This is a genomic window from Geodermatophilus sp. SYSU D00867 (assembly GCF_054050315.1).
This window is the reverse complement of sequence record NZ_JBJGZC010000006.1, coordinates 113450-170010: the sequence shown is the minus strand read 5'-3', so window position 1 is coordinate 170010 and position 56561 is coordinate 113450. Positions and strand designations below refer to the sequence as shown.

Genomic DNA, 56561 nt, shown 5'->3' with positions numbered 1-56561 from the left:
GTCCGCCGGCAGCACCCGGTCCTCGCCGAGCACCGGGCCGGTGACCTCGGTGAGCCGGTGCGGCAGGTCCACGGGCGTGCGCAGCGGCGCGCGCAGCGCGGTGCTCCGGTAGTCCGGGAAGCCGACGGGCGTCCGGGTCCCGTCGGGTTCGCGCAGGTACCGCGGCAGGACGAGCCTGCCCTCCGACGTGGTCCCGGTCATGGCGGGAACGTACGTCCGGGCGGCGGCGGCGGGCGAGCGTCGGGTCCCGTCCAGCGGAAGACGCCGGTCGGTCAGCGGGCCGCGGACGACGCCGCGAGGGAGGCCAGGTGGGCGTGCACGAGCGTCACCGCGAGCGCGCCCTCCCCGACCGCCGAGGCCACCCGCTTGACCGAGCCCTGCCGCACGTCGCCGGCGGCGAAGACGCCCGGCGTGCTGGTCTCCAGCAGCGCCGGCGGCCGGTCCAGCGGCCAGGCCGGCGTGACGTCGCCGCCGGCCAGCAGCGCCGCCCCGGTGAGCAGGAAGCCCCAGCGGTCGCGGGCCAGCGTCCCGGCCAGCCAGTCGGTGCGCGGCTCGCTGCCGATCATCACGAACAGCATCCCCGGCTCCTCGGTCTCCGCGCCGGTGTCCAGGTCGCGCAGGACGACGGTCTCCAGGACGTCGCTGCCGCGCCCGCCGGCCACCTGCACGCGGTACCGGACGTCGACCCGCGGCAGCGCCTCGAGCTCGCGGATGAGGTAGTCCGACATCGTCTCGGCGAGCGAGGACCGGCGGACCAGCACGGTCACCCGCTCGGCGTAGCGCGAGAGGTACACCGCCGCCTGCCCGGCCGAGTTGCCGCCGCCGACGACGAACACGTGCCGCCCGGCCATGGCCGGCGCCTCGCTGACCGCCGCCCCGTAGAAGACGCCGCGGCCGGTGAACGCCTCGAGCTCCGGCACGCCGACCCGCCGCCAGGCCGCGCCGGTGGCGATCACCACGCTGCGCGCCCGCACCGCCGTCCCGTCGTGCAGCGTGATCCGGTGCAGCCCGTCCTCGGTGCGCAGCGACGCGGCGGTGCGCATGAAGGAGAACGTCGTGCCGAACGCCCAGGCCTGCAGGTAGGCGGAGAACGCCAGCCGGCTGCCGCTCACCCCGGTGGGGAACCCGAGGTAGTTGCGGATCAGCGAGCTGGTGCCCGCCTGCCCGCCGACCGCCTCGCACTCCAGGTGCAGCGTGTCCAGCCCCTCGGAGGCGGCGTACACGCTGGCACCCAGGCCCGCGGGCCCGGCGCCGACGATCGCGACGTCGTGGACGGCGTCGGGGTCCAGCGGGTCGAACAGGCCGAACGCCTCGGCCACCTCGAGGTCGGTCGGCGCCTCGAGCACGGTCTGCTCGGGCCGGAACCGGACGACGACGACCGGCAGCCGCGGCTGCTCCAGCTCCAGGTCGGCGAGCATCGCGCGGCCCTCGGGCGAGCCGGCCTCGTAGATGCCGAGCGGGATGCGGTTGCGGGTCATCTGGTCGCGCAGGTGCTGGGCGTGCGGGTCCCACCGGTGCCCGATGATCCGCACCGCCTCGAAGCCGCCGCCGCGCCGCGAGGACCACTCGTCGAGGATCTCGGTCACCGAGCGGTGGAACTCCTCGTCGGGGCAGCCCTGCGGGGCGTACACCCAGCGGTCGAGCTGGCCGACGGTGATCGCCTCGAAGATCGGCCGGGCGGTCTCGAACGCGCCCCACCGGACCAGGGCCACGGCGATGGCACCGGGGTGCTCCGCGTGGCAGGCGCGCAGCACCTCCAGCCCGTCGGGGTCGTCCTCCCCGAGGCCGCCGAGGAGCACGGCCACCGCCGGGTCGCCCGCGGCGGACAGCGCGGCGTCCAGCTCGCCGCGGCCGGTCCCGGAGACGACGCGGTAGTCGCTGCCGTAGCGGCGCTCGAGCTCCCGGGTGGTCGAGGTCCGCAGGCCGGCGTCCCGGGCGACGACGGCCAGGGCGGTGCCGGTCACGACGCCGCTCCGGACGGGCGGGCGGGGACCGGGACAGGGGCACCGTGCACGGGGCTCTCCGGGTGCGCGCATCCCCCGTGCGGACCGTGGGCGCGGCCAGCCAACCACTCCCCCGGGCCCGCTGTCACCGGGTTCCGGGGCGCCTCCGCCGTCCCTAGACTCCGCGACGTCGGCGACCTCGGCAGGAGGTGCACGTGGCCGCTCCGGCGGGGACGCCCGGGATGCCGCGGACCATCGCGACGCCCGACCAGCGGCTGCGCGTCTTCGTCTCCTCCACCCTCGAGGAGCTGGCGGCCGAGCGGCGGGCGGTCCGCGACGCCGTCGCCCGGCTGCGGCTGACCCCGGTGATGTTCGAGCTCGGCGCGCGCCCGCACCCGCCGCGCGACCTGTACCGCGCCTACCTCACGCAGAGCGACGTCTTCGTCGGCGTCTACGGCGACCGCTACGGCTGGGTGGGCCCGGACATGGCGGTGTCGGGCCTGGAGGACGAGCTCGAGCTGTCCGGGGGGATGCCGCGGCTGCTCTACGTCCGCACGCCGGCGCCCGGCCGCGACCCCCGGCTGGCCCGGCTGCTGGAGCGGGTGCAGGCCGAGGGCGGCGTCTCGACCACGCCCTACCGCGACCCGGCCGAGCTCGGCGAGCTGGTCGCCGACGACCTCGCCGTGCTGCTGAGCGAGCGCTTCACCCGGTCGGTGCCGGCGCCGCCCGGGCTGGCCGCCGGGTGGCTGCCGACGCCGCCCACGCCGATGGTGGACCGCACCGCCGAGCTGGCCACCGTCACCGGGCTGCTGGGCGACCCGGCGGTGCGGCTGGTGGTGCTCACCGGGCCCGGCGGCATCGGGAAGACCCGGCTGGCGCTGGCCGCGGCCGCGGCGGTGGAGCCCGGCCGGGACGGCGTGTGGTTCGTCGACCTCTCCGGCGTCCGCGACCGCGCCGACGTGCCCGCGGCCGTGGCCGAGGCGGTCGGGGTGTCCGCCGAGGGCAGCCGCCCCCTGCTCGACCAGGTGGCCGACCGGCTGGCCGGCCGCCGGGCGCTGCTCGTCGTCGACAACCTCGAGCAGGTGGCCGGCGCCGCCCCGGACCTCGCGGCGCTGCTGGCCCGCTGCCCGCTCACCCAGCTGCTGGTCACCAGCCGCGCCGTGCTGCGGCTGCGCGGCGAGCACGACGTGCCGATCGAGCCGCTGCGGACGCCGGCCGCCGACGACGACCCCGGCTCCGCCCCCGCGGTCGAGCTGTTCGTGGCCCGCGCGCGCCAGGCCGACCCCTCCTTCGCGCTCACCGCCGCCACCGCCGGCCCGGTCGCCGAGCTGGTGCGCCGGCTCGACGGGCTGCCGCTGGCGGTCGAGCTGGCCGCGGCCCGGGTGCGCACGCTGCCGCCGCGGCTGCTGCTGGCCCGCCTGGACCGCGCGCTCGACCTCGGCGACCCCGACGTCGACGTCCCCGACCGCCAGCGCACCCTGCGGTCCACCATCGCCTGGAGCCACGACCTGCTCGACGAGCGCGGCCGGGCGCTGCTGGCGCGGCTGTCGGTGTGCGCGGACGGCTGCACCCTCGACACCGCCGAGGTGGTGGGCGCCGGCCGGGGCGAGGACGGAGCCGGCGACCTCGACGTCCTGGAGACGCTGTCGGACCTGGTCGGGCACAGCCTGGTCACCCCCACCGACACCGGCGACGGCGAGCCGCGGTTCCGCATGCTCGAGCTGGTCCGCGCGTTCGCCGCCGAGCGGCTGCGCGAGCGCGGCGAGGAGGAGGCGACCCGGGTCCGCTGGGCGCAGCACCTGGCCCGGCTGGGCGCCGAGGCCGGCGCGGGGCTGGCCGGCCCGGCCGCGCGGCTGTGGCGGGACCGGCTGGACGCCGAGACCGCCGACCTGCGCGCCGCGCTGCGCTGGGCGGTGGCCACCGACCGCGCGGACCTCGCCGTCCGGCTCACCGCGCCGCTGGTCCGCTGGTGGTGGGCGCGCGGGCTGCTGCCGGCGATGGCGGGGCTGGCCGAGCAGACGGCGGCGCTGCCGTCGGCGGCCGCGCTGCCGCCGGACCTGGCCGGCCGGCTGGCCTGGGCGCGGGCCGCGCTGCGGATCGCCCTCGGCGACCGGGCGAGCGCGGCCGGCCTGCTCGACGGCGTGGTCGACGACGCCCGCCGCCGCGACGACGCGTGGCTGCTCGGCCACGCCCTCGGCGCGCGGGCGATGAGCCTGTCCCCGGCCGACCCGCGCGTCGTCCCGCTGCTCGACGAGGCGCTGGACCAGCTGCGGCGCAGCGGCGACGGCTGGTCGGTCGCGTTCAGCGGGATGCTGCGCGTGGGGGTCGCGCTGGCCGGCGGGGACGTGACCGCCGCCGAGCGGGTCGCGGGAGAGGCGCGGGAGCTGGCCGCGGCGGCCGCCGACGACCAGCTCGCCGCGCTGCTCGGCGACGCCCTGGCGCTGGCCGCGCTGCTGGCCGGCGACCTGCCCCGCGCGCGGACCCGGCTGGACGAGGCCGTGGCGCTGCACCGGCGCACCCGCGACCTGGAGGGCGCGGCGACCTGCCTGGAGGTGCTCGCCGCGCTCGCCCTCGCCGAGGGCCGGCACGCCGCGGCGGCCCGGCTCGTGGGCGCCGCCGACGCCGCCCGCACCACCCTCGGGGTGGCCCGCTGGTCGCCGCACCAGGCGCTGGCCGACCGGCTGCGGGAGGCGCTGCGCGCCGCGCTCGGGGACGACGGCGAGGCGCGCGGGCGGGCCGCCGGCGCGGCGCTGGGCCCCTGGGCCGCGCTGGACGAGGAGCTGGGCGGGCCCTCCTGATCAGCCGACCGCGACCGGCGGGTACTGCGGCAGCGGCGCGGTCCCCGGGTGGGCCACGGTGAACCGGCCGAACTCGTCGTCCCGGCCGGGGTGCACGGGGGCGGGGGCGTCCGCCGCCCCGAGCGGCCGGCCCGCCGGCAGCGTGCTGCGGTACCCGACGGCGCGGAAGGCGGCCAGCGGCGCGAGGGACAGGCCGAGCGCGCGCAGCGCGTCGGCCACCGGGTGCTCCCCCAGCGCGAGCCCGGCACCCCCGGGCCGCGCCTGCCAGCGGGCGAGCACCGGGATCCGCGTCTCCAGCAGCCGCCCGCCGCGGACCGACCACAGCGTCCGCGCCGGGCTGCCGCGCAGCGCCGGGCCGCGGGCGCGCACGGTGTGCACCAGCACGCCGGCGCCGGCCTCCGACAGCCGGACCCGCTGCCGGCCGGGCTCGTCGACGAAGTCCATGTCGCCCAGCCACTTGGGCAGCCCCCACTCGGCGCGGCCGAGGTCCCGGGCCTCGCGGGAGGTCACCGGCAGCTGCAGCACGAAGCCGCCGACCGCCGGGCGGGCGCCGCGCACCGGCCGGCCCGCGACGACGCCCGCGGTCACGCCCACCTCGCCGTAGGGCGCCAGCACGCGCGTGCCGCCGTCGGCATCGGTCCAGGTGACCGTGCGGTAGCGGAAGGCGTGCACCGCGACGAGCGTGCGGCCGCCGGGCAGGGCGAGCGGCCGGAGCAGCGGCCGGCCGCCGTCGCGGGGCAGCAGCGCGGCGACCGCGCCGGCCGAGGCGAGGTGGTAGGAGCTGGCCACCGCCGCGTCGTGGTAGGCCAGCGGCAGCCGGACGGGATCGGTCACGCACCCCAGCCCACCGGGCCGGGACGCGCACCGGCAGGGTCCGAGGTCCTCCGGCTTCCGCTGGGTGGGAGACTGGTGGGGTGGCGGGCGGTGCGGGCGAGCGGGGGCGGTCGGTGACCTCCCGCGCGCTGGCCGTGCTCGACGCCTTCGACGCGAGCGCGCCGCGGCTGACCCTCACCGAGATCGCCGAGCGGTCGGGCACGCCGCTGACCACCGCGCACCGGCTGCTCGCCGAGCTCACCGGCTGGGGCGCGCTGGCCCGCCGCGCCGACGGCCGCTACGAGATCGGCCGCAAGCTGTGGGACCTCGGCCTGCTCGCCCCCGTGTCGCTCGAGCTGCGCCAGGTGGCCGCGCCGTACCTGCTGGACGTGCACACGGCCACGCGGGACACCGTCCACCTCGCCGTCCGCGACGGCCTGTCGGCGCTGTACGTCGAGCGCATCTCCGGCCGCGAGTCGGTGCCGGTGGTCAGCCAGGTGGGCAGCCGGCTGCCGCTGCACGCCACCGGCGTGGGCAAGGTGCTGCTCGCCGCCGCCCCCGACGACGTCGTCGCCGAGGCCCTGGCCGCGCCGGCCCGGGCCACCCGGCACACCGTCGTCGAGCCGGCCCGGCTGCGCCGGGAGCTCGCCGAGGTGCGCCGGCGCGGCTTCGCGCGCACCGCCGAGGAGATGTCGCTGGGCACGCTGTCGGTGGCCGTGCCGGTGCCGGTGGAGCGCGGCGGCAGCACCGCCGTGGCCGCGGCCCTGGGGATCGTCGTCCCCAGCCACCGGCGCGACCTCTCCCGGCTGGTGCCGGTGCTGGAGGTGGCCGCGCGGGGCATCGGCCGCGCGCTGGCCCGGGCCGCGCACCTGGGCTGACCGGCGCTTCCGCTGGGCGGCAGACCCAGGTGTCCCCCCGCGGACGGCCCGGGTCACACTCGCCGCATGCGCACCCAGGTGGGGATCATCGGCGCCGGCCCGGCCGGCCTGCTGCTGTCGCGGCTGCTCGCGCTGCAGGGCATCGACTCCGTGGTGCTGGAGAACCGCTCGCGCGAGTACGTCGAGGCCCGCATCCGCGCCGGCATCCTCGAGCAGAACACCGTCGACGTCCTCACCGGGGCCGGGATGGGCGACCGGCTGCACCGCGAGGGCCTCGAGCACCGCGGCATCCACCTGCAGTACCCGGGCACGCGGCACACGCTGGACTTCCCCGAGCTGTGCGGCCGGCGGGTGTGGGTCTACGGCCAGACCGAGGTGGTCAAGGACCTGGTCGCCGCCCAGCTCGCCGGCGGCCCGCCGCTGCACTTCGAGGTCTCCGACGTCGCGGTCGAGGACGTCGACACCGACAGCCCGCGCATCCGGTTCACCGACGCCGACGGGACGGCGCAGGTGCTCGAGTGCGACGTCGTCGCCGGCACCGACGGCTTCCACGGCCCGTCGCGGGCCGTCGTCGCGGAGGGCACCCGGCAGCGGCTGTGGGAGCGCACCTACCCGTACGCGTGGCTGGGCATCCTGGCCGACGCCGCCCCGGCCACCGACGAGCTGATCTACGCCTGGCACCCCGAGGGGTTCGCGCTGTACTCGATGCGCTCGCCGTCGGTGTCGCGGCTGTACCTGCAGGTCGACCCGTCGGAGCGGATCGAGGACTGGTCCGACGACCGCATCTGGGAGGGCCTGGCCACCCGCTTCGCGCACGAGGGCTGGGAGATCAACACCGGCCCGGTGCTGGAGAAGTCGATCCTGCCGATGCGCAGCTTCGTCAGCGCGCCGATGCGCCGCGGCCGGCTGTTCCTCGCCGGCGACGCCGCGCACATCGTGCCGCCCACCGGCGCCAAGGGCCTCAACCTCGCCGTCGCCGACGTCGTCCTGCTCTCCCGCGCGCTGGTCCGGCTGCTGCAGGAGAAGGAGACCGACCTCGCCGACGCCTACTCCGACACCGCGCTGCGGCGGGTCTGGCGGGCCACCCACTTCTCCTGGTGGATGACCTCGATGCTGCACACCACCGGCGACCCCTTCGACGCCGAGCTGCAGCTGTCGCAGCTGCGCCGGGTGTGCTCGTCGGAGGCCGCCGCCCGCGAGCTGGCCGAGAACTACACCGGCCTGCCGTACTAGCCGAGCAGCTCGCGCACCCGGCCGGCGGTGCCCGGCGCCAGCGGCAGGTGCGGCAGCACGCCGGTCACCTCCTCGGGCTCCAGTCCCTGCTCGGCCAGGACGGCCACCAGCCGGGCGGCGCCGTCCGGGGGCACCGGGGAGGGCAGGCCGGCGTCCCGGACGGCGGCCAGCGCGAGGAACAGCGCACCGGACAGCCCCTCGTCCGGCTCGGGCTCCGCGTGCGCCGGCGCCGCCGCGGCGTGGGTGGCGGCCTCGGCGGCGCGGACCAGCGACAGCGGCAGCCCCTCCGACTCCACCTCCAGCAGCGGCGTGCGGCCCAGCGCGGCCAGCACGAGGTGCTCGGCCTCGGTGCGCAGTGGCCCCTCCCACTCCATCGCGTGCACGACCTCGCCGAGGTCGGCGCCGTCCTCGCCGAGCTCGTCGAGCAGCTCGGCCCACCGCGCCGGCCGGGTGCGGCGGGCGCGGTCGGCGGCGAGCACGCAGGTCTCGCGCACGAAGGGCTCGAGGACCTCGCGGTCGAACCGGTCGGCGAACACGGTGCCGTCGGCGTCGACGGCGTTGAGCGCGTCCTGGAAGCTGCCCGGGCGGGCGTCGCCGAGCTCGATCCGGCCGTCCTCCTCGCCGGACAGCGGCTGCCCGGTGGCGGCGCGGTCGCCGATGGTGGTGCCGGTGGCCACCAGCCGGCCGCGCAGCCGCAGGTGGTGCGGCCGGTCGGACAGGCCCACCGCCCAGGCGCAGGCCTCGGCGATCAGCGCCGCGCGGCGCTCCCGGAGCACCTCGCGGCCGAGCAGGCCGACCCAGTCGACGTCGAAGGAGGAGCCGTCGAAGGAGGAGCCGTCGAAGGAGGAGCCGTCGGAGGTCACGCTGTCGAACACCCCTCCTTGCTACCCCTCTCGGAGCGGTCCGCGGAGCAGCGCCTCCACGGTGGCCGCCGCCCCGCGGGTGCGCAGCGAGTCCAGCGCGGCCCGGTAGGCGGCCGCGAAGCGGGGGCGGTCGCCGAGGTCGCCGAACAGCTCGCGGTCGGCCAGCGGCGCGAGCGGGTCCTCCCGGGACCGGCGCGCCGCGGCGACCAGGCGGTCGCGGCGGGCGTCGACGAGGCCGGCGGCGTCCCCGCGCCGCTCGAGCCCGTGCACCCACGCCGCGACCGCCGCCGCCGAGCGCCGCACCTCGCCGCCGCGGTCCAGGTTGGCCCGCAGCACCGGGAACAGGAACTGCGGCAGCCGGTCGGAGGCGTGCTCGACGATCCGGGCGAGGGTGTCGCGCACGTGCGGGTTGCCGAAGCGGGTGACCAGCTCGGCCCGGTAGCGGCGCAGGTCGGTGCCCGGGACCGGCGGCAGCGTCGGCGTCCCCTCCTCCTCCAGGTAGCCGACCAGCAGCTCGCGCAGCAGCGGGTCGCGCGTCGCCTCGTGCACGTGCTCGTGGCCGAGCAGCGGGCCGAGGTGGCCGAGCACCTGGTGGCCGGCGTTGAGCAGCCGCAGCTTCATCAGCTCGTACGGCACGACGTCACCGACCACCTGCACGCCGACGTCCTCCAGCGGCGGCCGCCCGGCCGGGAAGGCGTCCTCGAGCACCCACTGCGTCCACGGCTCGCACACGACCGGCCAGCGGTCCTCGACGCCGAAGGTGGCGGCGAGCCGGGCGCGGTCGTCGTCGGTGGTGACCGGGGTGATCCGGTCGACCATCGACGACGGGAACGGCACCTCCCGGGTCACCCACTCGCCGAGGGCGTCGTCGCGCAGCCCGGCGAAGGCGGCGAAGCTGCGGCGGGCCAGGGCGCCGTTGGCGGGCACGTTGTCGCAGGAGGCGACCGCGAACGGCGGGAGCCCGCGGGCGCGGCGGCGCACCAGCGCCTCGGTGACCAGGCCGAAGACCGTCGCCGGCGCGGCGCCCGGCCGGAGGTCGGCGACCACGGCGGGCGCCGTCGCGTCGAACTCGCCGGTGGCCGCGGACGCGTTGTAGCCGCCCTCGGTCACGGTCAGCGTGACGATCCGGGTGCCCGGCGCCGCCATCGCCTCGACCACCGCCCCGGGGTCGTCCGGCGCGAGCCGGTAGCCCACGAGCGAGCCGACCACCCGGGCGGTGAGGTGGCCGTCGGGGTGCTTCTCGACCAGCGTGTACAGGCGGTCCTGCGCGGCCATGACCTCGGCCATCCGCCGGTCCGCCGGCAGCACGCCGACGCCGCAGATCCCCCAGTCCTGACCCGCGCCGGCCTCGAGCAGCCGGTCGAGGTACAGCGCCTGGTGCGCGCGGTGGAAGCCGCCGACGCCGAGGTGGACCACCCCCGCCCGCACCGCGGCGCGGTCGTAGCGCGGCGTCCACACCGACGCGGGCAGCTCGGCCAGCGTCGCGGCGCTCAGCCGGGTCATCGGCGCTCCTCGGGGTCCGGGACGGGACCTCCTCCTACCCCGCCCGGGCGGGCACCGGCACGCGCTGGAGGTCGGTGGCGACGACGAGGTCGCCGTCGAACTCCTCCCGTGCCTCGTCCGTGAAGGCGCGCGGGTCGGCGTAGCGCTGGGAGAAGTGGGTGAGCACCAGCGTGCGCACCCCGGCCTGCGCGGCGACCCGGGCGGCCCGGCGGGCGGTGAGGTGCCCGTACCGCTCGGCCAGGGCCTCGTCGGCGGCGAGGAACGTCGCCTCGATCACCAGCAGGTCCGCGCGGTCGGCGAGCGCGGGGACGGCGTCGCACATGCGGGTGTCCATGACGAAGGCGAACCGCTGCCCGGGCCGCGGCGCGCTGACCTCGGCGAGCCGCACCGTCCGCTCCCCCACCCGCAGGACGCCCTCGCGCTGCAGCCGGCCGACGTCGGGACCGGCCACGCCCGCTCCGGCCAGGCGGTCCGGCAGCATGCGGACGCCGTCGGGCTCGGTCAGCCGGTAGCCGAAGGACTCGACCGGGTGGCTGAGCCGGCACGCCTCGAGGACGCCGGCGGGGTCGTCGGCCAGCCGACCGTCCCCGGACACCGGCTCCTCGCGGACCTCGGCGAGGTCGGCGAACGGGGTGGCGTGCCGCAGCCGGTCGAAGAAGACCTGCCCCGACGCCGGGTAGTGCGCGACCACCGGGTGCGCGACGCCGTCCAGCGACATCCGCTGGACGACGCCGGGCAGGCCCAGGCAGTGGTCGCCGTGGAAGTGGCTGAGCAGGATCCGGTGGACGGCGCTGCTCGGCACCCCGGTGAGCAGCATCTGCCGCTGGGTGCCCTCACCGGGGTCGAACAGGAAGCCTCGGCCGTCCCAGCGCAGCAGGTAGCCGTTGTGGTTGCGGGTGCGGGTGGGCGCCTGGCTCGCGGTGCCGAGCACGACCAGCTCCCGCGCCGCCACCCCCGCGACGCTACCGGCGCCGGCCGCTAGCCGAAGAGGTCGGACAGGAAGGACTCCTTGCGCTTCTTGCCGTGCGAGCCGTAGGAGCCGTGCGACGACGAGTGCGAGGAGCCGCGCACCGCGCCGAGCACCTCGTTCACCACGGCGCCGAGCCCCGCGCCGCCGGCGGCCGGATACTGGCCCCCGTGCTGCTGCGGTGTGCCGTGCTGCTGTGGCGGCTGCTGGGCACCGTGGCCGCCGGACTGCGCGGCGGCCGGCGCGGCGTGCCAGGAGTTCTCGGCGTCGATGAGCCGCTCGAGCTCCCCGCGGTCGAGGAAGATGCCCCGGCACTCGGTGCACTGGTCGACGTGGACGCCGTTGCGCTCGTAGGTGCGCATCGTGCCGTGGCACTTGGGACAGACGAGATCCATGCCGCACGGTACGACGCACGCGGGACCCCCGGAGACCGGGACCGCGTGCCAGGGTGCGCGCCCGTGAGGACAGAGCGCACGGTGACCCTCCGGTTCGGCACGGCCTCCCGGCGGAGCGCCACCCACACCAACCTCTCCGCCGTCCGCAGCGACGGGCCGGTCCTCTGGGTGGCCGGTGACGAGACCGCCACGATCGAGCGGCTGGTGGCCGACGACCCCGCCGACCCCACCTCCTACGGCGACCAGGCCACCTTCTCCCTCGCCGACCTCGTGCCGCTGCCCGGCGGCACCGGCCCCGGGGTCGAGGAGGAGGCGGACGTCGAGGGCCTCGCGCGCACCGGCGACGCGCTGTGGGCGGTCGGCTCGCACAGCCTGCGGCGCCGCCGCATCCGCGACGAGCACGACGGCGAGCAGGCGCTGCGCCGCCTGGCGCGGGTCACCGGCCAGCCGCGCCGGCAGGTGCTGGTGCGCATCCCGGTGGTCGACGTCGACGGGCTGCCCACCCTGGTCAAGGACGACGGCACCCGCAGCGCCGCCGTCTTCGGCACCCGCGGGAAGGACCTGCGCGACCTGCTCGCCGACGACGAGCACCTCGCGCCGTTCCTGCCGATCCCCGGCAAGGACAACGGCCTCGACGTCGAGGGCATCGCGGTCTCCGGCGAGCGCGTCTACCTCGGCCTGCGGGGCCCGGTGCTGCGCGGCTGGGCGGTGGTGCTCGAGCTGCGGCCGGAGGTCGACCGGCGCGACCCCGCCCGGCTGCGCCTGCGGAAGTTCCCCGACGGCCGCCGCTACCGCAAGCACGTGCTGCGGCTGGCGGGCCTGGGCGTGCGCGACCTGTGCCCGCAGGGCGAGGACCTGCTGGTGCTCGCCGGCCCGACCATGGACCTCGACGGCCCGGTGTACGTCTACCGCTGGCACCAGGCCTGCGCGGCGGAGGAGCCGACCGTCGTCCGCGGCGACCGGCTCACCCGCGAGCTGGCGCTGCCCTTCGGCGACGGCGACGACCACGCCGAGGGCATCGGCCTGCTCGGCCCGGCCGAGGACGGCCGGCTGCTGGTCGTCTACGACAGCCCCGCGCCGGCGCGGCTCACCGCCGACGGCGGCGTGCTGGCCGACGTCGTCCGGCTGCCCTGAGTCAGCCGACGCGGACCGGCCGGGCGGCGACGACCCCGGCCGCCGCCAGGCCGAGGCCGACGGCGAGCAGGAGCAGCAGCGGCGCGGTCCACCCGCCGGTCGCCTCCGACAGCGCGCCGACGACGACCGGGCCGAGCGCGCCGACGCCGTAGCCGACCAGCTGGCTCATGCCCGACAGCCGGGCCGCGGCGTCGGCGTCGGCCGCGCGCAGCACCACGAGGGTGACCGCCAGTGCGATGCCCGCACCCTGCGCCAGCCCGCCGACCACCGCCCACGCGGGCCACACCCCGGGTGCGGCGAGCAGCCCGGCGACCGGCACCACCCACAGCGCGGCCACGCCGAGCGCGAGCCCCGCCTGCCCGGGGCGGCGGGCGAGCACGGCCGGCACCAGCAGGCTGCCCGCGATGCCGAGCACCTGGTAGACGGAGGCGGCCACCGAGCCGGTGGCGGCGTCGGTGCCGGCGCGGTCGGCCAGCAGCGTCGGCAGCCACGCGGTGAGCGAGAAGTACAGCGTGGAGTGCAGCGCCTGCACCGCGGTCACCGCCCACGCGACCGGCGACCGCCACAGCGGCCGCGCGCGGGCGGAGCGGGCGGCCGGGACGGGAGCGGCGGCGTCGGCGTGCCGCGCGGCCGCCGCCCAGACGACCGCCGCGACGACGGCCAGCACCCCCTCCGCGGCGAGCGCGCCCCGCCAGCCCAGCACCGCCGCCAGCGGCGCGGTGAACGCCGCGCCCGCGGCGGCGCCGGCCACCAGGGCCGCGGTGTAGAGGCCGGTCACCGTGCCCGCGCGCCGGCCGAACCCCGCCTTGACCACGGCCGGGAGCAGCACGTTGCCCACCGTCATGGCCGCGCCGGTGAGGAAGGTGCCGGCCAGCAGCACGGGGGCGCCGTCGAGGACCCGCAGCCCCTGCGCGACCGCGAGCAGCACCAGCGAGCCGAGGACGGCCGCGCCCGCGCCGACCCGGCGCCCGACGGCGGCCGAGGCCGGCGCCAGCAGCGCGAAGCACAGCACCGGCAGCGTGGTCAGCAGACCCGCGGCGGCCGCGGAGAGGCCGAGGGCGGCGCGGACGTCGTCGAGGACGGGCCCGACGGCGGCGATCGCGCCCCGCAGGTTGAGCGCCGTCAGCAGGACGGCGGCCAGCAGCAGCCGGCCGCCGGGCGAGGCGGCCGGCACGCCCCCATCCTGCGCCGCCGACCGCGGACACGCCGGTTCCGGACCCGGTGCGGATCGTGAAACACGGGCCGCTAGTGTCCCAGCGGCCCGTGGTCCAGCTCACACAGCGGTGAGCTCGCGGGCGACCCAGGAGGTCCCGTGCGCATCCCCGTCCCGCGATCCCTCGGCCGGTCCGTCCTCGCCCTGGTCACCGGCGCCGTGCTCGTCACCGGCGCCGTCGTCACCGCCGGCCCGGCCGCCGCGGTGCCCGGCAACGGCAACGGCGGCGGGGCCGGCAACGCCGCCCCGACGCTCGTCCAGACCGACGAGGGCAAGCTCCGCGGCACCCGGCTCGACGGATACCGCACCTTCGAGGGCATCCGGTACGCCGAGGCGCCGGTCGGCGAGCGCCGGTTCCGCCCGCCCGTGCCGGTGCAGCCCTTCCGCGGCGTCGCCGACGCCACCACCCCGCACGAGCCGTGTGCGCAGCTGGCCAACGGCACGACCAACGCGTTCCAGACCTTCAACGAGGACTGCCTGTTCCTCAACGTCACCACCCCGGCGGGCCTGGACGCGGCCCGCTCGGACCTGCCGGTCATGGTGTGGATCCACGGCGGCTCCTGGGTCTACGGCAACGGCGCCAACTACGACGCCTCGACGCTGGCCGTCGAGGGCGACGCCGTCGTCGTGACGATCAACTACCGCCTCGGCCCCCTGGGCTTCATGGCCCAGCGCGACCTGTCCGCCGGCAACGGCGCGGTCGGGTCCGGCAGCGCCGGGCTGCTCGACCAGCAGGAGGCGCTGCGCTGGGTGCAGCGCAACATCGACGCCTTCGGCGGCGACCCGGACAACGTGACGGTCTTCGGCGAGTCCGCCGGCGCCTCCTCTGTCTGCGCCCAGCTGGCCTCCCCCACGGCCGCCGGCCTGTTCGACAAGGCGATCGCGCAGAGCTACAGCTGCACCGCCACCTACGACACGCTGGCCGCCGAGGAGGCCACCGGCCAGACCGTCGCGACCACCGTCGGCTGCGCCACCGCCGCCGACGTCGCCGCCTGCCTGCGCGCCGCGCCCGCCGAGGCGCTGCTGCGCGCCTGGCCCGGCGGCTCGTTCGTCGTCGGCGGGTCGTCGCTGCCCGAGCAGCCGGGGACCGCGATCGCGGCCGGCCGGTGGAACCGCGTGCCGGTCGTGCACGGCAACCTGCAGGACGAGAACACGCTGTTCACCCCGCTGTCGCTGACCGAGACCCAGCGCCAGGCGCTGCTGTCGGCCGACCCGGCCGTGTACACGGCCACGCTGCAGCAGCGGTTCCCGGGCCGGGCCGAGGCGGTGGCCCAGCGCTACCCGCTGGCGGAGTACGGCTCGACGCTGCGGGTGCTGGCGGCCGTGGCCAGCGACGTCGGCAGCGCGCTGTCGACCTGCACCCACGTGGCGGCCCACGACCTGCTCCGCGGGCAGCAGCCGTCGGGGGTCTTCGCCTACTCGTTCCGCGACCAGGACGCCCCGGCCCTGCTGGACTTCCCGTACGACCCGGCGCGGTACGACGAGGGCGCCCAGCACGCGGGCGAGCTGCCGTACCTGTTCCCGGGCCTGTTCGGCGGCCCGCTGACCGCCGAACAGCAGGCGCTGTCGACGACGATGGTCCGCTACTGGACCAACTTCGCGGCCACCGGCGACCCGAACGGCCGCGGCGTCCCGGCGTGGAACGCCTACCGCACCCCGGCCGACGTCCAGGGCCTGGACGTCGCGTCGCAGGGCGGCGTCGGCCCGGTCGACGTCGCCGCGGACGCGAACTGCGCGTTCTGGGCGACCCGCTGAGCACCTGAGCAGGGCGCCCGGGCACCACCCCGGGCCCCGGGAGCGGCACGTCCGGTGACCGCCACCCGGGGCCCGGGGCACGTCCCGCCCCACCCGTCCCACGCTCCGAGAGCCGGATCTACTGATCGGTAACGAATGTGGGATCGTCGAGGAACACGTCGAGACGGCGTCACACCGCCGTCAGGAGAGAGGTCCCATGCGGTTGCAGCTTTCCCCGGAGATGGAGGCCTTCCGGGATGAGATGCGCACCTTCTTCACCACCCAGGTGCCGCAGGAGATCCGCGACACCGTCGCGGCCCACCGCCACCTGACCCGCGACCAGTACGTCGAAGCCCAGCGCGTCCTCAACGCCGCCGGCCTGGCCGTGCCGCACTGGCCGGTCGAGTGGGGCGGCCGGGACTGGACGCCGCTGCAGCGCCACATCTGGCGCGAGGAGATGCAGCTCGCCAACGTCCCCGAGCCGCTCGCCTTCAACGCCAGCATGATCGGCCCGGTCATCGCGACGTTCGGCAACCAGGAGCAGAAGGAGCGCTTCCTGGCCAAGACCGCGAACCTCGACATCTGGTGGTGCCAGGGCTTCTCGGAGCCCGACGCCGGCTCCGACCTCGCCTCGCTGCGCACCACCGCCGTCCGCGACGGCGACGACTGGGTGGTCAACGGCCAGAAGACGTGGACCACCCTCGGCCAGCACGCCGACTGGATCTTCTGCCTGGTCCGCACCGACCCGACCGCGGAGAAGAAGCAGCGCGGCATCTCGATGCTGGTCTTCCCGATGGACACCCCGGGCGTGACCCTCCGCCCGATCCAGCTGATCGACGGCGGCCACGAGGTCAACGAGGTCTTCTTCGAGGACGTCCGCGTGCCCGCCGAGAACCTGATCGGCGAGGAGAACCGCGGCTGGGACTACGCCAAGTTCCTCCTCGGCAACGAGCGCGTGGGCATCGCCCGGGTCGGCGCCACCAAGAAGCTCATCGCGCAGGCCAAGGAGCACGCCCGCGAGGTCGTCGTCGCCGGCCGGCCGCTGTCGCAGGACCCGCGCCTCACCGCGCGCATCGCCGAGCTGGAGAACGAGCTGCTGGCCCTGGAGCTGACCGCGCTGCGCGTGGTCGCCAACTCCGCCGACGGCAAGCCGCACCCGGCCTCCTCGGTGCTCAAGCTGCGCGGCTCGGAGCTGCAGCAGGCCGCCACCGAGCTGCTGGTCGACATCGCCGGCCCGCTGTCGGTCGCGTCCTTCGCCGACGGCGGCTCGCAGGTTCCCCAGTGGGCCCGGGTGGCCACGCCGGAGTACCTGAACTACCGCAAGGTCTCCATCTACGGGGGCTCCAACGAGGTCCAGCGGACCATCATCGCCGGCACGATCCTGGGGCTGTGAGCTAGCAGTGGACTTCCAGTACGACAGCGAGCAGAACGACCTCCGCGAGGCCGTCGCGGGCCTGCTGGGCCGCGCCTACGGCGACAGCGAGCGGCGCCGCCAGGTGGTCGCCACCGACCCCGGCTTCGACGAGAAGACCTGGGCGCAGCTGGCCGAGATGGGCGTCCTCGGGCTGCCCTTCGCCGAGGAGGACGGCGGCATGGGCGCCGGCCCGATCGAGGTGGCCCTGGTGGCCGAGGAGATCGGCCGGGTGCTCGCGCCCGAGCCGTTCGTCGAGGCCGTGGTCCTGGCCGGTGGCCTCGTCGCCGCCGTGGGCACCGCGCAGCAGCGGGCGGCGGTCCTCGGGCCGCTGTCCGAGGGCGGCAGCGTGCTCGCGTTCGCGCACGCCGAGCCCGGCACCCGGTGGAGCCCGGCGGCGTCGGCCGTGACCGCCACGCAGGACGGCGGCACCTGGCGGCTGACCGGCGTCAAGGAGCCGGTGCCGGGCGGCGCCCGCGCCGACGTCCTCGTCGTCAGCGCCGTGACCGAGGGCGGCACCGCGCTGTTCCTCGTCCGGGGCGACGCCGAGGGTCTGACCCGCACCGGCTACCGCACCCACGACGGCACCCGCGCGGCCAACGTCACCCTCGACGGCACCCCGGCCGAGCTGCTCGGCGAGGGCACCGCGGACCGCACCGCCGACGTCGAGCGGGCGCAGGCCCTGGCCCGGATCGCCTACAGCGCCGAGGCCGTCGGGGCGATGGACACCGCGCTCAAGACGACCGCGGAGTACCTGAAGACCCGCAAGCAGTTCGGCGTCACGCTTAACCGGTTCCAGGCGCTGACCTTCCGCGCGGCGGACATGTACGTGTCCCTGGAGCTGGCCCGCAGCACCGCGCTGTGGGCGAGCATGGTGGCCGACACCGGCGGCGACGTCGTCACCGCCGCCGACCGCGCCCGGCTGCAGACCAGCCGCGCCGGCCGGCACGTCGGCAAGGAGGCCATCCAGCTGCACGGTGGCATCGGCGTCACCGCGGAGTACTCGGTCGGCCACTACACCAGCCGGCTGACCGCGATCGACCACCTGCTCGGCGACGGCGACTGGGCCGCCGACCGGCTGGCGTCGGCCGTGGACTCCTACCCGACGGTCGACCCGCTGGGCGCCCCGTACACGGGCTGACACCCCGCAGCAGCAGCCGGCGGCCGGCGTCCCCTCCGCGGGGGCGCCGGCCGCTGCCGTTCCCGCCGGCCGACCACCTAGGGTCCGGCGGGTGCTCGCCTGGCTCCTGGTCCCCGCCGTGCTCGCGACGGTCCTCGCCTGGGCCGCGGCGCGGCTGGTCCGGCGCCGCGCCCGCGGCCGCCGTGGCGGGCGGCTCGCCGCCGTCCTGGTCGCCGTCCTCGCCTGGCTGGCCGTCGCGGCGGGCGGGCTGCAGGTGTGGGCGCGGGCGTCCCTGGACTCCTCCGGCATCGCCCGCGCGATCGTGTGGATGGACGCCGACGTCGACGACCGGCTCCGGTTCCCCGAGCTGCCGGTCCCGGCCGGCGGCACCCCGCTGCCGGTGACCGCCGGCTCCCTTCCCGCCGGCGTCCTCGACGAGGTCACCGTCCCCGGCGGCGGCACCGAGGACCTCGCCGCGCTGCTGGACCGCACCCAGACCACGGGCTTCGTCGTGCTGCGCGGGAACGAGGTGCTGCTCGAGCGGTACGGCGCCGGCGGCACGCGGGAGACGCCGATGACGTCGTTCTCGGTGGCCAAGTCGGTGCTGTCCACGCTGGTCGGGCTGGCGATCGACCGCGGCGCGATCGGCGGCCTGGACGACCCGGTCACCGACCACGTCCCCGAGCTGCTCGACCGCGACCCCCGCTTCGGCGCCATCACGCTGCGGCACCTGGTGACCATGTCGTCGGGCCTGTCCTACGAGGAGGAGGGCCTGCCCTGGAGCGACGACGCGCTCACCTACTACGACGTCGACCTGCGGCGGCTCGCCCTGTCGGCCGAGGTCGCGCAGGAGCCGGGGCGGGAGTGGCTGTACTGCAACTACAACCCGCTGCTCGTGGGCCTGGTGCTCGAGCGCGCCGTCGGCGAGCCGGTCGAGGACTTCGCCGCCGAGGCGCTGTGGGGCCCGATGGGCGCCGAGGCGGACGCGAGCTGGAGCGCCGACAGCACGGCCAGCGGGTTCCCCAAGATGGAGAGCGGGTTCAACGCCGTCGCGCGGGACTGGGCCCGGTTCGGGCTGCTGTTCGCCCAGGAGGGCCGCGCCGGCGACCGGCAGGTCGTGCCCGCCGCGTGGGTCGCCGAGGCCACCGCCCGGGACACCTCCGCCGACCCCGCCGAGCACTACCAGTACTGGTGGTGGGTCGACACCGAGCGCGAGGGGCGGTTCTACGCCCGCGGCAACAAGGGCCAGTACGTCTACGTCGACCCGGCCACCGACGTCGTCGTGGTGCGGCTCGGCCGCGAGGAGGGCGCCGACGACTGGCCGGCGGTGCTCCGCGACGTCGCCGACCGGGTGGGCTGAGCGGGCGGCCCCTGCAGGGGCCGCCCGGTCAGTCGCCGACGATGGCGCGGCGCAGGTCCTCGGCGTCGGCGCGCACCTGGTCGAGCACGGCCGCGACGCCGTCCTCGCGCAGCAGCCCGCCGCTGAGCCGCTCGACCGGCACCGGCACGTGCTCCGGGTCGGCGTGGCGGGCGCCGAGCTCGAACGCGACCCGCAGCAGCGTGCCCTCGGCGGAGGTGGGGTCGTCGACGGCGGCCAGCGGCGCGACCATCGCCGGCGGGAAACCCCACTGCTCCAGCGCCACCGCGGACAGCCGCAGCGCGGAGATGCCGTACCGGCACACCTCCGCGGTCCGCCGTGCGGCGAAGGGACGCTGCCCGGCGGCCAGCTCGCGGTAGCCCTCCTGGTCGGCGGCGTGCAGCAGCGCCACGCCGACCTGGGCGAGCAGCCCGAGGCACAGGGCGTCCTGCGGCCGGCTGCCGAAGCGCGGGGCCAGTGCGGAGGCGGCCAGCGCGATGCCGGTGCTGGTCTCCCAGAACCGGTCGGGCAGCTGCGACTCGTCGTCCAGGCACGTCAGCGCGACCGTCGCCATGGTGCGGACCGCGGTGAACCCGATGACGGTGACGGCGAACTGCAGCGTCGTCGCCCGCCCGCTCATGCCGAAGTAGGCCGAGTTGGCCAGCTTCATCACCCGGCCGGCCAGGGCGACGTCGGCGGCGAGCACGTCGGCGAGGGTGCGGGCGCTGGCGTCCTCGGTGTTGGCGACGGCGACCACCTGCGCGGCGACCGGGTGCTGCGCGGCCATGGTGTCGATGCCGGCGAGCAGCCGGTCCAGGTCCACCGCGGGGCGGGACAGGGGCACCGCGGTCACCGGGCACCCACCCAGGTGGCGACGGCCGCGCCGTCCATCGGCTCGGCCAGGGAGAAGCCCTGCAGGTAGGTGGCCCCGAGCTGGCGCAGCGCCACGGCCTGGGCGGAGGTGGCCACGCCCTCGGCGACGGTGGACAGCCCCAGGCTGCGGGCCAGCGCGATGACGGCGCTGGCGATCTCGACGTGCCCGTCGGCGAGCTCGGCCACGAAGGACCGGTCCACCTTGAGGCAGTCGACCGGCAGGTGGCGCAGGTAGGCCAGCGACGAGTAGCCGGTGCCGAAGTCGTCGATCGCCAGCGCCACCCCGAGGTCGCGCAGCCGCTGCAGCAGCGCACGGGCGGCGGCGGGGTCGGTCATGAGCGCGGACTCGGTGATCTCGATCGACAGCCGGGCCGGGGCGACGCCGTGCCGGTCCAGGGCGGCGACCACCTCGCCGGGCAGGCCGGCGTCGAGCTGCAGCGCCGAGACGTTGACGTTGACCTGGGGCGGCGCGGCCGCGCCGAGCGTGCGGTCCCACTCGGCCACCTGGCGGCACGCCTCGTCGAGGACCAGCAGCCCGAGCGCGCCCACCAGCCCGCTCTCCTCGGCCAGCGGCACGAACGTCGCGGGACTGATCGGGCCGCGCTCGGGGTGCACCCAGCGGGCCAGCGCCTCGACGGCCTCCAGCGAGCCGTCGGCGGCGGAGACGATGGGCTGGTAGTGCAGGCCGATCCGCCGCTGCTCGATGGCGTCCCGCAGGTCGGCGACCAGCCGCAGCTTGTCGCGGGCCTCGGCGCGGCCGGCGCGGTCCAGCACCCGCACCCGGCCCTTGCCGCCGGCCTTGGCCTGGTACATGGCGATGTCGCAGTCGCGGACCAGGTCCGCGGCGTCGGCGTGCTCGGGGGCCTGCACGGTGACGCCGACGCTGCAGTGCGGCCGGAACCGCACGCCGGCCAGGTGCACCGGCACCGCGAGCGCGGCGACGATGCGCTCGGCCAGCGCGGCGGCGTCCGCCTCGTCGACGTCCTCGCAGACGACGACGAACTCGTCCCCGCCGAAGCGGGCGACCAGGTCGCCGGGGCGGACCGTGGCGCGCAGCCGCCCGGCGACCTCCACCAGCAGCTCGTCGCCGGCCTCGTGGCCGAGGGAGTCGTTGACCACCTTGAAGTCGTCGAGGTCCAGGAACAGGCAGGCCAGGCCGCGGCCGCCGGCGGTGAACCGGCCGGCGAGGTGCTGGTCGAGCAGGGTGCGGTTGGGCAGGCCGGTCAGCGGGTCGTGCTGGGCCTGGTGCGCCAGCCGGGCCTCGAACGCCATCCGGTCGGTGACGTCCTCGACGGTGCCGAGGAAGCCCGCGCCCGCGCCCGGGGTGAACACGTGCCCGAAGCGCAGCACGGTGGTCCGCTCGGTGCCGTCGGGGCGCACCAGGCGCGCCAGCACCTCGCCGTCCCCGCCCTCGAGGACGGCGGCCACGACCTCCACGACGGCGCCCAGGTCGTCCTCGTGCACGCAGCCGGTCCACCCGGTGCCCAGCAGGACCTCGGCGGGCCGCCCGGCCAGCCGGCAGAACGCGTCGTTGACGTGCGCCAGCCGCATGCCCTGCTCGGACAGCAGCGTCGGGACCGGCGAGCGCTCGCTCAGGGTGGCGAAGCGGCGCTCGGCGGCGTCGGCGCCGGCGCGCGACACCCGGTCGGCGTTCCCGGCCCCGGGCGTGATCGCCAGCGTCCACGCGTCCCCGGCCGGCGCGGGGGTCGCCCGCACGACCGCGTCGGTCAGGCCGCCGTCCGCGGTGCGGACCGGCAGGGCCAGCCGGGAGGTGTGCTCGCGGCGCAGCAGCAGCGGGAGCTCGCCGGCGGCGAGCGTGGGGACCAGGTCGGTGACCGGCCGCCCGGCGAGGTCCTCCGGGGCGGGACCGAGCAGCCGGACGGCGCCCTCGTTGGCCCAGGTGACCCGCGGCGCGTCCCCGATGGTCTCGGCCACGAGCAGGGCGGTCCCCTCGCCCCCCGCCGCCGCGGAGAAGACCGCGGCCACCACCTCCGGGGTCACGGCACCGGCCGGACCCGTGACGGGCGGGCTGGCGGGCACGGGCGTCCTCCTCGACTGCGTCGGCCTGCACGGTCGGTGTCCCCGCACGGGGACACCCCCGCTGCGTCGGCACCCAGGGGGCCGGACTGCAGCCGGGGACGCCGTCCCCTCACCCCGAGGGGTGGGTCCGGGCCGCCTGCGATCCGCGTCACGATCGGGTCCCGGGGGGCGAGGGATGCCGGGTGCGCCTGTCACCATGCAGCCCCGGGGTGGCGAGAGCCCGCCTCCCCCGCAGCACCACCCAGGCCCGCCGGCAACGACGCCGGCCCGAGCTGTCGTTGGAGTGCGCGTGCTCATCGGTGTGCCCGCAGAGACCCGGCGGAACGAGACGCGGGTCGCCGCGACCCCCGCGAGCGTCGGCCGGCTGTGCGCCCTCGGCCACGAGGTCCTCGTCCAGTCCGGCGCCGGGGAGGCGGCCAGCTGCCCCGACGAGGCCTACGTCGCCGCCGGCGCGCGGATCGGCTCGGCCGCCGAGGCGTGGGGCGCCGACGTCGTCCTGCACGTCAACGCCCCGACCCTCGACGAGGTCGCCCGGCTGCGCCCGGACGCGGTGCTGGTCAGCCTGCTGGCCCCGGCCCTGGCGCCCGACCTGCTCGACGCGCTGACCGCCCGCGGCGTCACCGCCCTGGCGATGGACGCCGTCCCCCGCATCTCCCGCGCCCAGTCGCTGGACGTGCTGTCCTCGATGGCCAACATCGCCGGCTACCGGGCCGTCGTCGAGGCCGCGCACGCCTTCGGCCGGTTCTTCACCGGGCAGGTCACCGCGGCGGGCAAGGTGCCGCCGGCCAAGGTCTTCGTGGCCGGCGCCGGCGTCGCGGGGCTCGCCGCCATCGGCGCGGCGAGCAGCCTGGGCGCGATCGTGCGGGCCACCGACGTCCGGCCCGAGGTCGCCGAGCAGGTGCGCTCGCTGGGCGGCGAGTACGTCGGCGTGCCGGCCGACGAGGAGGAGCAGGCCGCCGGCAGCGGCACCGGCTACGCGTCGGTGACGTCGGAGAGCTTCAACGCGCGGGCCGCCGTCATGTACGCCGAGCAGGCCCGCGACGTCGACGTCGTCATCACCACCGCGCTCATCCCCGGCCGCCCGGCACCCCGGCTGCTCACCGAGGACATGGTGGCGAGCATGAAGCCGGGGTCGGTCGTCGTGGACATGGCCGCCGCGCAGGGCGGCAACGTCGCCGGCTCGGTGCCCGACGAGGTGGTGGTGACCCCGAACGGCGTCACGATCATCGGCTACACCGACCTGCCGGCCCGGCTGCCCGCGCAGGCCTCGCAGCTGTTCGCCACCAACCTGGTCAACCTGCTCACGCTGCTCACCCCCGGCAAGGACGGGCGGCTGGTCCTGGACACGGACGACGTCGTGCAGCGGGCGATGACCGTGACCCGCGACGGCGAGCTGCTGTGGCCCCCGCCGCCGGTGCAGGTCTCCGCCGCCCCGGCCGCCGCCGCGCCGCCACCGGCGCCGCTGCCGCCACCGGAGAGCAAGGCGCCGACGCCCCAGCGGCGGGCCGCGCTGGTGGGCCTGGCCGCCGCGCTGCTGTTCCTGCTGGCCGCCTTCTCCCCCGACCAGCTCATCGGCAACCTGACGGTGTTCGCCCTCGCCGTCGTCGTCGGCTTCTACGTCATCGGGCACGTGCACCACGCGCTGCACACCCCGCTGATGAGCGTCACCAACGCGATCTCCGGGATCATCGTGGTCGGCGCCCTGCTGCAGCTGGGCCACGTCAGCACCGTGGTCACCGTGCTCGCGTTCCTCGCCGTCCTGCTGGCCAGCATCAACGTGTTCGGCGGCTTCGCGGTGACCCGCCGCATGCTCGGCATGTTCCGGAGGGCCTGACCGCCATGACCGCCACCAGCGCCGCGTCCGCGGCCTACATCGTCGCCGGCCTGCTGTTCGTCCTGAGCCTGGCCGGCCTGTCGAGGCACGAGACCGCCAAGGCGGGCAACGCCTACGGCATCGCCGGCATGGCCGTCGCCCTGGTCGCCACCGTCGGGCTGGCCTGGCGCGACGGCGACGCGCTCGCCGTCGGGCTGATCGCCGTCGCCATGGCCCTCGGCGCGGCCATCGGCCTGTGGCGGGCGCGCATCGTCGAGATGACCGGCATGCCCGAGCTCATCGCGCTGCTGCACAGCTTCGTCGGCCTGGCCGCGGTGCTGGTCGGCTGGAACGGCTACCTGTCGGTCGAGGGGGCCGGGTCGTCAGGAGGCGGGGCCGGCGAGGCCGAGGAGCTCGGCCTGCCGGTCGGCATCCACTCCGCCGAGGTCGCGATCGGCGTCTTCATCGGCGCGGTCACCTTCACCGGCTCGATCGTCGCGTTCCTCAAGCTGTCGGCGCGGATCAGGAGCAACCCGCTGGTGCTGCCGGGCAAGAACGCGCTGAACCTGGGCGCGCTCGCGGCGTTCGCCGTCCTGACCGTCGTCTTCGTCGTCTCGCCCGGCCTGGGCGTGCTCGCCGCGGTCACCGTGCTGGCGCTGGCGCTGGGCTGGCACCTGGTCGCCTCGATCGGCGGCGGCGACATGCCGGTCGTCGTCTCGATGCTCAACAGCTACTCCGGCTGGGCGGCGGCGGCGTCGGGCTTCCTGCTCGACAACGACCTGCTCATCATCACCGGCGCGCTGGTCGGCTCCTCGGGTGCCTACCTCTCCTACATCATGTGCCAGGCGATGAACCGCTCCTTCATCTCCGTCATCGCCGGCGGCTTCGGCAACGAGGGCAGCACCACCGGGACCGGCACGGTCGAGGGCGAGCACACCGAGACCACCGCCGAGGAGGTCGCGCAGCTGCTGCGCGACGCCGACAGCGTCGTCATCACCCCCGGCTACGGCATGGCGGTCGCGCACGCGCAGAACGCCGTCGCCGACCTCACCCGCACCCTGTCGGACAAGGGCGTGCCGGTGCGCTTCGGCATCCACCCGGTCGCCGGGCGGCTGCCCGGGCACATGAACGTGCTGCTGGCCGAGGCGAAGGTGCCCTACGACGTCGTCCTGGAGATGGACGAGATCAACGACGACTTCCCGAAGACGTCGGTCGTGCTGGTCATCGGCGCCAACGACACCGTGAACCCGGCCGCGGCCGAGGACCCGGGCTCCCCCATCGCCGGCATGCCGGTGCTGCACGTGTGGGAGGCCGAGCACGTCGTCGTGTTCAAGCGGTCGATGAGCACCGGCTACGCCGGTGTCCAGAACCCGCTGTTCTTCCGCGAGAACACCCGGATGCTGTTCGGCGACGCGCGCGAGCGCGTCGAGGACATCCTGCGGGCGCTGTGAACGTGCTCGTCAGCCCGGCCTGGCTGATCGGCGGGCTGCGCAACGTGCCGGGCTTCCTGGCCACCGACGGGCGGGGGCTGGCGTTCGTCGGCGACACCCCGGTGTTCGACGTGCCGCTCGACGCGGTCACCGACGTCTCGTGGCCGTGGTGGTGGTTCGGCGGCGGGCTGAGGCTGTCGGCGGCCGGGCAGCGGTGGAAGGTCACGTTCGTGCGACCCAACGGGATGCCGCCGCCGCAGCCGTCGGTGCTGGCGTCGTCGGTGGGCACCGTCGGGGTGCTCACCGGGACGCTGCCCCCGCACGTCCTGGCCGACCTCGACGCGCTGCGCGGGCTGGCCGACGTCCGTGACGGCCGCGCGGCCGGACGGCGCTGGCGCGAGGTGCTGCCGGGCTGAGTTGCGGCGTGGTCGGCCCGGGCGCGACGGTGGACGACGTGGACCCCTTCCGCCTCGGCATGCCGAAGATCCCCGGCCTCACGGAGCTGCTCACGCTCCTGCAGACGCAGACCGAGGCGCTGGCCCAGCTGCCGCGGACCCTGACCGACCTCAACGCCGCTGTCCGAGAGCTCATCGCCGCGACCTCGACGGCGACGTCGGCCATCTCGTCGGCGCAACGCACCGCCGAGCGGCTGGAGGGGCTGGTCGGCGAGCTCGAGGAGCCGGTGCGGGCACTCAAGCCGGGGCTGGAGCGGGTCGGGCGGGTGCTCGACGACCCCGCGGTGGATGCGGTGCCGGACATCATCCGCACCATCGACGAGGACCTGATGCCGATGATCGCGACGCTGCGTCAGGCGCAGTCACGGGTCGCCGGCGTCACCGGCCTGCTGCGCCGCCGCGGCCGCCCCGACGAGCGCCCCGACGACCGCCCCGACGACGCGGACGCGGCGGGCTGACGGTCGCCGCGGCCGCCGTCCAGTGCGGCGGGCGCCCGAGGACGGCGGGCAGCCGGGTGCCGGCGTCGCCGCGGGCGGCGGCCACCTGCGGGCGGGTGAGGAACAGCGCACCGCTGAGGTCGGCGCCGCGCAGGTCGGCCGCGCGCAGGTCCGCGCCGAGCAGGTCGGTGCCGGTGAGGTCGGCCCCGCGCAGGTCCGCGCCGATCAGGTAGGCGCCGCGCAGGCTCACCCGGCGCAGGTCGGTCCGTCGCAGGTCGGCGCCGACCAGGTCGGCGTTGCGCCGGTCCCGCCCGCCGGTGCGGACGGCGGCGCTGACCCGGCCCAGCAGCTCCCCCGCCTCCCCGCGGACCGCTCCGGCGTCGACCGCTGCCAGCTCGGCCGGTGGGCCCGCGGCCAGCCGCTCCGTGCGCCCGAGCGCCGCGGTGACCTCCCCGTGCAGACCGGCCGGCAGCGGCAGCGCGGCCGCCTCGGTGAGATACCAGAGCAGCTCGTGCAGCTGCCGCAGGACGGGGAACGCCGCCGCGACGCCGGGGTCGGCGGCCGGGTGCTCGACGGCGGCGGCCTGCACCAGCCGCTGGCCGGCGCCGAAGCAGTCGAAGACCGTGCAGCCGGGGAAGCCGCGCTGCCGCAGGTCGGCGTGGATGCCGCAGCGGGCGTCGGCGGTGAGGTGGAGGCAGGCCCGGCCGGCCGGCTTGTCGATGGCGAAGTCGGCCGAGGCGGCGAAGGCGGGCAGCACGCAGCACAGCCCGGCGCAGGACGAGCAGTCGGCGGCCAGGTCCCGCCGCCGGTCGGCGGGGGCGGCCGCCGGCGGGGCGGGAGGGGTCACCGGCCGAGGGTATGCCGCGGGCATGGACGTGCTGAGCAGCCGCGTGCTCCTGCGGCCCACCGACCCCGAGCGCTCGCAGGCGTTCTACCGCGACGTCCTCGGGCTGGCCGTGCACCGCGAGTTCGGCCCGCCCGGGCACCGCGGGCTGGTGTTCTTCCTCGGCAACGGCCTGCTCGAGGTGTCCGGCCGGGCCGACCAGCGCCCGCGCGGGCTGGCGCTGTGGGTGCAGGTGCGCGACCTGGCCGCCGAGGTGGCGCGGCTGGCCGGGGCCGGCGTCCCCGTCGTCGCGGAGCCCGGGCGCATGCCGTGGGGCCTGCTGGAGGCGACGGTCGAGGACCCCGACGGCGTGGCGATCGTGCTCGTCGAGGTCCCCGCCGACCACCCGCTCCGGGTGGACCTCCGCCCCCTGGGTCGAGACGCGAACGTGTGAGCGGCGTGCGGGGACGGCCCCGTCCAGAGGCTCGCCCCGAGCCTGCGAGGGGCGAGGAGGACGGGGTCCCTCCCTAGTCGGTGCCGGACTCCATCGCGGCGCGGTCGAGCGCCTCGTCGTCGACCGGGGCGGTGCGGCCGGCGATCGCCTGCGCGCCGCCCTCGGTCATCCGGTCGATCAGCCCGGTGGCGGCCGCCTGCGCGGCGCCGATGACGGCGGGCTCGGCCCCGCCGCCGACCATGCCGAGCCGCGCGTACTGCTCGAGCTTGGCGCGGGAGTCGGCGATGTCGAGGTTGCGCATGGTCAGCTGGCCGATCCGGTCCGTGGGGCCGAAGGCGGGGTCCTCGGTGCGCTCCATCGACAGCTTGTCCGGGTGGTAGCTGAAGGCCGGGCCGGTGGTGTCGACGACCGACCAGTCCTCCCCGCGCCGCAGCCGCAGCGTGACCTCGCCGGTGACGGCCATGCCGACCCACCGCTGCAGCGACTCCCGCAGCATGAGCGCCTGGGGGTCCAGCCACCGGCCCTCGTACATGAGCCGGCCCAGCCGCCGGCCCTCGGTGTGGTAGGTGGCGAGGGTGTCCTCGTTGTGGATGGCGTTGACCAGCCGCTCGTACGCGGCGTGCAGCAGCGCCATGCCCGGCGCCTCGTAGATGCCGCGGCTCTTGGCCTCGATGACCCGGTTCTCGATCTGGTCGGACATGCCCAGCCCGTGCCGGCCGCCGATCGCGTTCACCTCGAGCACGAGGTCGACGGCGGAGGCGTACTCCTTGCCGTTGACCGAGACCGGCCGCCCGTTGGCGAAGCCGATCGTCACGTCCTCGGTCTCGATCTCGACGGCGGGGTCCCAGAACCGGACGCCCATGATCGGCTCGACGATCTCGATGCTCGCGTCGAGGTGCTCCAGCCGCTTGGCCTCGTGGGTGGCACCCCAGATGTTGGCGTCGGTGGAGTAGGCCTTCTCCGCGCTGTCCCGGTAGGGCAGGCCGTGCGCGGTCAGCCACTCCGACATCTCCTTGCGGCCGCCCAGCTCCTCGACGAACCGGGCGTCCAGCCACGGCTTGTAGATCCGCAGCGAGGGGTTGGCCAGCAGGCCGTACCGGTAGAACCGCTCGATGTCGTTGCCCTTGAACGTCGAGCCGTCGCCCCAGATCTGGACGTCGTCCTCGAGCATGGCGCGCACCAGCAGCGTGCCGGTGACCGCGCGGCCGAGCGGGGTGGTGTTGAAGTAGCTGCGCCCGCCGGAGCGGATGTGGAACGCCCCGCAGGTCAGGGCCGCCAGGCCCTCCTCGACCAGCGCCTCGCGGCAGTCGACCAGCCGGGCGATCTCCGCGCCGTAGGCGGTGGCCCGGCCGGGCACCGAGGCGATGTCGGGCTCGTCGTACTGGCCGATGTCCGCGGTGTAGGTGCAGGGGACCGCGCCCCGGTCGCGCATCCAGGCGACCGCCACGGAGGTGTCGAGACCACCGGAGAAGGCGATCCCGACGCGTTCGCCGACGGGCAGGGACGTGAGCACCTTGGACACGAGAGAGATTATGCACGTCCGCGCATGACCATTCACGGGCGGGGGTCGGGGCGCCCGGCCCGTGGGGCAGGATCGCAGGCGTGCCGGACCTCTCCCTCGGCGACGACCTGCGCGGTCTCGTCGACGCCGCCCCCTCCCCGTTCCACGCCGTGGCCGAGCTCACCCGCCGGCTGACCGCCGCCGGGTTCACCGAGCTGGCCGAGGCCGACGCGTGGCGGCTCGCCCCCGGCGGGGCGCACTTCGTGGTGCGGCAGGGCAGCCTCGTCGCGTTCCGGCTGGGCAGCGCCCCGCTCGCCGAGGCCGGCATGCGGCTGGTCGGCGCGCACACCGACTCCCCCACCTTCCGGGTCCGGCCGCGGTCCGACGTCCGGCAGGCCGGCTACCGGCTGGTCGGCGTCGAGCCGTACGGCGGCGGGTTGTGGCACACCTGGCTGGACCGGGAGCTGACCGTCGCCGGGCGGGTGGTGCTGCGCGGCGGCCGCACCGCGCTGGTCCGGCTCGACGGCGCCCCGCTGCGGCTGCCGTCGCTGGCCGTCCACCTCGACCGGAGCGTGCGCGAGGGGCTGACGCTGGACCCGCAGCGGCACCTGGTCCCCGTCTGGTCGCGGGACCTGGACACCGAGCCCGGGCTCACCGAGGCGCTCGCCGCGGCCGTCGGGGGATCGCCGGGCGACGTCGTCGGGCACGACCTGGTGCTGGCCGACACCCAGCCCGCGGCCCCCGCCGGCGCGGACGGCACGTGGGTCGCGGCGCCGCGGCTGGACAACCTGGCCAGCTGCCACGCCGGCGTGACGGCGCTGGTCGGCGCGGCACCCGGCGAGCGCACCCAGGTGCTGGTCGCCAACGACCACGAGGAGGTGGGCAGCGGCTCGATGTCGGGGGCGCGCGGCAGCTTCCTGGAGGACGTCGTCCGCCGGCTGGTCGCCGTCACCGACCCCGCGGACCCGCAGGCGCTGCCCCGGACGCTCGCGCGGTCCCGGCTGGTCTCGGCGGACACGGCGCACGCCGTCCACCCGACCCGGTACGACCGGCACGAGCCCGCCCACACCCCGCAGCTCGGCGGCGGCCCGGTGCTGAAGGTGAACGCCAACCAGGCCTACGCCACCGACGCGGCCGGCAGCGGCTGGTTCGCCGAGCGGTGCGCCGAGGCGGGCGTGCCGGTGCAGTACTTCGTCTCCCGCGCCGACCTGCCCTGCGGCTCGACGATCGGCCCGCTGACCGCCACCCGGCTGGGCGTGGCGACCGTCGACGTCGGCGCGCCGATGCTGGCCATGCACTCCTGCCGCGAGCTCGCCTCCGCGCTCGACGTGCCGCTGGTGGTGGCCGCGCTGACCGCCTGCTACGAGGACTGAGCGGGCGGCGGTTCCTGGCCGGTGGGCCGGTCGGCCGGCCGGTCCGACGGGGAGCGGCGGAGGACGTCGGCGAAGGACTCCTCCAGCCGCGCCCAGGTGCCGCTCCACTCGACGAGCGGCTCGAGGATCCGCTCGAAGACCGCCAGCTGCTCGTCGAAGGCCTGCAACTGGCCCACCAGACCCTCGACGAGCTGCCGCTGCGCCCGCACCGACGACGCGATCGACCGCACCTGCGCCGCCGACATCGCCCCGGGCGGCGAGGGCAGCCGCGGCAGCGACAGCCCCGACGGGACGGCGCCGGCGGCCAGCCGGGTGGCCCGGTCGGTGAAGCCGCGCAGCTGCGCCACGAACTCCTCGACCGACCGCGCCACCAGCCCGCCGTCGCGGGGCCTGTCCTCGGACTCGCTCACGCGCACCTCCCCCGGCCCGCCCGCCCCGGTGGGCGGGAACCGGACCCAGTCTCGCGGCTGCGGACCTCAGCCGCCGGTCAGCGCGCGCAGGGTCTCCGCGTTCCGGACCGCGTGGCCGTACCCGTCGTTGTTGAAGTACGCGTAGACGTCGCGCCCCTGCCCGGCCCACTCGCCGATCCGGTCGGCCCACCAGCGCAGGTCGGCGTCGGGGTAGGAGCCGGCGTACAGGTGCGCGGCGTCGGGCCCGTGCAGCCGGACGTAGACGAACGGCGCCGTCGCGCGCAGCACGCACGGCAGGCCGGCGCCGCTCATCACACAGTAGGCGGCGCCGTGCCGCTCGAGCAGCGCGAACACGCCGTCGTCGTGCCAGCTGGGGTGCCGGAACTCCACGGCCACCCGCATCCAGTCCGGCAGCAGGCCGAGGAAGTGGTCGAGCCGGGCGTCGTCGCGGGCGGCGGCCGGGTGCAGCTGGACCAGCAGCACCGCCCGCCGGGGCCCCAGCTCGTGCCAGGCCGCGGTCATCCGCTCGACCCAGGCCTCCGGGGCGTACAGCCGCTTGGCGTGGGTCAGCCCGCGCGGGGCCTTGACCGACAGCCGGAAGCCCTCGGGCAGGCGCTGCCGCCACCCGGCGAAGGTCGCGGTGCGCGGCCAGCGGTAGAAGCTGGCGTTGAGCTCGACGGTGCCGAACCGGCGGACGTAGTGGGCCAGCCGGTCGCGGGACGGCGTCCCCGGCGGGTACAGGACGTCCTCCCAGTGGTCGTAGCTCCAGCCCGACGTGCCGACGTGGACGGCCACCGGCGCCCCTGCGCGGTCAGGCCCGGCGCAGGGCGGCCAGGCGGGTGGCGGCGGCGAGCACCCTCCCGTACGAGCCGGGCGCCAGGCGCACCAGGACGTCCGGGACGACGGCGCTGGCGCCGATGAGCAGCCGCGGCCGGCGCCGCTCCACCGCGTCGACGATCCGCTGCGCGGCGCGGCCGGCCGGGTACCGCAGCAGCCTGGCGAACTCCCGCTTGCCCCGCTCGGCCTCCGCCGGGTCCGCGCCACTGGCGACACGGGCGGTCTCGGCGATGCGGGTCGCGATGCCACCGGGGTGCACGCTGGTCACGCCGACGCCGTCCTCGGCCAGCTCGTGCCGCAGCGCCTCGGTGAACCCGCGGACGGCGAACTTGCTCGACGCGTACGCCGCCTGCCCGGCCGGCGCCATGAGCCCGAACAGGCTGGAGACGTTCACCAGGTGCGACCCGGGGTGCGCCTGGAGCGTCGGCAGCAGCGCGTGGGTGAGCCGGACGGTGGCGCGGAAGTTGACGTCCACGACCCACTCGAACTCCTCGAGGGTCACCTGGTCGAACCGCCCGCCCAGCGCGACGCCGGCGTTGTTGACCAGCAGCGTCGTCCCCGGGTGGTCCGCGACGACCCGGTCGGCGGCCGCGCGCAGCTGCCCGGCGTCGGCGAGGTCGGCGACGACGGTGGCCACCGACCGGCCCGGGGAGGCCGCGCGCACCGCCGCCGCGACGCCCTCGAGCCGCTCGGCGTCGCGGTCGAGCAGCACGAGGTCGTTGCCGCGGGCGGCCAGCCGCGGGGCGAGCGCGGCGCCGATGCCGCTGGCCGCCCCGGTGACGACGGCGGTACCGGTGAAGGCGTAGGGGCGCACGCGGCGACCGTATCCGGCGGCGCTCAGGGCAGCCGCCACACCGTCGTCCGGCGCAGCCCGGGCCCCTCCGTCTCGGGGACCTCGTACACCGCGGCCGACTCCAGCCGCTCGTGCGGGAGGTACGGGCGGCCGGGGTCGCCGACGAGTACCTCGCAGCCGCGGGCCCGCGCCCGGTCGAGGAAGGGCAGCACCCGCCCGGTCATCTCCCGGTCGTAGCAGACGTCCCCGGCGACGACGACGTCGACGGCGGGCGGCTCGCGGTCCAGCACGTCGCCGGTGACGCTGATGCCCGCGACGCCGTTGAGGCCGGCGTTGACGCCGACCGCCGTCCGGGAGAACGGGTCGACGTCGCTGGCCAGCACCCACCGGGCACCGGCGAGGACGGCGGCGACGGCCACCAGGCCGCTGCCCGACCCGAGGTCGAGCACCGTGCGGCCGGCGACGGTGGCGGGCTCGTCGAGCAGGTGGCGGGCCAGCGCCTGCCCGCCGGGCCAGGCGGCGGCCCAGAACGGCGGCTCCTCGCCCGCCCCGCCGGCCGCGGTCTCCATCGCCTCCCACAGGGCGACGACGTCGTCGGCGACGTGCAGCCGCACCTCGGGGACGAGCGAGGGCCGGCGCACCTGGGTGTGCGCGCGGACGAACCCCGCGGGCACCACCCGGGTGGCCGGCCCTCGATGGATCACGTGTCGATCAGTACCAGCCGGTGGCCTGGCTGTGCGCCCAGGCGTCGCACGGCGAGCCGTAGCGCTCCTCGATGTAGATCAGGCCGGCGTCGATCTGGCGGTAGCCGTCGGAGGTCTTGGCGATCCCGGTGCTGGCCCAGGTGGAGTCCAGGAACTGCGGGATGCCGTAGGCGGTGCTGGTGGGGTTCTGGGCGTTGGGGTTCCAGCCGCTCTCCTTGCCCCACAGCTTCTCCAGGCAGGAGAACTGCTCGCCGCTGCCGACCTTGCTCAGCGCGTAGTCCTTGAAGGAGCCGGAGGGCGCGGCGGGCGCGGCCTCCTCGGCGGCCTCCTCGGCGGCCTGCTCCTCGGCGGCCTGCTGCGCGGCCGCGGCCTCGGCGGCGGCCTGCGCCTCGGCGGCCTGGCGGGCGGCCTCCTGCTCCGCGGCGACGCGGGCGGCCTCCTGCTCGGCGGCGACGCGGGCGGCCTCGGCCTCGGCGGCCTGGCGGTCGCGCTCGGCCTGCTCGGCGGCGAGCTGTGCGTGGGCGGCACCGGCCTCCTGCGCGCTGCGCTCGGCGCGCGAGGCGGCGATGTCGGCCAGCGACGTCAGGTCGGGGGCGGTCGCGGCCTGCTGCTCGGGGATGCCCAGCTCGTCGGCGACGCTGACCGCGGTGCCGGCGGTGTCGGTACCGGCGGAGGCGGCGGGGCCGCTGGTGGAGACGACGCCGACGATCAGCGCGCCGGCGGCGGCGGCGCCGAGCAGGAGGGCCGGGCGGCGCGGGCCCAGCGGCGGGCCGCCGCGGCGGAACAGGCGCCGGCGGGCGGGGGCCTCGGCGGCGTCCGCGACCGCGGGCAGCTCGCGGGTGGCGGTGCCGGCCGTGGTCTCGGCGGCGGTGTCGGGGGTGTCGGCGGTGGCGAGCTCGACGGTCGCGGGGGCGTCGGCAGGCGTGTTCGGGACGTGGCGGGACATGAGGGGGTGAGGGCTCCGAGGGAGAGTGCGCGCGGCAGCGGGCCCGGAGGCGGACCTCGGGCATGCGCGTGCGGCGCGGGGCTACGGGTGTCGCGGACTACGGGGTCCCCGGCGACGTCGTCGCAGGGAGCGGCAGGGCAGGGGCGGCCGGCGTCAGGCGGACGCGGGAGCGCGGTGTGCGCGCGGGCAGCTGCACCTGCGGGCCGCTTCGGCCCGGAGGCGGGGCATGCGGGGACTCTCCGTTTCTTCCGTGAGCCGCCTACCGAGTTAGCTGACGGGTTCGGGCGGGAAGGAGCCCTACGCGCGCCGGGCCGGAGCTCGGCGGGCGCGATTCACCCCAGTACTGCGGTGGGTCCCCGGCTCGCGTCCACGGGCGCGGACACGACTCGGCGGCGTCCGGCCGGGCTCCCCAGGACGGGGACCTGACGACCAGCCGGACGTCAGCCACCGTACGGTCGTTACCGGTTCGTGACAACCGCCGGGGCCGGAGGTGCGGCCGTGACGGGTGGGGCGGACCCCCTCGTCCCGGAACCCGCCCCCGCGTCGCCGCTGGTCAGGAGGCCGCGGCCACCTCGGGCCGGCCGGGCCCGTGCAGCGGTGTCACGTCGGACACGTCCGTCCCGGACGACGCCGGACGCGACTCCGCCCGGAGTCCACCGGCGGACTCCTCCAGTCGGGCCAGCCCCCGCTTGTCGCCGAGGGCGGGGACGTCGTCGGGCACGACGCCGGTGACGACGGCGAGCGCCTCGTCCAGCTGCCCGGTCAGCAGGCGCAGCCAGTCGCGCGCCCGGTCGCGCTCGTCGCGCAGGGGCTCGAGCTCGGCCTCGACGGCGTGCCGGCGCTCGAGCGCCTCGGCGTCGGCCCGCGCCCGTGCCGCGGCGGCCTCGCGGTCCCGCCGCTCGCGCTCCGCGGCGGCCGCCTCCTCCAGCCGGGCCGCCTCGCGGCGCGCGGCCTCGAGGACGGCGGCGGCCTCGCTGCGGGTCTGCTCGCGGGCGGCGAGCACCGCCTCGCGCATCTCGGCCACCCCGGACAGCCGGGCCTGCGCCTCGGCGAGCGCCTCGGCGCGGATCCGCCCGGCCTCCTCCTCGGCGGCGGCCGTCAGCGCGGCGGCCTCCTCCTCGGCCCGCCGCACGATCGCGGCCGCGTCCTCGGGGCCGGGCAGGCTCTGCCGCTCGCGGACCAGCTGGGCCAGCCGCCGGCGGGCGTTCTGCAGCTCGGCCGACGCGGCGGCGTAGCGGCTGAGCAGGTGCTCGTTCTCCCGGCGCAGGACCAGCAGCTCGGTCTCGGCCCAGGCGACGTAGTCGTCCACCTGCACGCGGTCGTAGCCGCGGACCGCCCCGGTGAACACCGGCCCGGTGCCCAGCAGGCCGTCGAGCCCACGTCCCGGAGGCGGCTCCGCGGTGCCGTCCCCGGTCCCGTCGGGAGCAGCTCCCCGTCCCCGCAGCGACATCCCGGTTCCCCCTCGGTGCGCCGTCCGATCCGGCCCCCCACCGGCGCGCCGGTCGGGGGTGATCACAGAGTTCCACCCGTCGGGTGCGGCCGGACGGGTCGACACGGACGCGCGCGGGGCGTCCGGACCGGTCGCGCCCGGACGTGCCGGGCCGGTCACCGAGCGCGGTCGAGAGGTCTCAGTACGGTCACGGAGGCGCCGGGAATGCCCGGCGGGGGCAGGTCGTTGGGCCGGGTACAGTAGTTGCACTCTCAACCACATGGAGCACGAGATGCAGTTCGGGGTCTTCACGGTCAGCGACGTCACGACCGACCCGACGACGGGGCGGACGCCGAGCGAGGCGGAGCGGATCAAGGCCGTCGTCACCATCGCGAAGAAGGCCGAGGAGGTGGGCCTCGACGTCTTCGCGCTCGGTGAGCACCACAACCCGCCGTTCTTCTCGTCCTCCCCCACGACCACGCTGGCCTACGTCGCGGCGCAGACCTCCCGGCTGCAGCTGTCGACGTCGACCACGCTGATCACCACCAACGACCCGGTGAAGATCGCCGAGGACTACGCGATGCTGCAGCACCTCGCGGACGGCCGCGTCGACCTGATGATGGGCCGCGGCAACACCGGCCCGGTCTACCCGTGGTTCGGTCAGGACATCCGCAACGGCATCCCGCTGGCGGTGGAGAACTACGCGCTGCTGCGCCGGCTGTGGGACGAGGAGGTCGTGGACTGGCAGGGCCGGTTCCGCACCCCGCTGCAGGGCTTCACCTCCACCCCGCGGCCGCTGGACGGCGTCCCGCCGTTCGTGTGGCACGGCTCGATCCGCTCGCCGCAGATCGCCGAGCAGGCCGCCTACTACGGCGACGGCTTCTTCCACAACCACATCTTCTGGCCGAAGGAGCACACCCAGCGGATGGTGGAGTTCTACCGGTCCCGGTTCGAGCACCACGGCCACGGCGCCGCCGACCAGGCGATCGTCGGCCTCGGCGGGCAGGTGTTCATGCGGAGGAACAGCCAGGACGCCGTCGCCGAGTTCCGGCCCTACTTCGACAACGCGCCGGTCTACGGGCACGGGCCCTCGCTCGAGGACTTCTCCCGGGAGACGCCGCTGACGGTGGGCAGCCCGCAGCAGGTCGTCGAGCGCACCCTCGGCTTCCGCGACTACGTCGGCGACTACCAGCGGCAGCTGTTCCTGATCGACCACGCCGGCCTGCCGCTGAAGACCGTGCTCGAGCAGCTGGACCTGCTCGGCGAGGAGGTCGTGCCGGTGCTGCGCCGCGAGTTCGCCGCGCTCAAGCCGGCGCACGTGCCCGACGCCCCGACCCACGCCGCCCGGGTGGCGGCGCGCGGCGGCGCGCAGGACTCCACGGTGTACGCCGCGGGTGACGACGTCACCGGCCGTGCCGACGACGCCCGCGAGGAGGTGTCCGTCCGATGACCACCCGCACCCTGGCCGTCGTCAGCGCGGGGCTCGGCGTCCCGTCGTCGACCCGGCTGCTGGCCGACCGGCTCGCGGCGGCGACCGTCGCCGCGCTGCGCGAGCGCGGCGAGGACGCCACCGTCGAGGTCGTCGAGCTGCGCGAGCACGCCCGCGACGTCGCGGACGCGCTCGTCACCGGCTTCCCCAACGCCGCGCTGCGCGCGGCGGTCGCGACGGTGACCGGCGCGGACGCGGTCATCGCGGTCACGCCGGTGTTCACCGCCTCCTACAGCGGCCTGTTCAAGTCCTTCGTCGACGTGCTGGACAAGGACGCGCTCACCGGCACGCCGGTGCTGCTCGCGGCGACCGCCGGCACCGCCCGGCACTCGCTGGTGCTCGAGCACGCCGTGCGGCCGCTGTTCAGCTACCTGCGCGCGGTGACCGTGCCGACGGCGGTCTTCGCGGCGAGCGAGGACTGGGCCGGCGGGGACGGCGCCGGCCAGGAGCTGGCCGCGCGGATCACCCGCGCGGCCGGCGAGCTGGCCGACGTCGTCACGGGCCGGCCGGCGGCGGCCCGCCCGGCCGACCCGTTCACCGACGTCCCCTCCTTCGAGGACCTCCTCCGGGGCACCGCCTAGGACCGGTCCTGGACCGGCGCCTGGGACGACCCGCCGCCGCGCGGGTCGGCGGGCCGCGCCGTGTCGCGCTCGGGGGCCTGCCGGGCGACCGGCACGCCCTCCGGCGCGGCCGGCGGCCCGGCCGGCACCGGCGCGGCCGGCGGGACGGCCGGCTGCGGGCGGCCCCGCAGCCGCGGGTACGCCAGCACCAGGCTGGCCGCCAGGACGATGGCCAGGATGACCGCCCACGTGCCGGTGTAGTCGGCCCAGGAGCCGGTGAGCAGCAGGAACGCGGGCAGGGCGGCGGTGAGCAGCCCGGCGACGACGGCGATCGCGCCCGTGTAGCGGGTGAACTCCTCCCGCTTCAGCCCCAGGACGACGAAGAACAGCGCCCAGAGCACCGCCCAGTACAGCCAGATGACGCCGAAGCCCGGGTCCCGCGGCTCGACGTAGAAGAAGTTCAGCCCGGCGTACACCAGCGCGCACGCCGCCACGAACGCCGAGAACCAGCCCAGCCCCGTGCCGTCGAGGCCGGCGAGCAGGTTGATCCCCACGTACAGGTACGTGAAGCCGAACAGGTAGAGGCCCGACGCGGCCAGGATCGTGGCCGTGTCCCCGTCGGCCGTGACGAGCAGGACGGTCGGCGTCACCACCTGCAGCGCCCCGACGAACAGGTTGAGCGGGGCGGCGGCGCGGGCGTCCACCAGCCCCAGCAGCATCAGGCCGTTGACGACCAGGACGGCTCCCACGTACAGCAGTCCCACGGCTCCCATGTGCGGTCATCTCCTCGGGTCCCGCGACGGTGCGGACGTCCCCCGTGGCTGGTGCCGGCGGCGGTCGCGCCGGCGGTCAGGAGCCCGGCTCCCCGGACTCCCGTTCGTTCTCCCGGACGGCCTCGTCCTCCTCGAGGGCCTCGTCCTCCTGCAGGCCCTCGTCCTCCTGCAGGGCCTCGTTCTCCTGCAGGGCGCTGTCGATGAGGTCGGCCAGCCCGCCGACGGAGCGGTGCGGACCGCCCCGGCGGACGACGACTGGCTCGGGCACGTCGTCGTCGGACGACAGCCCCTCGGTGAGGTCGTGCGCCGCCCGCAGCGCGGCCTTGCCGGCGCGGTCGGCCGCCTCGTGTCGCTCGATCCGCGGGACCTCGTCGGTCACCTGCCGCCTCCCTCCCCGGCGTCCCGCCACGGTCGGTGACCCCCGGTCCCGGTTGGACGGACGGCGCGCCGGGTACCCGTCTCCCCGGCCTCGAACATCCGGGAGCCGTGCAGTGCTCGTGTGAGGAGCGATCCGTGCAACTCCGGGTCGAGGTGGTGTGGACGTGCGCGCCGTGCGAGGTCGGCGGGCAGGACGTGGCGGAGGACGGTGACGACGACCCGACCTGCTGGAACTGCGGCGGGCCGGTCGTGGTGACCGCCCGGCCCTCCGTCCGCCGGCCCCTCCCCCAGCCGTTCCCCGAGCCGGACGCCGCCTGAGGGCGGCGCCCGGCCCGGGCGGGCGGGTCCCGGCGTGCGCCGGGACCCGTCGGGCGGTCAGGACGTGACGGCGCACTGCCCGCGGTCGGCTCGGACCGGCCCCGACGCCGACGGCTTCACGTCGAAGTCGAAGATCGCCGTCGGCAGGTACAGCGAGCAGCAGGCGTTCGGGATGTCGACGACCCCGCTGACGCGGCCCTCGATCGGCGCCGACCCGAGCAGCAGGTAGGCCTGCTCGCCGGAGTAGCCGAACTTCTGCAGGTACCGGACGGCGTTGAGGCAGGCGTTGCGGTAGGCCTGCGTGGCGTCCAGGTAGAGGTTGCGGTCCTCCTCGTGCTCGACCGAGATCCCGATGAAGGTCAGGAACTCCGAGTAGCGGGGCTCGACGTTGCCCGGGATGAACACCGGGTTGGTGGTCACCCCGTAGGTCTCCATGCCGCCCTTGATCAGGTCGATGTGGAAGTCGATGAACCCGCCCATCTCGATGGCGCCGCAGAACGTGATCTCGCCGTCGCCCTGGCTGAAGTGCAGGTCGCCGCCGGACAGCTTCGCGTCCTGCACGTGCACCGGGTAGAAGACGCGGGAACCGCGGGAGAAGTTCTTGATGTCGTGGTTGCCGCCGTTCTCCCGCGCCGGCACCGTACGTGCGCCGTCCCGGGCGATCGCCGCAGCCACGTCACCGTCGGCCTGCCCAGCCAGCGTCTGGTCCTCGATCGGGAGCAGCGCCAGGGCGGGCACGCGGTCGGGGTCGGTGTCGGCCAGGGCCTTCTCCCGCCGGTTCCACCGGGCGAGCAGGTCGGCCGACGGGGCGGTGCCGAACAGCCCCGGGTGGGTCAGGCCGGTGTAGCGGACGCCCGGGATGTGCCGGGAGGTCGCCACCTGGCCGTGGAAGTCCCAGATGGCCTTGTAGGCGTCCGGGAAGTAGTCGGTCAGGAAGCCGCCGCCGTTGGCCTTGGCGAAGATGCCGGTGTAGCCCCAGCCCTGTCCGGGGGCCTCGCCGTACTCCTGCGGCGCCTGCACCGGGCCGAGGTCGAGGATGTCGACGACCAGCAGGTCGCCGGGCTCGGCCCCCTCGACGCCGATCGGGCCGCTGAGCATGTGCGCCCGGGTCAGGTCGACGTCGCGGACGTCGTTGGCCGAGTCGTTGTTGCCGATCTGGCCGTCTGTCCACTCCCGGCACTCCACCCGGATGTCCTGCCCGGGCCGGACCATCGTGGCGACGGGTACGTCCGGGTGCCAGCGGTTGTGCCCCGGGACGGCCTGGTCCCGCATGGACTTGGCCTGGTCGACGGTGAAGACGACGTCTGGCATGTCCCCCACACTCCGATCTCCGTTGACGGGAGGGCCGACCCGCGTCCGCGGGCCGTTCGTGGCGGCTCCGCGCGGGGAGCCGGGGAGGCGACGGCGGCCCGGCCCGGGGCCGCCGCGCGGGCCGGTCAGGGCCGGGGCAGGGCGCTCCACCGGGGGTCGCGCCGCACCGGGCGGCGGGGGGCGGGCGGCACGGCCGTCGTCACGGCGGGCGCGTCGGCGCTGGCCTCCTCGCGCGACCGCGCCGCGGCCAGCGGCGCCGGGGTGCGCGCCAGCAGCGGGGCGGTGTAGACGCGCCGGCCGGTGTCGCCGCACGAGGGGCACGGCTCCTCGGCCTGCGCGGTGCCGATGGGCCGCCGCACCTCCCACGGGCCGCACGCCGGGCACCGGTACAGGTAGGCCGCCATCTTGGCCTCCGCGGGGAAGTCGGGACCACTCGGGAGCGGGCGACGCTAGTGACGGGCCCGGACGGACCGGCGGGACCTTCGACCCCACCGGTAGCGCGTCGCCACGGGCGGCCCCTGGGTGGTGACCGCGGGTGGGCTCAGCGGGCGGCGTCCTCCGACGGCGCCGCGGACCCGCCCTGCGGGGCCTCCGCCGTCATGATCCGGACGACCTCCGCCCGGTCCGCGGCCGAGGGCAGGCCCCAGCCGGGCTCGTAGCCGTAGACCTCCGACAGCGGCCGCGACGCCGTCCGGCCGGTGAGCACCTCCACCGAGCCGGTGTCGATCAGCCCCGGGTGCTCGACGCCGCACGCCTCGGCCACCTTGAGCAGGTCCCGGCGCAGGGTGGCCACGTAGTTGGCCAGCCGCACCGACTTCAGCGCCGGGTCCAGGCCGTGCGCCAGCCACGCGTTCTGGGTGGCGACGCCGGTCGGGCAGGTGTCGGTGTGGCACTTCTGCGCCTGGATGCAGCCGATGGCGAGCATCGCCTCGCGGGCCACGTTGACCATGTCGCAGCCCAGCGCGAAGGCCACCACCGCGTTGTCGGGCAGGCCCAGCTTGCCGGCGCCGACGAAGGTGACCTGCTCGGCCAGCCCGCGGCGGGCGAAGGTGCTGTACACGCGGGCGAAGCCGAGCTGGAAGGGCAGCGACACCGAGTCGGTGAAGATCAGCGGCGCGGCGCCGGTGCCCCCCTCGCCGCCGTCGACGGTCACGAAGTCGACGCCGCGGCCGGTGTCGGCCATGAGCCGGGTCAGCTCGTCCCAGAAGGCCAGGTCGCCGACCGCGGACTTGATCCCCACCGGCAGGCCGGTCTCGGCCGCGAGCAGCTCCACCCAGTCGAGCAGGCTGTCGACGTCGGTGAACTCCGCGTGCCGGGACGGGCTGACGCAGTCCACGCCCTCGGGCACCCCGCGCGCGGCGGCGATCTCGGCGGTCACCTTGGCCGCCGGCAGCACGCCGCCCAGGCCCGGCTTGGCGCCCTGGCTGAGCTTGACCTCCAGTGCCCGGACGGGAGCGGACTCGACGAGGTCCTTCAGCCGCTGGAGGTCGAACCGGCCGGCCTCGTCGCGGCAGCCGAAGTAGGCGGTGCCGATCTGGAACACCAGCTCGCCGCCGTGCCGGTGGTGCACCGACAGCCCGCCCTCGCCGGTGTTGTGCAGACACCCGGCCAGCGCCGCGCCGCGGTTGAGCGCCTCGACCGCGGCCCCGGACAGCGAGCCGAAGCTCATCGCCGACACGTTGACCACCGACGACGGCCGGAACGCCCTGGCCCGCCCGCGCGGGCCGCCGAGCACCTTCGCCGACGGGATCGCGACGTCGGCCGCCGAGTGCGGGTGCGACGGCGGGACGGCGCGGCCGAAGGTGCGGTGGTTGATGACCGGGTAGCCGGCCGTGTACTCGAGGTCGTTGTCGGTGCCGAACCCGAAGTAGTTGTTCTCGCCCTTGGCCGAGGCGTACACCCAGCGCCGCTGGTCGCGGGTGAACGGCCGCTCCTCGTTGTTGCCGGCGACCAGGTACTGCCGCAGCTCCGGGCCGATCGACTCCAGCAGGTAGCGGGCGTGGCCGATCACCGGGAAGTTGCGCAGCAGGGTGTGCTCCCGCTGCGCCAGGTCCCGGGCGGCCACCGCCGCCAGCGCCCCGAGTCCGGCCACCGCGGCCCGCGCCGCACCCCTCATCGCACTCTCCCTCCGCGCCCCTGCGGTCTGGGCTGACATCGTGGCCCCGAACGCGGCCGTCCGCGGCCCGGCGCGGCCCGCCGTCTCAGCGCGGGGTGTCGTCGAGGGCGTCGAGGGTGCGCAGCACGTCCTCGAGCGCGCGGGTGGACCGCTCGACCAGCGGGCGGGTCCGCCGGTGGAGGTCCGCGGCGACCGGGTCGGGTCCGACCGGGTCGGAGACGCCGACCAGCGCGGTGGCGGCGTCGAGGTCGGGCAGCATGCCGAGCGCGTGCAGGCCGAGCAGGCAGGCGCCCAGGCCCGTCCCCTCCGGGGAGTCGGCGACCCGCACCGGCAGGTCCAGGGCCGCGGCCAGCGTGGCCACCCACAGCGGCGAGGCGACCGCGCCGCCGGTGGCCCGCACCTCGGTCACGGGCAGGCCGGTGGCCGAGAACGCGTCGCGGACCAGCGCCAGCTGCTGGCACACCCCCTCCACGGCGGCGCGCACCAGGTGCCCGCGCCGGTGCTCGCGGCGCAGCCCGACGTACGCCCCGCGCAGCCCGGACCGCCACCACGGCGCCCGCTCCCCCAGCAGGTAGGGCAGGCACAGCAGCCCGGCGCTGCCGGGGGGCACCGCGGCGGCCTCCTCGAGCAGCCGGGCGTCGAGGGCGTCGGCGTCCTCCCCCGTGACCCCCTCCCCATCGGCGAGCGCCTGGGCGGCCCAGCGCACCACCGAGCCGCCGTTGTTGACCGCGCCGCCGACCACCCAGTGGTCGTCGGTGAGCGCGTAGCAGAACAGCCGGTGCGCCGGGTCCACGGTCGGCGCCGGGACGACGACGCGCATCGCGCCGCTGGTGCCCAGCGACACGGCGGCGACCTCGGGGCGGACCGCGCCGATGCCGAGGTTGGCCAGCACCCCGTCGGAGGCGCCGAGGACCAGCGGCGTGTCCGCGGGCAGGCCGGCGGCCGCGGCGACCTCCGGGCGCAGGCCCTCGAGCACCGTCGTCGTGGGCAGGACCTCGCCGAGCTGCCCGGGGCGGATACCGGCCACGTCCAGCGCCTCGGCGTCCCAGGTACCGGTGCGGATGCCGTAGAGGCCGGTGGCCGAGGCGCAGGAGCGGTCGAGGACCTGCGGGCCGCCGCGCAGCGCGGAGACGACGAGTTCCTTGACCCCGCCCCAGCGCGGCACCGCGTCCAGCCGGCCGGGCTCCTCGGCGCGCATCCAGGCGAGCTTGAGCAGCGGGGACATGGGGTGCACCGGCGTCCCGGTGCGGGCGTGCAGCCCGCCGGCGCGGCCGTCGGCGCGCAGGGCCTCGGCGAAGCCCGCCGCGCGGTCGTCGGCCCAGGTGACCACGGGACCCAGCGGGCGGCCGTCGTCGTCCATGGGGACCAGGCCGTGCATGGCCGCGGACAGGCAGATCCCGACCACCCGGTCGCCGCGCTCGCGGGCGGCCCGGCTGACGGCGGCCAGCGCCTCGACGGCGGCGTCGGCGAGCCGGTGGGCGTCGAGCTCGGCGCGGCCGGGGGCGGGCACCGACAGCGGGTAGCCGACGCTCACCAGGTCGCGCACCCGCCCGTCGGTGCCGGCGGTGACCGCCTTGGTCGCCGTGGTCCCGCTGTCCAGCCCGACCACGACGTCCATGCGGGCGATCCTGCCCGCAGCCGCAGGGCGGCCGCGAGGTCAGCGCTGGATCTCCACCAGCAGCACCCAGGCGTTCAGACAGGACGCCGCGATCCCGCCGACCAGCGCCCCCACCAGCCAGTAGAGCCCGCCGCCGGCCCCGAGGACCAGCGACAGCGCCGCCGCCAGCAGCGCGCCGGCGGGCAGCAGCACCAGGCCCGCCGCGAGGACGCGGCGGGCCCGCGGGGCGTCCGCCTCCGCCGGGACCCGCACCAGCTCCGCCGCGCCGCCGGCGGCGAGCAGGACACCGGTGCCGGCGAGCTCGGCGGCGAGGGCGGGCACCGGCTGGCCGGGGACGAGGACGAACACGCCCGCGGCGAGCAGCGCCACCAGCAGCACCAGCGTGGCCGCGGCCCGGCGGGGCAGCGTCGGGAAGGCGAGGATCCGGCCGAGGTTGATGGAGACCGCGACGAACAGCAGCCCGGCCAGCGCCGCGGTGGCGCCGACGGCCGCCACCGCGAGGTCGTGCCAGGCCGCCGGGTCGTAGGCCTCGGCGCCGGCGGCGTCGGGGCGGGTGGCCTCCACGCCGCCCGATCCTGGCGCACGGGCGGCCGGGGCGGCGCCCCCGCGGCCGGGGTCAGCGGTAGGCGGACCCGCCGCGCAGCCGGGCGCCGACCGCCGTCACCAGCGGGGCGAGGACGACGCCGTCACGGGCCAGCCGCGCCCGCAGCGCCCGGCGGTGGCGCAGCACGCCGACCAGGCCGATCGCCCAGAACAGGTACTGGACGGCGAACGCGGCGCGGAAGGCGTCGAGGTCGTAGGCGGTCGAGGCGCCGGGCGTGAGGACGTCGAGCACCGCGCCGATCGCCAGGACGGTCAGCAGCGAGGCGACGAAGCCGCCGACGTTGACCACGCCGCTGGCGCTGCCCTGCCGCTCGGCCGGGTTCCAGGTGCGCGCGAAGTCGAAGCCGATCATCGAGCCGGGGCCGTTGGTGCCGAGCACGACGACCAGCAGCACGAGCAGCCACAGCGGCGCGCGGCCGGGCCACAGCAGGACGACGGTCCAGGTGGCGGCGGTGACGGCGAGGATGCCGAGGACCAGCACCGAGCGGCGCAGCGGCCAGCGCCCGCACAGCCGGCCGAGCAGCGGCCCGACCCCCATGCCGACGACGACCAGCAGCGTGAGCAGCCCGGCCGCCGTCGCCGGGGACAGCCCCTGCCCGACGACGAGGAAGGGATAGCCCCACAGCAGCGCGAAGACCGTGCCGGAGAACTGGGTGACCAGGTGGGTGTAGAGGCCGATCCGGGTGCCGGACTCCTGCCAGGTGAGCGCCAGGTTGCGGCGCACCTCGGCCAGCCCCGCCGGGGTGGCGGGCTCGACGCCGGGCGGGGCGTCGCGCAGCGTGGCGAGCACCAGGACGACGACCAGCACGCCGACCGCCGCCGCGCCGAGGAAGGTGCTGCGCCAGCCGGCCGTGTGCAGCAGCGCGACCAGCGGGTAGGCGGCGACGACCTGCCCGAGCTGGCCGAGGATGCCGGTGAGCTGGGTGACCAGCGGGACCGTGCGGCCGGGGAACCAGAAGCCGATCACCCGCAGCACGCTGATGAACGTCATCGCGTCGCCGGCGCCGACCAGCACGCGGGCCGCGACGGCGGTGGGGACGTCGGTGGCCAGCGCCAGCACCAGCTGGCCGAGGGCCATGGTGACCCCGCCCGCGACGATCAGCCGGCGCGAGCCGAAGCGGTCCAGCGCCACCCCGACCGGCACCTGCAGCCCGGCGTAGACCGCCAGCTGCAGCACCAGGAACAGCGAGACCGCGGACGCCCCGGCGGAGAACCGCTCCTGCGCCTCCACCCCGGCCACGCCGAGCGAGGCGCGGTGGAAGACGGCGACGACGTAGGCGGCGAGCGCGGTGAGCCAGACGGCGTAGGCGCGCAGCGGGGTGCGGGCGGCGGTCGCGGGCGTCACGGGGAGGACGACAGCTGCGGCGGACCGTCTGTTCCCGGATCTCCGGTGAGTCGCCTCACGGCGCGCCCGAGCGCACCCCGGACGGGGGCTGCCCGGCCCTACGATCGGCGGGGTGGCCGCCGCGCTGGTCTCCCCCGAGGACCTGACCGAGGACGACGCCAACCGCCGGGTGCGCATCCTCCTCGCGCTGGCCACCTGCATGGCCGAGAAGGGCTACCGCGCGACGACGGTCTCCGACATCGCCCGCGAGGGACGGGTGTCCAAGACCGTCGTCTACGCGCACTTCCGCGACAAGGAGCACTGCCTCCTCGAGCTCTACACCCGCGCCACCGACAAGGTGCTCGCCACCGTGCGCGCCGCGCAGGACCGGGCGGCCGCCGAGGGGCTGGCCTGGCGCGACCGGCTGCGGTCGGCCGTGCGGGCCTACCTGGAGGTGCTCGCCGCCAACCCGGAGGTGGCCTGGGCGGCGCTGGTCGAGGTGCAGGCCGCCGGCCGGCACGCGCTCACCCTGCGGCGGCAGGTCATCGACCGTTACGTGGAGCTGATCCGCGGGGTCGCCGCCGAGATGGCCGAGCGGTTTCCCGACGAGGTGCGGGCGGTGGACCGCGCGCTCGTCGTCGCCGCGGTCGGCGGGCTCAACGAGCTGATGCTCGCCCGGGTCGAGCGCGGCGAGGCCGGCTCCCTGGCCGAGGACACCGACGTCGCCACCGAGGTGCTGGTCGGGCTCGTCGCCCGCCGCTGAGCCCGCCGGGTCAGCGGCGCGCCGGCCGCAGCGCCAGGACCGCCAGCGCCCCGGCCGCGCTGACCCCGGCGCCGGCGAGCGCGGCCGCGTCCCACCCGGCGAGCAGCCCGGCCGCGGTGCCGGTGGGCGCGCCCGCGGTCACCAGCAGGACGACCAGCGTGACGCCGACGGCGGCGCCCAGGTAGCGGGCGGTGTTGTTGGCGCCGCTGCCCATGCCGGCCCGCTCCGGCGGCACGTGCGCCACCGCCTCGCGGCCGAGCGCGGCGTTGGCCGCGCCGTAGCCGACGCCGAGGACCAGCAGGCCCGGCAGCAGCGCGGCGGCCCGGTCGCCCGGGTCGAGGACGGCCAGCGCCGCCAGTCCCGCGGCCGACACCGCCAGGCCGCCGGCCAGCAGCACCCGCCCGTCGACGCCGGGCAGCCAGCGCAGCCCCACCGACGTCGCCGTCGCGACCGCGGACCACACGAGCACGAGCACCGTCGTCGCGAGCAGGCTCTCGCCCAGCGCCCGCTGCAGCACGGTGGCGAGGAAGGACATCAGCCCGACCGTGGCCGCGCCGGTGACCAGCGCGCCGACGCTCGCGGCCAGGAAGCCGCGGACGCGGAACAGGCCCAGGTCGACCATCGGCGCGCGCACCCGGGACTCGGCCAGCACGAACGCGACGGCGAGCACCGCGCCGCCGGCGAGCAGCGCGACCACGGTCCCGGTCCCGGTGCCGGTGCGGGTGGCGACCAGCCCGACGAGCAGGCAGCACACCGCGGCGACGAGCAGCACCGGCCCGGCGACGTCGACCCGCGGCCGGCGGCCGGGTGCGGCCTCCGGCAGCAGCAGCCGGGCGGCGACCGCCAGCAGCAGCGTGACGACGGCGGTGGCGACGTGCGTGGCCCGCCAGCCGGTGTCGCCGTCGAGGACCACCGCGGCCAGCCCGCCCACGCCGGTGCCCGCGCCCAGGCTGGCGCCCCACACCGCCGCCGCGCGCGCCCGCGCCGGGCCGAGCGGGAACACCTGGGCGATCAGCCCGAGCGAGCAGGCCAGGACGGCCGCGCCGCCGACGCCCTCGACCAGCCGGCCGGCGACGAAGACCCCGGTGGACCCCGCGGCGGCCGAGAGCGCGGCGCCGGCGGCCAGCAGCACGAGTCCCGCGGTGAACACCCGGCGGCGGCCGAGGTCGTCGGCGGCCGCGCCGGTGACCAGCAGCGCCGCGGCCAGCCCGACGCTCATCGCGGCCAGCAGCCACGCCTGCCCGCCCGCGCCGGTGCCCAGGTCGGCCGCGGTGGCCACGGCGGTGGCCAGCGGGGTGACGAAGGCGGCGAGGACGACGAGGGTGCTGACCGCGACGACGGCGAGCGTCCGCCGCTGCAGCGCGGCGACCGGGGCGCCGTCGGCGGCCGCGGGGACGGGACGGGACTCGACCGATCGGGACACGCGCGCCCCCAGCAGGCTCGTCGGTTGGACATTCCAACCGGGATGTGGCGACGCTAGCAGGGGTCGGTGGAGCGACGCCACCCCGTCGGGCGGCGAGGCATGGCGCGCGCGGCTGGGGGGCAAGGCTGGTCCGAGGAGCACCGTCCGGGTGCCGCGAGACAGGGAGGAGCGCCGTCCATGGCGTCCGTCATCCACTTCACCATCGCGACCGTCGCCGAGGAGAGCCCCGACTTCCGCCGGGTCCTGTGGACCGGGGAGAACACGCAGCTGGTCGTCATGACCATCCCGCCGGGCGGGGAGATCGGCGAGGAGGTCCACGAGGACATCGACCAGATTCTCACCTTCGTCAGCGGCGTCGGTGAGGCGAAGGTCGGCGGGGCCACGAAGAAGGTGGCGCAGGGCGACCTGGTCGTCGTCCCGGCCGGGACGAAGCACAACTTCCTCAACACGGGGCCGAACCCGCTGGTCCTGTACACGGTCTACGGCCCGCCGGAGCACGCCGACGGCGCGGTGCACCACACCAAGGAGGAGGCCGACGCCGCCGAGGAGTCCGGCGAGGACGAGCCGCCGACCGGGGACTGACCCTCCTCCCCCGGTGCCGTCCGCCCCCGCGGCGGCACCGGGGACACTGGTGGGGTGAGCAGCGCACTCGCCGACACCCCCTCCGACACCGCCGAGGTCACCGCCGCGCTCCGCCGGGCCGGGATCGGCGACGTCGACGACTCGGGCCTGGCCCGGGCGCTGTACTCCTCCGACGGCTCGCTGTACCGCGTGCTGCCGCGCGCCGTCGTCCGCCCGCGCGACGCCGACGAGGTCGTGGCCGCCCTCGAGGTCTGCCGGACGCTCGGCGTGCCGCTGACCATGCGCGGCGCGGGCACCTCGATCGCCGGCAACGCGGTGGGCACCGGGGTCGTCGTCGACACCAGCCGGTACCTGGACCGGGTGCACGTGGTGGACGCCGAGGCGCGCACCGCGGTGATCGACCCCGGCGTCGTCCAGGCCCGGCTGCAACTGGCCGCCCGCCCGCACGGGCTGCGCTTCGGGCCGGACCCGAGCACGGCCAACCGCTGCACCGTCGGCGGGATGATCGGCAACAACGCCTGCGGCTCCCGCGCGCTGGGCTACGGCCGGACGTCGGACAACGTCGTCGGCCTCGACGTCGTCACCGGGACCGGGCAGCGGCTGCGGCTGACCTCCGGGGCGGCCGTGGACGGCACGGGCAGCGGGGTGGTCGAGGACCTGCGCGCCCTGGTCGGCCGCGAGCTGGCCACCATCCGCACCGAGCTCGGCCGCTTCGGCCGGCAGGTGTCGGGCTACTCGCTGGAGCACCTGCTGCCCGAGCACGGCTTCGACGTCACCCGGGCGCTGGTGGGCAGCGAGGGGACGCTGGCCGTCGTCCTCGGCGCGACCGTGCGGCTGGTCGCCGACGCCCCGTACCGCGGGCTGGTGGTGCTCGGCTACCCGTCGATGGCCGAGGCCGCCGACGCCACACCGGGCCTGCTCCGGCACGGGCCGACCGCCGTCGAGGGCCTGGACGAGCGGATCGTGCAGCGGCTGCGCGACGTGCCGGCCGCCGTCGTCCCCGACCTGCCGCGCGGCGCGGGCTGGCTGATCGTCGAGGTCACCGGTGACACCGTCGCGGAGGTGGAGGCGAAGGGCGCGGGCGTCGTCGCCGACGCCGGCGCGCTGGACTCCCTGGTGGTCACCGACGTCGCGCACGCCGCGGCGATCTGGCGGATCCGCGAGGACGGCGCCGGCCTGGCCGCGCGCACCTCCGACGGCCGCCCCGCGCACGCCGGCTGGGAGGACGCCGCCGTGCCGGTGGAGTCCCTCGGCGCCTACCTGCGCGAGTTCGACGCGCTGCTGGAGCAGCACGGGCTGCAGGGCGTGCCGTACGGACACTTCGGCGACGGCTGCGTGCACGTGCGCATCGACTTCCCGTTCGGGCGCGAGCCCGACCGCGGCCGCGCCGCCTACCGCTCCTTCGTCGAGGACGCCGCCCGGCTGGTCGCCCGCTACGGCGGGTCGGTGTCGGGCGAGCACGGCGACGGCCGGGCCCGCAGCGAGCTGCTGCCGACCATGTACTCCCCCGCCGCGCTGGACCTCTTCGCGCAGGTCAAGGCGCTGTTCGACCCCGACGACGTGCTCAACCCCGGCGTGCTGGTGCGCCCGGCCCGACTGGACGACGACGTCCGGGTGGCCGCCGCGCCCCGGCTGCTCCGCACCGGCCCGCCCACCCTGGCGCTGGCCTACCGGCACGACGGCGGCGACCTGTCCAACGCGGTGCACCGCTGCACCGGCGTCGGCAAGTGCCGGGCCGACCCGTCCGGCGTCGCCGTCATGTGCCCGTCGTTCCCGGCCACCCGCGAGGAGAAGGACTCCACCCGCGGCCGCGCCCGGGTGCTGCAGGAGATGCTCGCGCCCGGCGGGCCGGTGCGGGACTGGCGCTCACCGGAGGTGCACGCCGCGCTCGACCTGTGCCTGTCGTGCAAGGGCTGCTCGCGGGACTGCCCGACCGGCGTGGACATGGCCAGCTACAAGTCCGAGGTGCTGCACCAGTCCTACCGGCGCCGCCTCCGGCCGCTGGCGCACTACACGCTGGGCAGGCTGCCCATGTGGTCCGACCTGGCCGCGCGGGCGCCGCGGCTGGTCAACGCCGTGCTGCGCAACCGGCTCGGCGGGCGGCTGGCCAGGTGGGGCGCCGGCGTGGACCAGCGGCGGTCGCTGCCGTCGTTCGCGCCGCGCACCTTCCGGCAGTCGTTCACCCCGCGGCCCGGCGGCGGCGCGCCGGTGGCGCTGTGGGTGGACTCGTTCACCGACCACTTCGCGCCGGAGGCCGCGCACGCCGCCGTCCGGGTGCTCGAGGCCGCCGGCTACTCGGTGCAGGTGCCCGGCGACGACACCTGCTGCGGGCTGACCTGGATCACCACGGGGCAGCTGGACACCGCCAAGCGCATCCTCGGCGACACGGTGCGCCGGCTCGCGCCGCTGGCCGACGCCGGCATCCCGATCGTCGGCGTGGAGCCCTCGTGCACCGCGGCGCTGCGCAGCGACGCCGTGGAGCTGCTGGACGACCCGGCCGCGGGGCGGGTCGCCGCGGCCACCCGGACGCTGGCCGAGCTGCTCACCGCCACCGAGGGGTGGGCGCCGCCGTCGCTGGCCGGCGTCGAGGTGGTCGCGCAGCCGCACTGCCACCACCACGCGGTGATGGGCTGGGCGGCCGACGAGCGGCTGCTGCGCCGGGCCGGTGCGACGGTCACCCGGCTCGGCGGCTGCTGCGGGCTGGCCGGCAACTGGGGCGTCGAGCGCGGCCACCACGAGGTGTCGGTGGCGATCGCGGAGCAGCAGCTGCTGCCCGCCGTCCGCGCGGCCGGGCCGGACGCCGTCGTGCTGGCCGACGGGTTCTCCTGCCGCACGCAGCTGGACCAGCTCGCCGACCGCCCCGGCCGGCACCTGGCCGAGCTGCTCGCCGACGCGCTGGACCGGGCACGGGAGGCGTAGGGAATGGGCCGCCGGCCGGCGCGTTGGCGGCAGGCATGACCACTCTCGGCATCATCGGCGCCGGCCACATCGGCACGGCGCTCGCGCAGGCGGCCACCGACCTCGGCCACGACGTCGTCCTCTCCAACTCGCGCGGCCCGGAGACCCTCGCCGGCCTCGTCGACGCCCTCGGGGACCGGCCCTCCCGCCGCGGCTCCGTGCGTGCCGCGACCGCCGCCGAGGCCGGCGCCGCCGGCGACCTGGTCGTCGTCACCGTGCCGCTCAAGGCCCTGCCCGACATCCCGGTGGAGCCGCTGGCCGGGAAGGTGGTCATCGACACCAACAACTACTACCCGGAGCGCGACGGGCACGTCGCCGCCCTCGACCAGGGGACCACCACCAGCTCGCAGCTGCTGCAGGACCACCTCCCCACCTCCCGGGTGGTCAAGGCGTTCAACCACATCCAGGCCGCGCAGATCACCGCGCGGCGGACGCCGAGCGGCACGCCGCACCGGCGGGCGCTCGCCGTCGCCGGGGACGACGCCTCGGCGAAGGAGGTCGTCGCCTCGCTCATCGACGAGGTCGGTTTCGACGTGCTCGACCTGGGCCCGCTGTCCGAGAGCTGGCGGATCGAGCCCGGCACCCCCGGCTACGGCCCGGACCTCGACCTCGAGGGCCTGCGCCGGGCGACCGCGGAGGCGACCCGGGCCGCGTGAGCTCAGGCGGCGCGGCGGTCCCGGCGGGCGCGGGCGGCGGCCAGCACCGTCGGGGCCAGCGCCGCCGCGATCCGCGCGTAGCCGGCCGAGGAGGGGTGGAACCGGTCGGCGGAGAACAGCGCCGGGTCGGTGCTGAACGCCCGGCCCACCTCGGCGGACACCGCCGCGACGACGGCGCCGCGCGCCTGCGCCGCCTCCGCCTGCCGCTGCTGCAGCACCGCGCAGGCGGCCTGCACGACCGGCCGGAACGCCGGCGGCACGAACGGCACGCTGGACATGTCCGGCGCCGGCACGACGACGACGTCGGTGCCCGCGGCGCGCAGCCCGTCGACGGCGGAGCCGAGCGCGGCGACCGCCTGCTCGACGGGGAGGAACCGGGCCAGGTCGTTGGCGCCGATCACCACGACGGCGAGGTCGGCGTCCAGCGGCGCGGCCCGGCGCACCTGCGCGGCGAGGTCGCGGGAGGCGGCGCCGGGCACGGCCAGCACGGACAGGTCGGTCTCGATGCCCGCGCTGCGCAGCACCTGCGCCAGCCGCGGGCCGAGGCCGTCCTCGACCCGCGCGGCACCGGTGCCGTACGCGATCGAGTCACCGAGGACGGCGAGGCGGAGACGGTCGGTCACGCCCGGTACAACGCCGGCCGGCGGGTCGCTCTGCCCGCCGCCCGGGCCGGCCGCCGGTGACCCCGGCCACCGTGCGGCCGGGGTCACCGTGCGGCCGGACCCGCGACGCTCTGCCACGATGCCCGCGTGGTGGATCTGGACGAGACCATGCTGCCCGGCGTCGGCGTGCGTTACGGGCTCACGACCCGCGCCGGCGACCGCCTGGCCGTCGTCGTCCAGCGCGAGGGCGGCGCGGAGGTGGCCGTGTTCGACCGGCGCGACCCGGACCGCGCCCGCGCCGTGTTCCGCCTCGACGCCGAGGAGACCGGCGTCCTGGCCGAGCTCCTGGGAGCGCCGCGGCTGACCCAGCGGTTCGTGGACCTCTCGCGGGAGGTGCCGGGGCTCCGGTCCGCCCGCTTCCTCGTGCACGCCGGGTCACCCTTCGACGGGCGCCCGCTCGGCGAGACCCGCGCCCGCACCCTGACCGGGTGCTCGATCGTGGCCGTGGTGCGCGAGCACGACGTCGTCCCCTCCCCCGGCCCGGCGGAGGTGCTGCACGCCGGGGACGTGCTGGTCGCCATCGGCTCCGACGCCGGGCTCACCCAGCTCGGCGCGCGGCTGGACGGCGCGGCCTAGGCCCCCGACGTGCACGGCACCGAGGCGCTGCTGGTCGAGCTGGGGCTGCTCTTCCTGGGGCTCGCGCTGCTCGGCCTGCTCGCCCGGCGCCTGGACCTCTCCCCCATCCCGTTCGTCCTCGTGGCCGCGCTCGCGGTGGGCGACGGCGGGCTCGCGCCCCTGACCACGGCCACGCCGTTCATCGAGGCCGCGGCCGAGATCGGCGTCGTGCTGCTGCTGCTCGCCCTCGGTCTCGAGTTCTCACCCGACGAGCTGTTCACCTCGCTGCGCCACCACGGCCGCTCCGGCCTGGTGGACCTGCTGCTCAACGCGCCGCCGGGCATCGTGGCCGGCCTGGCGCTCGGCCTGCCCTGGCAGGGCGCGCTCGCCCTCGGGGGCATCACCTACATCTCGTCGTCCGGCATCGTGGCCCGGCTGCTCGCCGACCTCGGCCGGCTGGCCAACCGGGAGACACCGGCCGTGCTCTCGGTCCTGGTGCTCGAGGACCTCGCCATGGCGCTGGTGCTGCCCCTGCTGGCCGTGGCGCTGGCCGGGGGCGGCCCGGCCGCGGCCGCCGGCGGACTCGCCCTGGCCGCCGGGACCGTGGTCCTCGTCCTGGCCGCCGCCCGGCGCCACGGCCGGCACCTGGGGCGGTTGCTCACCTCCCCGGACGACGAGCAGGTGCTCCTGCGGCTGGTCGGGTTGACCCTGCTGGTCGCCGGCGCGGCGCAGGCGCTGGGCGTCTCGGCCGCGGTCGGCGCCTTCCTGGTCGGGCTGGCCCTGCCCGCACCCTTCGCCGAACGGGTGCGGCGGATCCTCACCCCGCTGCGCGACCTGTTCGCGGCCACCTTCTTCGTCGCCTTCGGGCTGGGCACCGACCCCGCCGACGTCCTCCCGGTCCTGCCGGCGGCGCTGCTCCTCGCCGTCGTGACCGCGGCGACCAAGGTGGGAACGGGCTGGTACGCCGCCCGCCGGGACGGTGTCGCCGCTCCGGGCCGCTGGCGAGCGGGGACGGCGTTGATCGCCCGCGGCGAGTTCTCCGTGGTCATCGCCGGCCTGGCCGTGGCGGCCGGACTGACCGAGCTGGGTCCCCTGACCACCGCGTACGTGCTGGTGCTCGCCGTCGCTGGTCCCGTGGTGACCCGGCTGGCCGAGCCCCGGACCGCGCTCCCCGGCACGGCCCGCCCCGGGCCCGCGGCGCCGGCCGCGTGAGCGCCGGCGCCGCGGGCCCGGGCGGGACACGGCCGCCGCTCGACGACGCGACGGGGCCCGGCCGGGATCGCTCCCGGCCGGGCCCCGTGGGTCCGTGCGTGGTGGCCGTCAGGCCTTCGGGCCACCCGCGGCGTACACGACCTGACCCGAGACAAAGCCGGCGCCCTCGCTGACGAAGAACGACACCAGGTGCGCGATGTCCTCGGGCTGGCCGACGCGGGCCACCGGGATCTGCGAGGCGGCGCCCTTGATGAAGTCGTCGAAGGGGATGCCCATGCGCTCGGCGGTGGCCATCGTCATCTCGGTCTGGATGAAGCCCGGGGCGATCGCGTTGGCGGTGACGCCGAACTTGCCCAGCTCGATGGCGAGGGTCTTGGTGAAGCCCTGCAGGCCCGCCTTCGCCGTCGAGTAGTTCGCCTGGCCGCGGTTGCCCAGCGCCGAGGTGCTCGACAGGTTCACGATCCGGCCCCACTTGGCCTCGACCATGTGCTTCTGGCAGGCCCGGCTCATGAGGAAGGCGCCGCGCAGGTGCACGTTCATGACCAGGTCCCAGTCGACCTCGGTCATCTTGAACAGCATGTTGTCGCGGATGACGCCCGCGTTGTTGACCAGGACGACGGGCGGGCCGAGCTCGGCGGCGATCCGGTCGACGGCGGCCTGCACCTGCTCGGCGTCGCTGACGTCGGCGCCCACGCCGAGCGCGCGCCCGCCGGCGGACTCGATCGCCTGCACGGTGTCCTTGGTGTTCGCCTCGTCGAGGTCGAGCACGGCGACGGCGAAGCCGTCGGCGGCCAGGCGCTTCGCCGTCGCGGCGCCGATGCCGCGCGCGGCGCCGGTCACGATGGCGACGCGGGGGGTGGCCTCGCTCATGGCAGTTCCTCTCGTTGGTGGCGGCGTCGTCGCCGGCCGGTCCGGGTGGGGGGCTCGGGCCGGGTCGACCCCGCGCCGGCCCCCGGGCTGCGCCGGACAGGTTACGGCGGGCTCCCGGAGCGCCCGGAGACGCCCCCGTACCGGTGCGCGGCGGCCGTCAGGGCCAGATCGAGGCGACGATGATCGCGGCGACCGAGAGCTGGGTCGCGGCCATCACCATGCTCGCGGGGTGGAAGCCGGTCTCGGTGACGAGCTGGCCCATCTTCCCCGGCGTGAGCAGGTCGAGGACGAGGAACGCGACAGCCTGCAGCACCACGCCGAGCAGGCCGAAGACCACGGTCCAGAGCAGCGCCTCCCCGAACCCGGACGTCGCGTTGGTCCAGATCGCGGCGAAGATGACCGCGCCCTGGGCGAGGAACCCGGCGGACAGGACGACCGCGGCACTCACCGACCGGTCCTCGTAGATGCGCCGGCCCAGGTGGCCGGGCGTCAGCAGGTCGAGGACGAGGAAGCCGAGGGCCAGCAGCACGAGGCCGACGGCGGTGTAGGCGACGGCGTAACCGATGCTGGCCAGCACGGGACGGGTACCTCCGGGGGGACGGGAGCGGACGGGCCTGCCAGTTCCTACCGCACCGGCTCCCCCGGCCGCACGCGACGGTCCGGCCGGTCAGTCCCCCGGGTGCGCGACGTCACCCCGCACGACGTCACCC

Annotated in this window: 54 protein-coding genes and 1 riboswitch (2 of these 55 running past the window's edge); of the genes, 23 read left to right on the top strand and 31 right to left on the bottom strand. The window is 76.7% G+C overall.

Going from position 1 to position 56561, the window contains the following annotated elements:
* Together pcaH and ACI8AK_RS07735 are read right to left on the bottom strand one after the other, a co-directional pair.
* A protein-coding gene (gene pcaH / locus ACI8AK_RS07740) for a protocatechuate 3,4-dioxygenase subunit beta (protein WP_387989987.1) crosses the window boundary here: on the bottom strand, positions 1-201 show its start. Its footprint begins 546 nt before the window's first position; only the first 201 of its 747 coding nucleotides appear in the window; its start codon is at positions 199-201; the stop codon falls past the left edge of the window.
* 71 nt (positions 202-272) lie between these two features.
* Complete coding sequence (locus tag ACI8AK_RS07735) at positions 273-1964, bottom strand: FAD-dependent oxidoreductase (protein ID WP_456955723.1); 1692 nt, start codon at positions 1962-1964, stop codon at positions 273-275.
* Positions 1965-2158: 194 nt separating this feature from the next.
* Here ACI8AK_RS07735 and ACI8AK_RS07730 point away from each other — a divergent pair, with 194 nt between their 5' ends.
* Positions 2159-4741, top strand: coding sequence for an ATP-binding protein (locus ACI8AK_RS07730; RefSeq protein ID WP_456955721.1), 2583 nt, complete (start codon positions 2159-2161; stop codon positions 4739-4741).
* On the opposite strand, the gene ACI8AK_RS07725 is transcribed toward ACI8AK_RS07730, so the two are convergent.
* The gene (locus ACI8AK_RS07725; RefSeq protein WP_456955719.1) at positions 4742-5575 is read right to left on the bottom strand and encodes an acetoacetate decarboxylase family protein; all 834 of its coding nucleotides are present in this window, start codon (positions 5573-5575) and stop codon (positions 4742-4744) included. It lies immediately after the preceding gene.
* Positions 5576-5655: 80 nt separating this feature from the next.
* On the opposite strand from ACI8AK_RS07725, the gene ACI8AK_RS07720 reads away from it, so the two are divergent.
* Together ACI8AK_RS07720 and ACI8AK_RS07715 are read left to right on the top strand one after the other, a co-directional pair.
* Positions 5656-6432 carry an IclR family transcriptional regulator gene (locus ACI8AK_RS07720; protein ID WP_387989976.1) on the top strand — a complete coding sequence of 259 codons (777 nt, stop codon included), beginning with the start codon at positions 5656-5658 and terminating at the stop codon, positions 6430-6432.
* Positions 6433-6498: 66 nt separating this feature from the next.
* Entirely contained in the window at positions 6499-7665 is a 1167-nt protein-coding gene (locus tag ACI8AK_RS07715; RefSeq protein WP_456903083.1) for a 4-hydroxybenzoate 3-monooxygenase, read from the top strand.
* Here the strand turns inward: ACI8AK_RS07715 and ACI8AK_RS07710 are convergent.
* From ACI8AK_RS07710 to ACI8AK_RS07695, 4 genes are read right to left on the bottom strand one after another with little or no spacing between them, the layout of a single operon-like run.
* The gene (locus tag ACI8AK_RS07710) at positions 7662-8540 is read right to left on the bottom strand and encodes a hypothetical protein (RefSeq protein WP_456955717.1); all 879 of its coding nucleotides are present in this window, start codon (positions 8538-8540) and stop codon (positions 7662-7664) included. The two genes, ACI8AK_RS07715 and ACI8AK_RS07710, sit on opposite strands and share 4 nt — an antisense overlap.
* Before the next feature lie 9 nt (positions 8541-8549).
* Complete coding sequence (locus ACI8AK_RS07705; RefSeq protein WP_456955715.1) at positions 8550-10031, bottom strand: mannitol dehydrogenase family protein; 1482 nt, start codon at positions 10029-10031, stop codon at positions 8550-8552.
* Positions 10032-10065: 34 nt separating this feature from the next.
* Positions 10066-10983, bottom strand: a complete 918-nt coding sequence (locus ACI8AK_RS07700; protein WP_456955713.1) for a ribonuclease Z — start codon at positions 10981-10983, stop codon at positions 10066-10068.
* A gap of 26 nt (positions 10984-11009) precedes the next feature.
* Positions 11010-11393, bottom strand: coding sequence for a TFIIB-type zinc ribbon-containing protein (locus tag ACI8AK_RS07695; RefSeq protein ID WP_387989963.1), 384 nt, complete (start codon positions 11391-11393; stop codon positions 11010-11012).
* A 63-nt stretch (positions 11394-11456) separates the two neighbouring features.
* Between ACI8AK_RS07695 and ACI8AK_RS07690 the strand changes: the two genes are divergently transcribed.
* Positions 11457-12527: a DUF3616 domain-containing protein gene (locus ACI8AK_RS07690; protein WP_456955711.1), complete on the top strand. Its 1071-nt coding sequence runs from the start codon at positions 11457-11459 to the stop codon at positions 12525-12527.
* A gap of 1 nt (position 12528) precedes the next feature.
* On the opposite strand, the gene ACI8AK_RS07685 is transcribed toward ACI8AK_RS07690, so the two are convergent.
* Positions 12529-13701 carry an MFS transporter gene (locus ACI8AK_RS07685; RefSeq protein WP_456903086.1) on the bottom strand — a complete coding sequence of 391 codons (1173 nt, stop codon included), beginning with the start codon at positions 13699-13701 and terminating at the stop codon, positions 12529-12531.
* Between the two features lie 138 nt (positions 13702-13839).
* Here ACI8AK_RS07685 and ACI8AK_RS07680 point away from each other — a divergent pair, with 138 nt between their 5' ends.
* From ACI8AK_RS07680 to ACI8AK_RS07665, 4 genes are all read left to right on the top strand, one after another.
* Complete coding sequence (locus tag ACI8AK_RS07680) at positions 13840-15495, top strand: carboxylesterase/lipase family protein (RefSeq protein ID WP_456955709.1); 1656 nt, start codon at positions 13840-13842, stop codon at positions 15493-15495.
* 196 nt (positions 15496-15691) lie between these two features.
* On the top strand, positions 15692-16867 hold the full coding sequence (locus ACI8AK_RS07675; protein WP_456903088.1) for an acyl-CoA dehydrogenase family protein: 1176 nt from the start codon (positions 15692-15694) through the stop codon (positions 16865-16867).
* Positions 16868-16874: 7 nt separating this feature from the next.
* Entirely contained in the window at positions 16875-18026 is a 1152-nt protein-coding gene (locus tag ACI8AK_RS07670; RefSeq protein ID WP_456903089.1) for an acyl-CoA dehydrogenase family protein, read from the top strand.
* Positions 18027-18117: 91 nt separating this feature from the next.
* Complete coding sequence (locus ACI8AK_RS07665) at positions 18118-19365, top strand: serine hydrolase domain-containing protein (RefSeq protein ID WP_456955707.1); 1248 nt, start codon at positions 18118-18120, stop codon at positions 19363-19365.
* A gap of 28 nt (positions 19366-19393) precedes the next feature.
* Here the strand turns inward: ACI8AK_RS07665 and ACI8AK_RS07660 are convergent, their stop codons facing one another.
* Entirely contained in the window at positions 19394-20215 is an 822-nt protein-coding gene (locus ACI8AK_RS07660) for an HDOD domain-containing protein (protein ID WP_387989944.1), read from the bottom strand.
* Positions 20212-22275 carry a putative bifunctional diguanylate cyclase/phosphodiesterase gene (locus ACI8AK_RS07655; protein WP_387989941.1) on the bottom strand — a complete coding sequence of 688 codons (2064 nt, stop codon included), beginning with the start codon at positions 22273-22275 and terminating at the stop codon, positions 20212-20214. Before ACI8AK_RS07655 ends, ACI8AK_RS07660 begins: the two co-directional genes overlap by 4 nt.
* A gap of 301 nt (positions 22276-22576) precedes the next feature.
* On the opposite strand from ACI8AK_RS07655, the gene ACI8AK_RS07650 reads away from it, so the two are divergent.
* From ACI8AK_RS07650 to ACI8AK_RS07635, 4 genes are read left to right on the top strand one after another with little or no spacing between them, the layout of a single operon-like run.
* Positions 22577-24109 carry a Re/Si-specific NAD(P)(+) transhydrogenase subunit alpha gene (locus ACI8AK_RS07650; RefSeq protein WP_456955705.1) on the top strand — a complete coding sequence of 511 codons (1533 nt, stop codon included), beginning with the start codon at positions 22577-22579 and terminating at the stop codon, positions 24107-24109.
* Between the two features lie 5 nt (positions 24110-24114).
* Positions 24115-25539, top strand: a complete 1425-nt coding sequence (gene pntB / locus ACI8AK_RS07645) for a Re/Si-specific NAD(P)(+) transhydrogenase subunit beta (protein WP_456949644.1) — start codon at positions 24115-24117, stop codon at positions 25537-25539.
* Positions 25536-25934, top strand: coding sequence for a hypothetical protein (locus ACI8AK_RS07640; protein ID WP_456949643.1), 399 nt, complete (start codon positions 25536-25538; stop codon positions 25932-25934). Before pntB ends, ACI8AK_RS07640 begins: the two co-directional genes overlap by 4 nt.
* Before the next feature lie 38 nt (positions 25935-25972).
* On the top strand, positions 25973-26431 hold the full coding sequence (locus tag ACI8AK_RS07635) for a hypothetical protein (protein ID WP_456949642.1): 459 nt from the start codon (positions 25973-25975) through the stop codon (positions 26429-26431).
* Here ACI8AK_RS07635 and ACI8AK_RS07630 read toward each other — a convergent pair.
* Entirely contained in the window at positions 26352-27257 is a 906-nt protein-coding gene (locus ACI8AK_RS07630; RefSeq protein WP_456949641.1) for a pentapeptide repeat-containing protein, read from the bottom strand. The two genes, ACI8AK_RS07635 and ACI8AK_RS07630, sit on opposite strands and share 80 nt — an antisense overlap.
* Positions 27258-27279: 22 nt before the next feature.
* Between ACI8AK_RS07630 and ACI8AK_RS07625 the strand changes: the two genes are divergently transcribed.
* The gene (locus tag ACI8AK_RS07625) at positions 27280-27687 is read left to right on the top strand and encodes a VOC family protein (protein WP_456949640.1); all 408 of its coding nucleotides are present in this window, start codon (positions 27280-27282) and stop codon (positions 27685-27687) included.
* Between the two features lie 73 nt (positions 27688-27760).
* Here the strand turns inward: ACI8AK_RS07625 and argG are convergent, their stop codons facing one another.
* A complete protein-coding gene (argG, locus tag ACI8AK_RS07620) occupies positions 27761-29209 on the bottom strand; it encodes an argininosuccinate synthase (protein WP_456949639.1) in 1449 nt (482 codons plus the stop codon).
* Between the two features lie 80 nt (positions 29210-29289).
* Between argG and ACI8AK_RS07615 the strand changes: the two genes are divergently transcribed.
* Positions 29290-30561, top strand: a complete 1272-nt coding sequence (locus ACI8AK_RS07615; RefSeq protein ID WP_456949638.1) for a M18 family aminopeptidase — start codon at positions 29290-29292, stop codon at positions 30559-30561.
* Here ACI8AK_RS07615 and ACI8AK_RS07610 read toward each other — a convergent pair.
* From ACI8AK_RS07610 to ACI8AK_RS07585, 6 genes are all read right to left on the bottom strand, one after another.
* Positions 30549-30971, bottom strand: coding sequence for a hypothetical protein (locus tag ACI8AK_RS07610; protein ID WP_387989916.1), 423 nt, complete (start codon positions 30969-30971; stop codon positions 30549-30551). The two genes, ACI8AK_RS07615 and ACI8AK_RS07610, sit on opposite strands and share 13 nt — an antisense overlap.
* 66 nt (positions 30972-31037) lie before the next feature.
* Entirely contained in the window at positions 31038-31766 is a 729-nt protein-coding gene (locus tag ACI8AK_RS07605; RefSeq protein WP_456903098.1) for a DUF72 domain-containing protein, read from the bottom strand.
* 16 nt (positions 31767-31782) lie between these two features.
* Positions 31783-32622 (bottom strand): SDR family NAD(P)-dependent oxidoreductase, encoded by an 840-nt coding sequence (locus ACI8AK_RS07600; RefSeq protein WP_456955703.1) that lies wholly within the window; start codon positions 32620-32622, stop codon positions 31783-31785.
* Between the two features lie 23 nt (positions 32623-32645).
* Positions 32646-33305: a class I SAM-dependent methyltransferase gene (locus ACI8AK_RS07595; RefSeq protein ID WP_456955701.1), complete on the bottom strand. Its 660-nt coding sequence runs from the start codon at positions 33303-33305 to the stop codon at positions 32646-32648.
* A gap of 7 nt (positions 33306-33312) precedes the next feature.
* Positions 33313-34251 carry an aggregation-promoting factor C-terminal-like domain-containing protein gene (locus ACI8AK_RS07590; protein ID WP_456955699.1) on the bottom strand — a complete coding sequence of 313 codons (939 nt, stop codon included), beginning with the start codon at positions 34249-34251 and terminating at the stop codon, positions 33313-33315.
* 241 nt (positions 34252-34492) lie between these two features.
* Positions 34493-34653: riboswitch (cyclic di-AMP (ydaO/yuaA leader) on the bottom strand.
* A gap of 151 nt (positions 34654-34804) precedes the next feature.
* Positions 34805-35701: a hypothetical protein gene (locus ACI8AK_RS07585; protein WP_456955697.1), complete on the bottom strand. Its 897-nt coding sequence runs from the start codon at positions 35699-35701 to the stop codon at positions 34805-34807.
* Positions 35702-35960: 259 nt separating this feature from the next.
* On the opposite strand from ACI8AK_RS07585, the gene ACI8AK_RS07580 reads away from it, so the two are divergent.
* Entirely contained in the window at positions 35961-37130 is a 1170-nt protein-coding gene (locus ACI8AK_RS07580; protein WP_387989900.1) for an LLM class flavin-dependent oxidoreductase, read from the top strand.
* A complete protein-coding gene (locus tag ACI8AK_RS07575) occupies positions 37127-37750 on the top strand; it encodes an FMN reductase (RefSeq protein WP_387989898.1) in 624 nt (207 codons plus the stop codon). Before ACI8AK_RS07580 ends, ACI8AK_RS07575 begins: the two co-directional genes overlap by 4 nt.
* On the opposite strand, the gene ACI8AK_RS07570 is transcribed toward ACI8AK_RS07575, so the two are convergent.
* Complete coding sequence (locus ACI8AK_RS07570) at positions 37747-38502, bottom strand: AmiS/UreI family transporter (RefSeq protein ID WP_456903102.1); 756 nt, start codon at positions 38500-38502, stop codon at positions 37747-37749. The two genes, ACI8AK_RS07575 and ACI8AK_RS07570, sit on opposite strands and share 4 nt — an antisense overlap.
* A gap of 76 nt (positions 38503-38578) precedes the next feature.
* Positions 38579-38881 (bottom strand): hypothetical protein, encoded by a 303-nt coding sequence (locus tag ACI8AK_RS07565; RefSeq protein WP_456955695.1) that lies wholly within the window; start codon positions 38879-38881, stop codon positions 38579-38581.
* A 134-nt stretch (positions 38882-39015) separates the two neighbouring features.
* Here ACI8AK_RS07565 and ACI8AK_RS07560 point away from each other — a divergent pair, with 134 nt between their 5' ends.
* Positions 39016-39198 (top strand): hypothetical protein, encoded by a 183-nt coding sequence (locus ACI8AK_RS07560; RefSeq protein ID WP_387989889.1) that lies wholly within the window; start codon positions 39016-39018, stop codon positions 39196-39198.
* Between the two features lie 57 nt (positions 39199-39255).
* Here the strand turns inward: ACI8AK_RS07560 and fmdA are convergent, their stop codons facing one another.
* The 6 genes from fmdA to ACI8AK_RS07530 form a co-directional block, all read right to left on the bottom strand.
* Entirely contained in the window at positions 39256-40509 is a 1254-nt protein-coding gene (gene fmdA, locus ACI8AK_RS07555) for a formamidase (protein WP_456949630.1), read from the bottom strand.
* Positions 40510-40634: 125 nt separating this feature from the next.
* Positions 40635-40913, bottom strand: a complete 279-nt coding sequence (locus ACI8AK_RS07550) for an FmdB family zinc ribbon protein (protein ID WP_456949629.1) — start codon at positions 40911-40913, stop codon at positions 40635-40637.
* A 137-nt stretch (positions 40914-41050) separates the two neighbouring features.
* Entirely contained in the window at positions 41051-42625 is a 1575-nt protein-coding gene (locus ACI8AK_RS07545) for an FMN-binding glutamate synthase family protein (RefSeq protein ID WP_456949628.1), read from the bottom strand.
* An 85-nt stretch (positions 42626-42710) separates the two neighbouring features.
* On the bottom strand, positions 42711-44243 hold the full coding sequence (locus ACI8AK_RS07540) for a gluconokinase (protein WP_456955693.1): 1533 nt from the start codon (positions 44241-44243) through the stop codon (positions 42711-42713).
* Between the two features lie 39 nt (positions 44244-44282).
* Positions 44283-44807 (bottom strand): hypothetical protein, encoded by a 525-nt coding sequence (locus tag ACI8AK_RS07535; protein ID WP_456949626.1) that lies wholly within the window; start codon positions 44805-44807, stop codon positions 44283-44285.
* A gap of 52 nt (positions 44808-44859) precedes the next feature.
* Complete coding sequence (locus ACI8AK_RS07530) at positions 44860-46191, bottom strand: MFS transporter (protein ID WP_387989872.1); 1332 nt, start codon at positions 46189-46191, stop codon at positions 44860-44862.
* A 112-nt stretch (positions 46192-46303) separates the two neighbouring features.
* On the opposite strand from ACI8AK_RS07530, the gene ACI8AK_RS07525 reads away from it, so the two are divergent.
* Positions 46304-46933 carry a TetR/AcrR family transcriptional regulator gene (locus ACI8AK_RS07525; RefSeq protein ID WP_456955691.1) on the top strand — a complete coding sequence of 210 codons (630 nt, stop codon included), beginning with the start codon at positions 46304-46306 and terminating at the stop codon, positions 46931-46933.
* Between the two features lie 10 nt (positions 46934-46943).
* Here ACI8AK_RS07525 and ACI8AK_RS07520 read toward each other — a convergent pair whose 3' ends face one another.
* Positions 46944-48356, bottom strand: coding sequence for an MFS transporter (locus tag ACI8AK_RS07520; protein ID WP_456955689.1), 1413 nt, complete (start codon positions 48354-48356; stop codon positions 46944-46946).
* A 177-nt stretch (positions 48357-48533) separates the two neighbouring features.
* On the opposite strand from ACI8AK_RS07520, the gene ACI8AK_RS07515 reads away from it, so the two are divergent.
* The 3 genes from ACI8AK_RS07515 to ACI8AK_RS07505 are packed head-to-tail and all read left to right on the top strand — an operon-like array spanning position 48534 to position 52552.
* Entirely contained in the window at positions 48534-48938 is a 405-nt protein-coding gene (locus tag ACI8AK_RS07515) for a cupin domain-containing protein (RefSeq protein WP_456949623.1), read from the top strand.
* Positions 48939-48992: 54 nt separating this feature from the next.
* Complete coding sequence (locus tag ACI8AK_RS07510) at positions 48993-51857, top strand: FAD-binding and (Fe-S)-binding domain-containing protein (protein ID WP_387989861.1); 2865 nt, start codon at positions 48993-48995, stop codon at positions 51855-51857.
* A 35-nt stretch (positions 51858-51892) separates the two neighbouring features.
* Complete coding sequence (locus ACI8AK_RS07505) at positions 51893-52552, top strand: NADPH-dependent F420 reductase (protein WP_387989858.1); 660 nt, start codon at positions 51893-51895, stop codon at positions 52550-52552.
* 2 nt (positions 52553-52554) lie between these two features.
* On the opposite strand, the gene ACI8AK_RS07500 is transcribed toward ACI8AK_RS07505, so the two are convergent.
* The gene (locus ACI8AK_RS07500; RefSeq protein WP_387989855.1) at positions 52555-53175 is read right to left on the bottom strand and encodes an SGNH/GDSL hydrolase family protein; all 621 of its coding nucleotides are present in this window, start codon (positions 53173-53175) and stop codon (positions 52555-52557) included.
* A 126-nt stretch (positions 53176-53301) separates the two neighbouring features.
* Here ACI8AK_RS07500 and ACI8AK_RS07495 point away from each other — a divergent pair, with 126 nt between their 5' ends.
* Together ACI8AK_RS07495 and ACI8AK_RS07490 are read left to right on the top strand one after the other, a co-directional pair.
* Entirely contained in the window at positions 53302-53790 is a 489-nt protein-coding gene (locus ACI8AK_RS07495; protein WP_387989852.1) for a cation:proton antiporter regulatory subunit, read from the top strand.
* A gap of 9 nt (positions 53791-53799) precedes the next feature.
* Positions 53800-54981 (top strand): cation:proton antiporter, encoded by a 1182-nt coding sequence (locus ACI8AK_RS07490; RefSeq protein ID WP_456955687.1) that lies wholly within the window; start codon positions 53800-53802, stop codon positions 54979-54981.
* A 108-nt stretch (positions 54982-55089) separates the two neighbouring features.
* On the opposite strand, the gene fabG is transcribed toward ACI8AK_RS07490, so the two are convergent.
* The 3 genes from fabG to ACI8AK_RS07475 all read right to left on the bottom strand — a co-directional run.
* Positions 55090-55851, bottom strand: coding sequence for a 3-oxoacyl-ACP reductase FabG (fabG, locus tag ACI8AK_RS07485; RefSeq protein WP_387989846.1), 762 nt, complete (start codon positions 55849-55851; stop codon positions 55090-55092).
* Between the two features lie 157 nt (positions 55852-56008).
* Positions 56009-56428, bottom strand: coding sequence for a DUF350 domain-containing protein (locus tag ACI8AK_RS07480; RefSeq protein ID WP_387989843.1), 420 nt, complete (start codon positions 56426-56428; stop codon positions 56009-56011).
* Between the two features lie 90 nt (positions 56429-56518).
* Positions 56519-56561, bottom strand: the final stretch of a protein-coding gene (locus ACI8AK_RS07475; RefSeq protein ID WP_387989840.1) for an AAA family ATPase. Its footprint extends 404 nt past the window's final position; only the last 43 of its 447 coding nucleotides appear in the window; the start codon falls outside the window, past its right edge — the gene reads right to left on this strand; its stop codon occupies positions 56519-56521.

Bases quoted from the DNA above. Each gene is read 5' to 3' on its own strand.
- ACI8AK_RS07715 (WP_456903083.1), top strand. From the start codon at position 6,499: ATGCGCACCCAGGTGGGGATCATCGGCGCCGGCCCGGCCGGCCTGCTG.
- ACI8AK_RS07705 (WP_456955715.1), bottom strand. From the start codon at position 10,031: ATGACCCGGCTGAGCGCCGCGACGCTGGCCGAGCTGCCCGCGTCGGTG.
- ACI8AK_RS07695 (WP_387989963.1), bottom strand. From the start codon at position 11,393: ATGGATCTCGTCTGTCCCAAGTGCCACGGCACGATGCGCACCTACGAG.
- ACI8AK_RS07675 (WP_456903088.1), top strand. From the start codon at position 15,692: ATGCGGTTGCAGCTTTCCCCGGAGATGGAGGCCTTCCGGGATGAGATG.
- pntB (WP_456949644.1), top strand. From the start codon at position 24,115: ATGACCGCCACCAGCGCCGCGTCCGCGGCCTACATCGTCGCCGGCCTG.
- ACI8AK_RS07625 (WP_456949640.1), top strand. From the start codon at position 27,280: ATGGACGTGCTGAGCAGCCGCGTGCTCCTGCGGCCCACCGACCCCGAG.
- ACI8AK_RS07590 (WP_456955699.1), bottom strand. From the start codon at position 34,251: ATGTCCCGCCACGTCCCGAACACGCCTGCCGACGCCCCCGCGACCGTC.
- ACI8AK_RS07585 (WP_456955697.1), bottom strand. From the start codon at position 35,701: ATGTCGCTGCGGGGACGGGGAGCTGCTCCCGACGGGACCGGGGACGGC.
- ACI8AK_RS07580 (WP_387989900.1), top strand. From the start codon at position 35,961: ATGGAGCACGAGATGCAGTTCGGGGTCTTCACGGTCAGCGACGTCACG.
- ACI8AK_RS07575 (WP_387989898.1), top strand. From the start codon at position 37,127: ATGACCACCCGCACCCTGGCCGTCGTCAGCGCGGGGCTCGGCGTCCCG.
- ACI8AK_RS07570 (WP_456903102.1), bottom strand. From the start codon at position 38,502: ATGGGAGCCGTGGGACTGCTGTACGTGGGAGCCGTCCTGGTCGTCAAC.
- fmdA (WP_456949630.1), bottom strand. From the start codon at position 40,509: ATGCCAGACGTCGTCTTCACCGTCGACCAGGCCAAGTCCATGCGGGAC.
- ACI8AK_RS07550 (WP_456949629.1), bottom strand. From the start codon at position 40,913: ATGGCGGCCTACCTGTACCGGTGCCCGGCGTGCGGCCCGTGGGAGGTG.
- ACI8AK_RS07545 (WP_456949628.1), bottom strand. From the start codon at position 42,625: ATGAGGGGTGCGGCGCGGGCCGCGGTGGCCGGACTCGGGGCGCTGGCG.
- ACI8AK_RS07540 (WP_456955693.1), bottom strand. From the start codon at position 44,243: ATGGACGTCGTGGTCGGGCTGGACAGCGGGACCACGGCGACCAAGGCG.
- ACI8AK_RS07515 (WP_456949623.1), top strand. From the start codon at position 48,534: ATGGCGTCCGTCATCCACTTCACCATCGCGACCGTCGCCGAGGAGAGC.
- ACI8AK_RS07505 (WP_387989858.1), top strand. From the start codon at position 51,893: ATGACCACTCTCGGCATCATCGGCGCCGGCCACATCGGCACGGCGCTC.
- fabG (WP_387989846.1), bottom strand. From the start codon at position 55,851: ATGAGCGAGGCCACCCCCCGCGTCGCCATCGTGACCGGCGCCGCGCGC.